The organism is Aurantiacibacter spongiae, from assembly GCF_003815535.1.
Lineage (GTDB): Bacteria > Pseudomonadota > Alphaproteobacteria > Sphingomonadales > Sphingomonadaceae > Alteraurantiacibacter > Alteraurantiacibacter spongiae.
Genome location: NZ_RPFZ01000001.1, coordinates 1,698,219 through 1,751,217, shown reverse-complemented (window position 1 = coordinate 1,751,217; position 52,999 = coordinate 1,698,219). Strand labels below are relative to the sequence as shown.

Below are 52,999 nucleotides of genomic sequence, written 5' to 3'. Positions count from 1 at the left end.
CGGGTTTTATAGATTATTTGGGAGAACGTGAGAAGAACAAATGGTGCCCAGAAGAGGACTCGAACCTCCACGGGGTTTCCCCCGCCGCCACCTGAAGACGGTGCGTCTACCAATTCCGCCATCTGGGCACCGGATCGCGCGGTGGGGCAGTGTCCCTGCCGCGTGGTAGGGGCGGGCCGATAGGACAGCTTTGTCAGGGTGTCAACGCGGGACGCTTCTCGTTGGCGAAGAATCTCTTGCCGCGTTGGCCAAACGTGGGCATTGCCCGGACGCGTCCCGATGTGCCAAGGGCGGTCGAACCCGAACGGCTCGCCGAGGACCGCATCATGGCCAAGATTTCCCCGCTCGCAGACAAGCTCGTCGTCCTTATCGGCGGCAGCGGTTTCATCGGAACCCATGTCGCACAGGATCTGCTCGAGCGTGGTGCCCGCGTGCGTATCGCCGCGCGCGAGCCGGAAAAGGCCTTCAAGCTCAAGCCGCTCGCCAATCTCGGTCAGTTGCAGTTCGCCCGCTGCGACGTGACGAACGCTAGCAGCATCGAAGCCTGCATGCGCGGGGCGGATGCTGCGGTCTATCTGGTGGGCACGTTCGGGGCCAACCAGCGCATTATCCAGGCTCGCGGCGCGCGCGACGCGGCGCGCGCGGCAGCCGAGATGGGTGCCAGCCGGTTCGTGTACGTATCGGCCATCGGCGCCGATGCCCAAAGCGACACCGGTTATTACGCTACGAAGGGCAGGGGCGAGGACCTTGTTCTCGAGGCCTTCCCCGATGCGACGATCATCCGCCCCTCCGTCGTGTTCGGAGAGGAAGGCGGAATGATCCCGATGTTCGCGGACATGATCCAGGTGGCGCCGGTACTGCCGGTTTTCGGTGCCGATTCGCCCATGCAGCCTGTCTGGGTGGACGATCTGGCGCAGGCCATCGGGAACGCACTGGCCGATCCGCGGACGCATGGCGGAAAGGTTTACGAAGCGGCGGGGCCGCAAAGGCTCACCATGTTGCAGATCAACCGGATGATAGCCGAAGGGCAGGATCGCAACCGCACCTTCCTGCCGGTGCCCGGGCCGCTGGCGAAAATGATCGCCGCGCTGCCGCTGGCTCCGATAAACGGCGACCAGCTTGCGATGCTCAAGCGAGGGAACGTCGCAAGCTCGGACATCAGGCAGATCGGTGAACTAGGCGTCGACCCGAAACCGCTTTCCCTGTTTCTCGACCGGTGGATGGTGCGCTATCGCAAGCATGGGCGTTTTTCGGACAAGCGCGCAACCATGTGAGGAAGGAGCCGCCTGCGATAGCGGTGTCGAAAGGGACGATGCACGATTACCTGACTCGCTCGCTTCAATCGCGCGAAGGCCTGCCCTTCGCATCGGGAACTACCGTGCTGCCCTCGTCAACTAGCAGATTAAGCGGTTCGACCAGAAGGATCGCGCCTTCCGTTCCCTTGACCCGCACGCGTTCTCCCGCCGCCATGTCCACTCCGCGCGCAAGCCATTCGCTGTCGCCAAGTTTCACCCGGCCACTGCCGTGTTCGATCGGTTGCGTGACCGTGCCGATTTCCCCGGCGAGGCGCTCCCCCTTGCGATTGAGCATGGGGTCAGAACTGATGATCGGGGAGCGACCGAGGAAGCGCTTCGCCGAGAAAGCGAAGATCAGCGACAGGAACACGAAGCTGATGATCTGCAGCGTGAGGGGCGGAGCCGATACGAATACCAGAAGCGCGGTGACAAGGGCCGCCATCGCCATCCAGATCAGGTAGACCCCCGGTACGATCATCTCGAGACCTGCCAGGAGCAGGCCCAGCGTCACCCAGATCCAGGTGGCGTCGATGCCATCGAAATCCACCTATCGTTCCTGCCGCTCGGTCGCGGTGTCGCGCGTCCGGGTACGCGGGACCGTGGCGCGCTCGCGTTGTGGTGGGATCGGCGTTCCGACATCGCCGGTCTTGTCGCCGATGACTTCCCGCGCAAGTTCTCCGATGCCGCCCAGCGTCCCGATAAGCTGTGTGGCCTCGACCGGAAACAGGATTGTCTTGGCGTTCGGACTGTCGGCGAACTTTCCGACCGCCTTGGTATATTCCTGTGCCACGAAGTAGTTGAGAGCTTGCGTCCCGCTTTCTGCAATGGCCTCGGACACGGCGCGGGTGGCGGCCGCTTCCGCCTCCGCTTCGCGTTCGCGTGCTTCAGCGTTGCGGAATGCGGATTCGCGCTTGCCTTCCGCCTCGAGGATGGCCGACTGCTTGGAGCCTTCGGCGCGCAGGATCGCACTGGACTTGTCGCCTTCCGCTTCGAGGATTTCGGCGCGCTTCAGGCGTTCGGCCTTCATCTGCCGGGCCATCGCCTCGGATATATCTATGGGTGGGCGGATATCCTTGATCTCGACGCGGGTGATCTTGATGCCCCAGGGCGAGGTCGCATGGTCGACCACGGACAGCAAACGGGCATTGATATCGTCGCGCTTGGACAATGTCTCGTCCAGGTCCATGCTTCCCATCACCGTACGCAGGTTCGTAGTCGTGAGCGCCAGAATGGCATTGTGCAGCCCCGAAACCTCGTACGCGGCCTTGCCGGCATCGAGCACCTGGAAGAATACGACCGCGTCCACGCCGACCATCGCGTTGTCCTTGGTGATGATTTCCTGCCCGGGTATGTCGAGCACCTGTTCCATCATGTTGATCTTGTGACCGACGCGGTCGATGAACGGAATGATGAGGTGCAGGCCCGGCTCCGCCGAAAGCGTGAACTTGCCCAGCCGTTCAATGGTATAGACGTAACCCTGCTTGACGACGCGCACGCCCATCATCAGGAACAAGAGAAGTACGAAAACCAGCGCCGCCAGTGCCGCGAAACCCATGGGATCCTCCGTTGATCTGAAACTATCCTAGAGCAAGGGCGGCCCGGGGCAAGCGAAAGCGGAAAACCTCGCCTGCCGCGATTGACGCAAGCTTCGCGGCAGGCGAGGGGTCGCGTCGAGAGAGCCGCCCTTCCCGGCGAATGTTGAGAGAGAAACCATGACCACGCACGTTCTGCAACGCCTCGCCAGAACCAATCCCGACTGCGAAATCTGGTGGGACAGCTCGCCGCTCGTATTTCCGAGCTGGCGGGCCGAAACGCTGGCGGCCGCGCCGGAGGGCAAGCGCGGCGACTGGGAAGAGCAGCTCGACTGGTTCTATGACCAAAAGGCCATCGACGAGAAGGGAACGATGGGCTTTCGCGGCGTTACCACAAATCCGCCGCTGGTCCTGCAGACCGTACAGGTCGATCCGCCGCGCTGGCAGGCGCGCATCCACGACATCATGAAATCCGACCGTGCGCTCGACGTCGAAGCCGTCTACTGGCAGCTCTACCTCGATATCGTGAAGGCGGGTGCGGAAGCGATCCGGCCGGTCTACGACGCATCGGGAGGACAGTACGGCTTCCTGTCCGGGCAGGTCGATCCGCGGTTTGCCGAGGACGGCGAGCGAATGCTGCGCGAGGGGCTCCAGATCGCCGCGCAGGGACCGAACGTGATGGTCAAGATTCCCGGCTCGAAAGCGGGATACGAAGTCATCGAGGAACTGACCGCGCGCGGTATAGCCACCAACAACACCTCGAGCTTCGCGGTACCGCAGTACATGCGCTGCATGGCTGCCGTGACGGCCGGCCTGCAGCGCGCCCGCGCCGCTTCGGTCGATCTTTCCAACTGGCGATCCATCGTCACGCACATGGCCAGCCGCCTGTCTCAGAAGGGCGACTGGGCAACCGAGGCCAAGGCGCGGGGAATAGACCTGTCGACTAAGGAAATGCGCGACGGGGAAGAGGCCGTGCTGAAGCGCGCCTACTGGTGGGCGAAGGATAACGATCACCCGTCGAAAATGCTGCAATGCTCGCTGCGGATCGAGCAGCACGAAAGCGGGCAGTGGGTAAGCCGCCAGATCGAGGATTTCGCCGGCAGCGGCATGGTCTACACCTGCCCGCCCTCCTACATCGCCCGCCTGATGGAACTGGAGAACGACTTTCGTCCGCTCGATCCGGATGCGATCCGGCGGGAGCCGGATGCGGAAAGCCTCGAAAAGCTGTTGAGGCTTCCGAGCTTTCGCGCGGCGTACGAATTCGACGGCATGACGCCCGACCAGTTCAGCCAGTTCGGCAGTTTTCAGGCGACCGGCACCGAATTTGCCACGGCTACCCGCGCCACGGTCGATTTCGTGCGCGCCGCAATGGAGGGGTGAGGAGAAACCCTTTCGCCGCAACCGCTTGCGTGGCAGGAGGTTGAGCGATGCGCTCGATCGTCGAATTTCTCGTTCACTTCCTGCTCGCCATTACCGGCGCGCTCGGCACGGCAACGGTCATCGTCGGATCGGTCGCCCTCCTGTGCGGAGGCGGTGTACTGGGCGGGGGGTGGTGCCTGCGCGCCTGGCGACGCAAGGTTCTGGGCAAACCGCCGAGAAACTGACGTTGCCCGTCCCGCGTTCAGGCGTCCTCCTCCTGCGGCGGTGCGACACGATGCTCCGCCTCCCACTGCTCGCGCAGCTTGAACTTCCTGATCTTGCCCGAACCGGTCAGCGGGAATTCCCGCACCCGCTCCCAGTGAGCAGGGCATTTCTGCGCGGAAATCTGGGCCCGGCAATGCGCGCGAAGGGCTTCCACGTCCAGCGGTCGGTCGTCTACGGTGCGAACGAAGGCCGCGACCCCCTCACCAAACCGCTCGTCCGGCACGCCGACTACCGCGCATTCGGCCACATCGGGATGTTCGAGCAGGACATTCTCGATTTCCGCCGGAAACAGGTTCTCACCGCCGCGGATGATCATTTCGCGCACGCGGCCGGTAATGGTGACGAATCCCCGATCGTCCATACGCCCAAGATCACCGGTATGCAGCCAGCCTTCGCCATCGATGGCGGCAGCCGTCGCTTCGGGATCGTCATTGTAGCCTATCATGGTGGCATAGCTGCGCGCACGGATCTCCCCGACCGTGTCACAGGGGAGGACATCACCCGATTCCGGATCGAAAATCCCTACCTCGCAACCTGATGCCGGTCGCCCGATGGTGCCGGCGATGTCCTCGTCCGAGTCGCCGGGCCGGCAGGTTGTTATGAGCGGACTGCTTTCGGTCTGGCCGTAGGCGACGCGTATTTCCGCACCGAGCACCTCGCGCGCGGCGCGGACCAGTTCGGGAGCGACCATCGCCCCGCCGACGCCGATCACCCGAAGCGCTGAAAGATCGCGCGGACGTTTTCGCTGCGCCTCGATCATCGCCATCGCCATGGTGGGAACGGATATCGTCCACACGACCTTCTCGCTTTCCATGAGGTCAAGCGCGGCGTCCGGATCGAAGCCTACCAGCGGCACATAGGTCGCGCCGACCTGCATGGACCCCAGTACGGACATGGAACAGCCCATCGTGTGGAACAGCGGCGTCAGCCCGATGGTCGCCCCGCCCTCCAACTCGCCGCTCTCGACGAACAGGCGCGCGTTGTTGGCAAGGTTGCGGTGCGACAGGACCACGCCCTTGGGAAAGCCGGTCGTGCCCGATGTGTACTGTATCTGCGCCGGGTCGCTCGTCGCGATTTCGGGAAGGGTGCTGGCCGCCTCGTCCCCGCCCCCGAAGAAGGCCGCCTCGTCGCGCATGTCGATCACTTCGCGCAGGTGAGGAATACCGCCTGCGACGCCCCGGGCGATTTCTCCCATCCGATTGCCGCGAAACTCCTCGATCAGGAAAAGTCCCGCGGAGCCGGACTGGCGCAGGATGTAGTCGAGCTCGCGCTTCTGATAGGCGGGATTGACCGTTACCAGGGTCAGTCCGGCAAGCGCCGCGGCATATTCGATGATTACCCATTCCGGGATATTCGGGGCCCAGACCGCCACGCGCTCTCCCTTCCGGTATCGAGACACCATCGAACGCGCCAGACGGTCGGCGTCGTGCAGCAGTTCGGCATAGGTCCAGCGTCGCCCGGCCGTTCCGTCGGAAAGTCCCTCGACGAGCGCGTGGTCGTCGGGGGTCCGGCCAGCCTGTTTCCTCAGCAGGCCGCCGATGGTGCAATCGAGTATCGCCTCATCGGCGAACCAGTCGCAATAGCTGCGCGTCAGCCGTCGTTCGGCCACAGTCCTCTCCCCTCTTGCCGGCTGATGACCGGATGTTCCCCGAGGAGACTACCATTCGCCGGGCGGCTGGCAACAGCGAAGGATCAGTCGGTCGAGGCGAGCCGCGCGCGTCCGCCATCCCGGCCATAGACGTCGTCGTAATAGGCAATCGTTCCGTCTTCGCGCGGCACAGCGGTCAGGTAGGTGAGGAAAACCGGAACGCCCCGGGGCAGGGCGACGTGCTGTTCCGGCGCGCTTCCATCCGCCGCCGGCATCGAACCGAACAGCCAGCGCCCGAGTTCGCTCGCATCCTCGAGCCGGACGCAACCGTTGCTTCGCTGGCGCCGATCCTCGGCAAACAGCGCGCGATTGTCCGTATCGTGGAGATAGATGCCCTGATCGTTGGGAAACTGATACTTGACGCTGCCCATCGCGTTCCCGCTACCCGGTAGTTCGCGAACGCGAACCTGCGCCCGGCCCGCGGCCGCTGCGCGCCAGTCTACGGTCGAGGGATCGATCACGCGGGCATCCGCGCTCCAGTCGGACAGAGCCTCGTACCCCATCGCGTCAAGCGATGCCCCGCGCAGGACGGCGGGCGCGATCGTCTTTTGCACGAGATTGACAGGGACGTTCCAGTAAGGATTGAGCGTCGCGTACCGAAGCATTCCGGCCATCATCGGCGTGGGGGTCTGGGGCGTGCCCACGACGACCTTCATTGCACCCTGCTCTTCGCCTTCGTCGAAATAGGCGAGACGCGCGGCAGCGGCGTTTACGACGATATGCTTGGTCCACGGCCCGGGCAATTCGCGCGCCCGCTCGAGATTTTCCCGCAGCGTCGTGATGTTGCCGGGTCGCGAAACCGCGGCGGTGTTGAGAGCGGCGACCGTCTGCGGGCCCAGCACGCCATCGGCAGTAAGTCCGTGCGAGCGCTGGAAGTCCGCCAGCGCATCGCGCAAGTCGGTATCGAAGGTATCGCCCGCCGGCAGCCCGAGCCTCCGGCGCAATTGCAGCACACGAAGGTTCTGATCTCCAACGCGCAGGAGCGGCCCGTTATAGACGATCGCCGGAGCGCGGTCCGCGCCCGTTCGGGGGCTGGCGTCGATCAGCGCCTTGCGCAAACCCACGTAATAGGGGCTCATCCATTCGATGCCGGCGATATAGGCCGTAAAGTCTTCCGCGAGCGCAGCACGGCGAAGGATTTCTTCGGGCCTCTCGTTCCCGGGACGCACGGCATCGTCGTAATAGGTCGTTTCCCGGTTGGGGCGGGCCATATCCAGGGCGAACTGCGAGAAGCCACGTGACAGCCGGAGTTCGGCACGCGCGAGGTCACGCGGCTCGCCGGAGCGAGCCGCCTCGATCAGCCGCACCAGTCCTTCGGGATCGTAATCGCGTGGTCGCAAACCGTCGGCCTCGGCGCTCTCGACCAGCGATACGAATGCCTCTGCCGCAGAAGACAGGCGACCATTTTCCACCCAAAGCGGCCAGAAGCCGCGGGCCGCGTAGAAACCGCCGATGCGACCGCGCGCCTCGGCACGTATCGCCCGCGCGACGGCATCGTTCGAAGGGGCCACACTGGTTCTCGCCGTGTCCGGCGTCGCTTCGGCCTGCGCAGAGGCGGCGCATGGAACGGCGAGAAAGGTGAGGCTCGCCGCTGCAGCGGCGAGCCTCACCGGGCTAACGGAAGAATGGCGCGACCCACCTTGCATTCGTGGTCAGCCCCGTTCCCCGTAAGGCTGTACCGTGGGCTGCGGCGGTGGGGGACACGGCGGGGCCTGGAAGGCGAAGTAATTGCCGTTCGCATCGTAATAACCGTCCACGACGCCGTTTCCGTCACGATCGGCTGCGACTGTTCCGACGAGCGCGCCCGGTCCGACGGGAGGCGCTTCGGCCACATAGGTTTCCTCGTAGTCGTCGTCATAGGTCGAGCAGGCGCCCAGCGTGACGGCGGCCAGGCCGATGGTGGCGATATGATGGAGTCTCATGGTCAGTCCCCGCTTTGGTTGGTTCCGAATAACGCCGCGATCAGGTGCCGGAGGCAGACAGACGTAACGTTGCCCGATTCAACAATCCTTCGGTCCCGCGGGTTCCCGAGCCCGGAGTCGAACAGGAAAACGGAGCAAGGTGAGCCCTGAGTTCGGCTCAACCTGCCCGGGTAAGCAAGGCGTTCTTACGGGTTTTAGAGTTCGTCCCGGTAAAGTCGCAGCAACGCGGTCCATGCGCGCTCCGCCTCGCCCTGGGCATAGGCGGGACTGTCGAGCACGGTCCAGCCGTGGTCGCCATCGTAGACCTCCACCTCGACACTGGCTGCGGACTTCTCGCCCGCATCGCGCAGCAGCGTTTTCGCCTCCGGATTGTCGGCATCGTCGTTTCGTGCGATCGCTATCAATGCCCCTGCACCGTTGGCCATGTCATCCAGCAGGTTGACGGGCGCCGACGCCGCATCGCCCACGAGGCCACCGCCGTGGAAGCTGGCGGCCGCCTTTACCCGCCCCGGCACCGCTGCCGCCCCGATGATGGACCACCCCCCGGTCATACAGTACCCCTGGATGCCGATGCCGGAATTGGCGTCGACGGCCGCCTGCCCGTCGAGCCACGACACTAGCGCCCGGGTCGTCGCCATGACGTTCTCGTTGGAATTGTCGGCCCGCCACGGCCCGACCTTCTCGAAACCGTTCTCCGTGCGAAACTCCTCGAAGTCGGCGAACTGCTGTCCGGCGACGTTCCGGTAATAGGGGTTGCCGACCAGAACGGCATAACCCGACTGTGCCAGCCTGCGACCCATTTCGATCGGGGCCGGTCGCAATCCGGCAATATCGGGCCACAGGACCACAGCGGGCCAGCTACCCTCTGCCGGATGGATGAACACGCCGTCGAACGTCCCGCCGGGGGCCGAGAAACTCACGTTCTGCTGAACAAGCTCGCCTCTACCGGGGCCGGCGATCGGCGCGCAGGCCGCCAAGGTGCTGCCAGCACCCGCGAGCGCGCCGATCACCGCAAACTGTCGGCGATTGAAACCGCCATCCTTTGTCACGCCCATCGCTCGAAGCTGATCCTGGCTGCACATCGCGTTCAATCTCCAATCTACCCGGTGGGGTGCAAGGTAGCAGAGACCTATCTCGAATAAAGGGTCGCGCCACATCTTGAACCGTAGAAGGACTGCCCGCGGCGCCTCGTCAGCGGAACACTCCGCCCGACCCGGCGGAACTTCGCTGCCCGCCGCCCGCTCCCCTTTTCATGAGGCCCTCGATATCATGACCGAAACGCTGCATGACCTCGTCGCGGATGCGGGCAACGTCGCCCACTGGTTGCGAAACAGGTGGCAAGAACCTTCACCACCATCGGGAGTGCCAGCCGAATTCTCGAACTGGCGCGACGAACAGTGGGCGTGGGATCACAGTGCAGCTCTGTTCGACCTGACGGACGAGCTTGTCGAAACGCGACTGTCCGGCGCGGATGCGGCCTCCCTGATCGGGGGAAGTATCGTCAACTCGTCGCAGAACTGGAAAGAGGGAGAAGGTCGCCATTGTGTCGCGACGAACTTCTACGGCCGCGTCATCGGCGACGGAGTGATCTGCCGCCTCGCGGAGGATCGCTTCATCTATACCGGCCGGTCCGCCATGGCGAGCTGGCTCGAATACCGTGCGACCGTGCAGTCCAGCGGTATCGAGGTCGCGAGGACGCCTGCGCTGTCCGGCCAGGCCAGGTTTCAGATACACGGGCCGCGCGCAGCCGATGTCGTGGCAGCGCTGGGTATCGGTGACCTGGGCAGCATGCCGTCCCGGCAAAGCCTCGCCGCGAAGGTGGGTGGCTCGCGCGTCACCGCCGCGCGGATTGACCGGGGCGGTCGCCGGGGTCTGGAAATCGCCGGGCCGCGTTCCGAACGCGTCGTGCTGCGCGAAGCGATCATGCAGGCTGGAAAATCGTTCGGCCTCGTGCCCGTCGGGCGCAGGGCGCAGGCATCCGAGGCCATATCGGGTCGAAGGGTTCCAAACTACCTGCCCGCGATCCATACCGGCGAGCTGATGGTCGATTTTCGCAAATGGCTGCGCGCCGACTCTCGCGAAGCCGGGCTTACGCTGGGCGGTTCCTTTGTCAGCGACGTCGTCGACGATTACTACTGCAACCCGTGGGAACTGGGGTTCGGGAAGCACGTCTGTTTCGATCACGACTTTCCTGGTTGCGAAACCTTGAAGGATCGCAATCCCGACGAAGAGCGCAGGCCCGTGCTCATGCGGTGGCGGGCGAAGGACGTGAAACGGCTTTGGACCTCGATGCTTGCGCCCGGCGGGGAGCAATACAAGTTCTTCGCCCTTCCGGTCGGCGGTTACGCCGATTGCCAGTACGATGCGCTGGACGATGCTGATGGCAACACCGTCGGACTGTCCTTTCTCGCCAGTTACGACTGGAACCGGAAAGCGGTGTTTTCTCTCGCCACCGTCGATCATGAAGTGCCACAGGGCGTGGAACTCGACCTGATCTGGGGCGAGCGAGCGGGTGGAACCGAGAAAGCGTGTGTAGAGCCGCATAGGCAGATGCGGGTCAAGGCGACGGTCGAAGCGCGCCTTTAACGTATGGCGGCGTCCGTGTCAGAACGAGCAGACTACGGTTGCCCGAGGAACAATCGCAAGGCGATACCGTAGTTTAGCAAGCTCGGCACGGCAGGGACGTGGCGAAGATCGACAATGAGGAGCCACTGATGAAGAAGATACTCGTCCCCGCCATGCTCGCCGGTTCGATGCTGCTGAGCGGATGCGCCGCCGGCTATGGCGGCAACCCGCTCGGTGGTTTGCTCGGCGGCGTCTTCGGCGGAAACACCCGGAACAGCGGTTCGCAGTTCGAACGCGCCGCCGTCGAGGCGTGCGGCCGGGAAGCGTCGCGCTACGGCCGGGTGCAGATCGCCGATGTCCGGCAAAGCCGTGACATCGTCGAAGTTTACGGCTCGGTCGAGGAACGCAATCGCTATTCCCGGCAGTTTCGCTGCGCCTTCCGCAGCGATGGACGGATAGTGGATTTCCAGGTTTCCTAGTCGGGAAAGTCAGGGCCTACCGCCGCGTCAGCGCCGTCTCGCTTTCTTCCATGAGGCGAGCGATTATCTGTGCGGCGGGCTCTTCCTCCTTCACCATTCCGACCGACTGACCGGCCATCAGCGAACCGTTCTCGGTATCACCGTCGATGACCGCCCGGCGTAACGCCCCGGCCCAGTAATGCTCGATCTGCAACTGCGCCTCGGCCATGGCGATTTCCTCACGGTCGAGAACGCCGGCGACTTCGCGCTGTTTTGCAGTAAACTCCTCGGTGCCCTTGTTCTTCAGCGCGCGTACCGGAATGACCGGCAGCCGGGCATCGACCTGGACCGAAGCGACCGCATCGCGCGCGTTGGCACGGAAGAATGCCTGCTTGAACCTGTCATGCGCAATGCTCTCGCTGGCGCAGGCGAAGCGGGTTCCCAGCTGTACACCGGCCGCGCCCATTTCCAGGTAGCCGGCTATCGCTTCCCCGCGACCGATCCCGCCAGCGACGAAGACGAGATGTTCCTTCGCCAGCGCGGGCAGGAATTCCTGTGCCAGAACGCTGGTCGATACCGGACCGATATGACCGCCGGCCTCCATCCCCTCGATGACGAGCGCATCCGCACCCGAGCGCAGCAGCTTTTTCGCCAGGGCCAGCGTCGGCGCGAAGACGACGACCTTGGCCCCGCTCTGCTTGATCGCTTCGACGCTGCAACGCGGGGGCACTCCGCCGGCCAGAACGACATGCCCGACTTCATGCTTCACGCAGATGGCGATCAGGTCGCCGAGATCGGGATGCATGGTGATGAGGTTCACGCCGAAGGGTCGGTCGGTCAGCGCCTTCGTGCCGGTAATTTCGGCGTCCAGCAATTCGGGGGTCATCGCACCGCAGGCGATCACCCCGAAGCCGCCGCCATTGCTGATAGCTGCAACGAGGTTGCGTTCCGATACCCAGCTCATCGCTCCACACATGATCGCATGGTCGGAGCCGAGGAAATCGCGACCACGCGCCATCAGGGCCTGCGTCTTTGGATAGGTGCTCATGCGCCGAACGCATAGATGCGCCGCCGGGGACGGACAAGACGTGCCGCGGCCGGAAGGCACGAATACGGCAGCCGGTCCGCTTGAGCGAACACCTCGGCCTGCCTCGCGGTCCGTTTCGGAACCGCAGGAAGGATCGGTTTTTCATGTCTATGACGCAACAGGAGAAACTTGATGACCCAGGACAGGGACACAGGACCCATCGCGCTCGTGGCGGGTCTCGGTCTTGCAGCAGGAGCGGCCGCCTTCGGAGCCTTTCTGAGCAGCCGGCACAGGAAGGGGGAGGATGACGCCCCCGGATATACCGCCCGCAAGGGGTCGGGCGATCAGTTCGATGTGATCGGGCGAACGGTAACCATTCGCAAGCCGCGTGCCGAATTGTTCGCATTCTGGCGTGACTTCTCGAACCTCGCCGCCTTCATGGAAAATCTCGAACAGGTCGAAGCCAAGGGCAAGGATCGTGCGGTCTGGACGATTCGCGCCCCCGCAGGGCGAACCGTCGACGTCGAGACCGAGATCACCGAAGAACGCGAGAACGAGGTCATAGCATGGCGGTCCGTTGAAGGGTCGGACATATCAACCGAAGGCAAGGTCGCTTTCAGCGACGCACCCGGTGATCGCGGAACGCGTGTCAGTTTGATCGTCGCCTACGATCCGCCGGCCGGCGAACTTGGCCGCGCCGTCGCCAAGGCCTTCTTGCGCGAACCCGAGGTGCAGGCGCGTCACGACCTGAAACGGTTCAAGATGCTGATGGAAACTGGTGAAATCGCCACCTCGGCCCGGCGCAAGGATCAGACCCGGGCAGCGCGACAGGAGAATGCATGATGAGAGCCCTTACCTTCCACGGCACCAAGGACGTTCGTGTCGAAACCGTCGACGATCCCGAAATCGTCAATTCGCGCGATGCCATCATCAAGGTCACTTCGACCGCCATTTGCGGATCCGATCTGCATCTTTACGACGGTGTCATTCCCGCCGTGCAGACCGGTGACATTCTCGGGCACGAATTTATGGGCGAAGTCGTCGAGGTCGGCGCGGACAGCACGCTCGAGAAAGGCCAGCGGGTGGTGGTGCCATTCACCATCAGTTGCGGTGGTTGCTTCCACTGCAAGATCGAGCAGTTCAGTTGCTGCGAGAACTCCAACCCCGCCGAGAAACAGGACCTGTCGGCCACGCTTTACGGCCACCCGATGGCCGGCCTGTTCGGGTATTCGCATCTGACCGGTGGATATTCGGGCGGTCAGGCGGAATATGTGCGTGTGCCGTTTTCCGATGTCGGGCCGATCGCAGTTCCGGATCATCTGGAGGACGACAAGGTTCTGTTCCTTTCCGATATCCTTCCGACAGGCTGGATGGGAGCGGAAAATGCCGAAATCCAGCCGGACGACACGGTCGCTGTCTGGGGCTGCGGCCCCGTCGGCCTGTTCGCCATCCAGTCCGCGATCGTCATGGGCGCATCGAAGGTCATCGCCATCGATCACTACCCGCACCGTCTCGAACTGGCGAAGCAGATGGGCGCCGAGACCATCGACTTCCGCCATACCGACGTGCGCGAAGCGTTGATGGAAATGTCGGGCGGCATCGGGGTCGATGCGGTCATCGACGCCGTCGGCATGGAAGCGCACGGTTTCGCTGTCGACAACCTGCTCGATATCGCCAAGCAGACGGTCGGTATCGGTGCGGACCGGGCAAAGGCGCTCAAACAGGCGATCCTTGCGGTTCGGCCTGGCGGGCGCGTTTCCATTCCTGGCGTCTATGGCGGGATGACCGACAAGTTTCCGCTCGGCGCCCTGATGGAGAAAGGCCTGCAGGTCCGCACCGGGCAGACCCACGTCCAGCGCTATCTCGGCGACCTGCTCTCGAAGATCGAGGACGGCACGCTCGATACCACCTTCCTCATCAGTCACCGGCTTCCTCTGGAAGAGGCGGCGACGGGGTACAAGAATTTCAGGGAAAAGCAGGACAGCTGGACGAAGGTCGTGCTGAAGCCCGGAATGGAGACGACACAATGAGCAAGAACCCCGTCGACAAGCTGACCGGCTTCGTCATCGTCACCGGTGCGAGCAGCGGCATCGGTCTGGAACTGACAAAACTGATAGCGAAGGATGGCTGCGCGCTGTTGCTGGTCGCCAACGAAGACTTGTCACAGGCCGAAACCGCCGCCCGGGAGCTCGGTGCGGCCGAGGTCGAGACGTTGCAGACCAACCTCGCCACCCGTGACGGCATCGCCGCGGTGATGGATGCGGTCGGCGACCGGAACGTGGACGTGCTCGTCGCCAATGCCGGTAATGGCGATGGCGGTGCCTTCCTCGATCAGGACTGGGACGCGATCAAGCACGCGCTCGACACGAACGTGACGGGCACGATCTCCCTCATCCACAAGATCGGGGGACGGATGAAGGCGCGGGGCAGCGGGCGCATGCTGGTGACCGGATCGATCGTCGGCGACATGCCGGGACCGTTCAATCTGGTTTACAATTCGACCAAGGCCTTCATCGACGACTTCTGCGTGGGCCTCGCCAACGAATTGAAGGAAACCGATCTCGTCGTCACCTGCCTGCTCCCCGGCGCGACCGATACCGCGTTCTTCGAACGGGCCGGCATGGAGGATACCTCGGTCGGCCAGTCGAAGAAGGCGGACCCGGCCAAGGTGGCCGAGGACGGCTACGACGCCCTGATCAAGGGCGAGATCAAGGAGGTCAGCGGCATCATGAACAAGCTGCAATACCTCGTTGCCGACATCCTCCCCGCCCCGCTCATCGCGAAGCTGCACCGCCGCATGGCGCAGCCGCAGGGCAAGGAGACCGAAGCTGCCGACTGAGCCTGCTCGCTAGGCGGCGATCTCCGCCGCGTCGAGGCCGTAGGCGGTGTGCAGCACGCGCACCGCCAGTTCGGTCTCGTCCTCGTCGATCAGCACGCTGACCTTGATTTCCGAGGTCGAGATCGCCTGTACGTTGATCCCGCGATCGGCCAGCGCCTTGAACATGGTGGCGGCGACGCCCGCATGACTTTTCATGCCCATGCCCACGACGCTGATCTTGGCGACCTTCGCATCGGTGATGAGGCGGTTGAACCCGATCGCCCCCTGCCTGTCTTCCAGCAGGGCCTGCGCCCGGGCGAGTTCAGCCTGCGGAACGGTAAAGGTCACGTCGGTCTCGCCCTTGTCGCGGCCGACGTTCTGGATGATCATGTCCACGTTGATGCCGGCCTCGCCCAGCGGGGTGAAGATGTCGGCCACGGCACCGGGCTCGTCGGGCACGCGGGTGAGCACGACGCGCGCCTCGTTCTTGTCGTGGGCTATGCCGGTGACGGTCTGGCGTTCCATGTCGGTATTCTCCAGGATTTCCTGCATCTCCCTTTCGGAGACGATCATCGTGCCGGGAATGGTGTCGGCGGGCGGCGCGCCGTCGTCGACGAAGGATGACAGCACCTGCACCCGGACATTGCGCTTCATCGCCAGGCTGACGGAGCGGGTCTGCAAGACCTTCGCGCCGACCGAGGCGAGTTCGAGCATCTCCTCGTAGGAGACGTACTTGATCTTGCGCGCCCGGGCCACGATCCGCGGATCGGTGGTGTAGACGCCGTCGACATCGGTATAGATGTCGCAGCGGTCAGCATTCACCGCCGCCGCCACGGCAACCGCGCTGGTATCCGATCCGCCGCGCCCCATCGTGGTGATGCGGTTGTCGTCGGACAGGCCCTGGAAGCCCGGGATCACGGCGATCTCCCCCGCCGCCATCGAACTGGCCAGCACTTCCGCCTGGATCTCTGCGACCCGCGCATTGGCGTGGTTGGCGAAGGTGCGGACGGGCAATTGCCAGCCGAGCCAGCTGCGCGCCTTGCAGCCCATGGCCTGCAGGGTGAGCGCGAGCAGCCCGCTCGTCACCTGTTCGCCGCTCGCCACCACGACATCGTATTCGGCCGGGTCGTAGAGCGGGTTGGCCTCGCGGCAGAAATTCACGAGCCTGTCGGTCTCGCCCGCCATCGCGCTCACCACCACGGCGACCTCGTTGCCGCCTGCCGCCTGCGCGCGCACGATATTGGCCACGCGGCGGATGCGTTCGGTGCCCGCGACGCTGGTGCCGCCGAATTTCATCACTATGCGGGCCAAGTCGCGCCCCTCATGCGTTGCTGGTAAGGTTTCGAGCGCGCTGTTAGGGAGCAAGCATGCCAGACGCAACTGTCACAACTGCAACCAGTTCGGCAACGATCCGACCCGGGGAGGCCGCGCATTTCGGCGCGCTGGCGGACCGGTGGTGGGATCCGAGCGGTTCGTCCGCCATGCTCCACCGGCTCAATCCGGTGCGGCTCGCCTTCCTGCGCGAGGCGATCGACATGCACTGGGGCGGCGATGTGGAAGGCGTGAAGCCGCTCGCCGGCAGGAGCGCGCTCGACGTCGGCTGCGGTGCCGGCTTGCTGTGCGAGCCGCTCGCCCGGCTGGGCGGAGAGGTGACGGGCGTGGATGCCGCGCCCGAGAACACCGCCGTCGCCGCCGCCCATGCCGACGGGGCCGGGCTCGACATCCGCTACATGCCCGGCGAACTGGGTCAGCTCGGCCTCGGACGGTTCGATCTCGTCACGGCGATGGAGGTGATCGAGCACGTCGCCGACAAGCAGGCCTTCGCCGTCCAGCTGGCCACGCACCTGACCGATGGCGGACTGATGGTCCTGTCCACCCCCAATCGCACGCTGGCAAGCCGCGCACTGCTGGTCGGCGCGGCGGAGGCGATCGGCGCGGTGCCGCGCGGCACGCACCATTGGGACGACTTCGTCACGCCCGGCGAACTCGCCGATCTGCTGGCCCATGCCGGGCTCGCGATGGGCGAGCCGAAGGGCATCGCCTGGCGCCCCGACAGGGGCCTGCATCTGTCGGACGACCTTTCGCTCAACTATATCGTCACCGCGCGCGCCGCGTGACCCGATGCTGCGCGGTATAGCATTGTAATCGCTGGCAGTCTTTCAGCATAGGGCATTCTTCCATTCGCTCTGCGCGAAACCCACCAGGATATGCCGATCCCCCTCGCGCTCCATCACCGGGCGCTTGATGAGAGTGGGGTGGTCCAGCATCAGGTCGATCGCCTTCGCCCTGTCGATGTCGGCCTTCGCATCATCGTCCAGCCGGCGGAACGTCGTGCCGCGCCGGTTGAGCAGCACTTCCCAGCCGCACTCGTCCGCCCACCGCTCCAGCGCTTCGCGCTCCACTCCCTCGCGCTTCAGATCGTGGAAGGCGTAATCCAGCCCCTCCCCCTCGAGCCAGCGGCGCGCCTTTCGCACGGTGTCGCAATTGGGGATGCCATAAAGGTGGATCATGCGCGGGTTTCCTGTTCTGAAGTGGGGGCGGGCCGTTCGGAATCGCAGTGTCGAGCCTGCTGGTCCGCCTGACGAAGTTGACACCCCGACAAGCGCGCCGCACCCCTCCCGACCCGCGCGTTTCCGCGATTTTCGGGCCGGATCGCGAAGTTGACACTTGTGGCGGACGAAAACGGACGGGCGCGAGTGCAAGGCATCGGGGCGCTCTGGACGGCGGGTGTGCGTGTAGGAAAGATGCGATCGTTTTCGTCACGCGGGACGGTTGGGGGGCGAATAGCCGCGTGGGCGCAGGGGAGCATGGGCGCATGCTCGCTACCCCAGATGCGCGTCGGCAATGGCGACGGCGAGCGCATCGGCCGCATCGGCCCCCGCAACCGCCACACCGGGCAGCAGCACGGCCAGCATCGCCTGCACCTGGGTCTTGTCCGCGCCCCCGGTGCCGACCACCGCCTTCTTCACCGCCCGCGCCGCGTGTTCGCGCACCGACAGCCCGCGCGCGCCGCACGCCGCGAGTACGCAGCCGCGCGCCTGGGCGAGCTTGAGCGTCGATTGCGGGTTCTTGTTGACGAACACCTCCTCTGCCGCCGCCCTGTCCGGCGCGTAGGCCGCGATCACGGCGGCGATCCCGTCGTGCAGATAATGCAGGCGCAGGGCGATGGGCGCCCTGGGTTGCGTCCTGATCTCGCCATTGGCGAGGTGGGCGATGCGGCTACCCTCCACCCGCAGCACGCCCCAGCCGGTGCAGCTGAGCGAGGGATCGAGGCCGAGGATCAGCACGAGCCGGCCGTCACAGCCGCAGCCCGAGCCGGGGGCCGAACTGCACCATCGCCAGATAGAGCGCCACGGTCAGCGCGCAACCGATCGCGAGCGACGGCCAGAACGGCCAGCCCGCGCGCAGCATGACCGGTATCACCAGGAACATCGGCAGGCTGGGCAGGACGTACCAGAAGGTCGCCTGCGAGTGCGCCGCCATGTTCTCGGCATCGGGTCGCGCCTGCCACAGGAAGATCATGCCGAGGATGGATACCAGCGGCAGGCTGGCGATCAGCGCCGCCGCCGCGGGCAGACGGCGACCGACCTCCGCGATCGCCGCGATCATGACGCCGGCCAGCAGCGCCTTCGCGGCGAAGGCGATCACCCCTCCACCTTCTCCATTACCTCGTCGGAGATGTCGTAATTGCCCCACACGGTCTGCACGTCGTCGTCGTCGTCGAGCACGTCGATCAGTTTGAGCAGCGTGGAGGCGCCCTGTTCGTCCATGTCGACGGTCAGGTTGGGCTTCCACGCGAGCTTCACCTCCTGCGCCTCACCCAGCGCCTTTTCGAGATCGCCGGCGACCTGGTGCAGGTCTTCGGGCGCGGTCCATATCTCGTGCCCGTGATCGGTGCTGGTGATATCCTGCGCGCCCGCTTCCAGCGCGGCTTCGAGCACCTTGTCCTCGCCGCCGGCCTCGGCGGGATACTGGATGTAGCCCAGCCGCTCGAACCCGTGAACCACGGTGCCTTCGGTGCCCAGGTTCCCGCCGTGCTTGCTGAACGCGGTGCGCATCGCGGTGGCGGTGCGGTTGCGGTTGTCGGTCAGCGTCTCGACGATGATCGCGCTGCCGCCGGGGCCGTAGCCTTCGTAGCGGACCTCCTCGTAGTTCTCGCCGTCCGCCGCGCTCGCCTTGTCGATGGCGCGCTGGATGTTGTCCTTGGGCATGGACTGCGCCTTGGCCGTGTTGACCGCGAGGCGCAGGCGCGGGTTCATCTCGGGATCGGGCATACCCGATTTCGCGGCCACGGTGATCTCGCGGCTGAGCTTGGAGAACAGGTTGGAGCGCTTCTTGTCCTGCGCCCCCTTGCGATGCATGATGTTCTTGAACTTGGAATGGCCTGCCATGATTACCCCAAAAAGTGGTACTTTTTGGGGACCCCGTAGGTGGGGTCCCGCTATGCGGAGCGCCTTACACCCGGTGTGCGGCTGGGGGCAACCAATCCGCTCATCAAGAGCTCGTTAATCCGTTTCCGTGAGCTTAGATCGGCATGAAAGGAGCAGGGCTGAAAGCGGTCCAATGCTTGCAACACCCGCGATTGCAACGACCGCTAGATCGCGCTGACCGACAATAAGTAGAAGGAGCAAGGCTCCCGCTGCGATGGCGTTGGCAAGAGCGCGCAGATTGAACGACGCGGGCGTTGCCGAGCGACAAATATTCCACAAATAAACGGCGGTCAGCGGCGCAAGTATTGCGATCTGGAGCCCTGCGAGCCAAATGTCCTCGTAATCTCGCACCTCGGTCCAGCGAGCGGTCGTAAGCCACCCCAAAGAGAGGGTCAGGCTTGCCCCCGCCAAGATCGCGCACAAGACATTCGGCCAGAATACAGGATGCCAGATGCCTCGTTTCGTGTGGATTGAACCCACCGGACCTTTATCCGCTCAAACCCGCACCGCCGTGCCGCTGGCGCTGACCATCAGCATGGACCCGGTATCGCCGATCACCTCGTAATCGAGATCGACGCCGACCACCGCGTTGCCGCCGCGGCTGGCGCATTCGGCCTGCAATTCCTCTATCGCCTGTTCGCGCGCGTCGCGCAGGATGCGCTCGTAGCTGCCCGAGCGGCCACCCACGATGTCGCGGATATTGGCGAACAGGTCGCGGAACAGGTTCGCGCCGACGATCACCTCGCCCGTCACGATGCCGAGATAATCCTCGATCGGGCGCCCTTCCACCGTGGGCGTTGTGGTGACGATGACGCCGCGCGCGTCCTTCCAGGGTCCGGCCATGTGTTGCTCCTGCGTTGTGGTGCCGGCGTATTGCTAGTGCGATACACCGGCGCACGCAAGTTCAGCCGTTGACGATGATCCCGCCATTGGGATGCAGCACCTGCCCGCTCATGTAGGAGCTGTCCTCGCAGGCGAGGAACAGGAAGGCGGGGGCCACCTCGTTCGGCTGGCCGGGGCGGCCCATCGGGGTGTCCTCGCCGAAATCGGGAATGTTCTCGGGCGGCTGCCCGCCGAACGGGTTGAGCGGCGACCAGATCGGGCCGGGCGCGACGGCGTTCACGCGGATGCCGTCCTCCACCAGGTTCTCGCTCAGCGAGCGGGTGAAGGCGGTGATCGCCCCCTTGGTGGCGCTGTAGTCGAGCAGGATCGGCGCACCCTTGTACATCGTCACGCTGGTGCAGTTGACGATGGTGGCGCCCTCTTTCAGATGCGGCCGCACGGCCTGCGCCATGTAGAACATGGAATAGATGTTGGTCTGGAAGGTGCGCTGGAGCTGTTCGGGCGTGATGTCGCCCACCTCCTTGTCGGGGTGCTGCTCGCCGGCGATCTGTATCAGGCTGTCGATCCGCCCGAAGCGGTCCATCACCGCCTCGACCAGGCCCTCGCAGTGCTTCTGGTCGCCAAGATCCCCGGCCGAGAGCATGACGTCGGCCCCTTCGGCCTCGCACAGTTCGCGGGTCTTGTTGGCATCGTCGTGTTCGCACAGATAGGCGATGGCGACCTTCGCCCCCTCCCGCGCGAAGAGCACGGCGGTGGCGCGGCCGATGCCGCTGTCGGCGCCGGTGACGATGGCGACCTTGCCCTCCATCCGCCCGCTGCCGGGATAGCGCGGCTGCCAGTCGGGCTTGTTTTCCATGTCGCTTTCATGCCCGGGCATGCGCGGCTCTTCATCCACCGCGTGAATGAACTGGGCGTCGTCGGTTTCGTCGAGTCTGTCGGTCATGGGGCGGCTTTCTTCCGGTTGCGGGTGGGTCGTGTCACCCTATCAACCGCGCCGCGCGCCGCCCCGTTCCGTGAAAACGGCGCAACAAGGGTGAGTGGTGCCTCAGCGCATGCCGAGCGCCGCCTTGTAGGTGTCGAGGATCATCTCCTGCTCGCTGCGATCGTTGGCGTCCATCTTCCGCAGGCGCACGATCTGGCGCATGATCTTGGTGTCGTAACCGACCGCCTTGGCTTCCGAATAGACGTCGCGAATGTCGTCGGCGATGCCCTTCTTCTCTTCCTCGAGGCGCTCGATCCGCTCGATCAGCAGGCGCAGGCGATCGTCGGTCGCCTGCACGTTGGTATCCTGCGCGTCGGTATCGGCTTCGCCGTCGGCCATCGTCATGCTCCGTGAATCAGGGGGGGTGAGAATCGGTTGGCCGGCTGGTTAGCGGCGCGGGCGATGCGGGTGAAGCGGGTGTGGAGAAATAGCGCGTCAGCGCGCGTTCTTCGCCACGCTTTCCTGCATCCGCCCGATCTGTTCGGGCGTCGCCTCGCGCTGATGGCGGGCCTTCCATTCGTCCATCGGCATCCCGTGGATCAGCGCGCGCGCTTCGCCCTTGTCGCCTTCGTAACCGGCATCGCGGATCCAGTCCGCGAGGCAGTTGCGGCAAAAGCCCGACAGCCCCATCAGGTCGATATTCTGCGCGTCGCTGCGGTGGCGCAGGTGCCGCACCAGACGGCGGAAGGCGGCGGCGGCGACGGCGTCGGGCAGGGCGTCGAGAGAATCGGGGGCGTCGGTCATGGCGGGTGCGGTCCTTGTTCTGCCTTGTGTTGTCGCATCGCCCTGCCATAGGCACCGCCGACATGGAAAGCACCGACACGCCCCCCAGGCTCGAACCGCGCGGCCGCAAGGTCAAGATCCTCGCCACCACCGGTCCGGCCTGCAACCAGCCCGACATGCTGCGCCGCCTGTTCCGCGCCGGCGCCGACGCCTTCCGCGTGAACATGAGCCACGGCGAGCACGCGGTTCACGCCCGAACCATCGCCGCCATCCGCGAGCTGGAGGCGGAATTCGCCCGTCCCATCGCGATCCTCGCCGACCTCCAGGGGCCGAAGCTGCGGGTGGGCACCTTCGCCAACGGCAGTGCGCGCATCCCGCATGGCGGCACCTTCACCTTCGACCGGTCGGAAGAGCCGGGCGACGAGAACCGCGTCCTCCTGCCGCATCCGGAGATCTTCCAGGTCATCGCCGAGGGGCAGCGGCTGCTGGTGAACGACGGCAAGATGCGCTTTCGCGTCAGATCGGTCGAGGCCGGGCGGATCGTGTGCAAGGCGGAAGTCGGCGGCGTCATCTCCGATCGCAAGGGCGTCAACGTTCCCGATGCAGAGATTCCCATACCCGCGCTGACCGAGAAGGACCGCCGCGACCTCGCCTTCGCGCTCGACCAGGGCGCGGACTGGATCGGCCTCAGCTTCGTGCAGCGCCCCGCCGACCTGGCCGAGGCGCGCAAGCTGATGGGCGGACGCGGTTCGCTGTGCGCCAAGATCGAGAAGCCGTCCGCCGTGCGCCGGCTGGACGAGATCATCGACATGGCGGACGCGATCATGGTCGCGCGCGGCGATCTGGGCGTCGAGCTGAACCCCGAGGAAGTGCCTCCGCTGCAGAAGAAGATCGTCAACGCCACCCGGCTGACGGGCAAGCCGGTGATCGTCGCGACGCAGATGCTCGAATCCATGATCGAGAGCCCCGCGCCCACCCGTGCCGAGGTCTCCGACGTCGCCAACGCCGTCTATGACGGGGCGGATTGCGTGATGCTGAGCGCCGAGACGGCGGCGGGCGACTGGCCCGAGGAGGCGGTGCTGATGATGGATTCCATCGCTCGGCAGGTGGAAAAGGACGACGCCTACACGATGCGCGTGCGGCTGCTCGATACGCCGCCCGATCCGACCACCGCCGACGCGCTGGCCCACGCCTGCATGACCATCGCCGACACGGTGACGATCAGCGCCATTGCGGTGTTCACCTTTTCCGGCAGCAGCGCCCGGCGCACCGCGCGCGAACGTCCCGCCGTGCCGGTCATGGTGCTGACGCCATCGCCGCAGGTCGCGCGGCGCACGGCGCTGCTGTGGGGAGCCCATCCGGTGGCGACCAAGGATATCGGCAGTTTCGAGGAAATGGTCGCCAAGGCCCGGCGCATGGCCTTGCGGCATGGATTCGGCGGATCGGGCAGCCGGCTGGCGGTGATGGCGGGCGTTCCCTTCGGCCAGGCGGGCGCGACCAACCTCGTCCACGTCGTCACGCTGACGGGCGACGAACTGGACGATTACGACGAGGGTTGACCGCCCCGCAAGCATCCCTTGCCGCCGCGGCCCTAGTCGGAACCCTCGCGCAGGCGGGCGAGCGCGCCGTCCACCTTGCCGATAAGGTGCCCCAGCATCGCCCGTTCGTCGTCGTCCAGCACACCGAAGGTCTGACCGATGATCCGTTCGCGCAGCGGCTCGGTCGTGCGCACCGCGCCCACGCCCTCGCGGGTGATCCCGATCAGCTTCGCCCGGCGATCGGTCGGATCGGGCGTGCGTTCGACGAACCCGTCTCGCTCGAGACCGTCGATCGCCTCGGTCACGGTGCGCGGTGACTGGTTGAAGAAGTCGGCGATGGCGGTGCCGCGCATCGAACCGTTCTTTTGCAGACAGATCAGCAGCTTCGTTCGCGCGAGCGACATGCCCTCGTCCGCCATGCGACGGTCGAGCGTCCGCGTGAGGTCCAGATAGAGGCGGGCATAGGCCGAAACGATGGCTTCGAGATCGGACATTCTTTGTTGAGGTTCCTCAATATGTGGGCTTGCAATATGCTGCATGTGCGAGCATCTGGCAAGTGCATTTCGATTCGAAACGAATCCCGCGAAGGATGGCCCCTTGTCACAAACCGATACCGAATCCCCGACCGAGACTGCGCCCGACGGCGCTGCGGACGATACCGCGAAGGCGCCCCGCCCGTCCCCGCTCAAGCGGCGCGGCGTACGGATCACGCTGCTGGTGATCGCGCTCGGCGTGCTGGCGCTGGGCGGCTACTGGCTGACCGCGTATCTGACGAACGGCCGCTACATGGTGAGCACGGACGATGCCTACATGCAGGCCGATACGGTGGTCGTGTCGCCGCGCGTGGGCGGGTATGTCCGGGACGTTTTCGTCGAGGAGAACGAGCAGGTCGCCGCGGGCGATCCGCTGTTCCGCATCGACCAGGCCGATTACGAGGCGCAGGTCGCGCAGGCGCAGGCGCAGATCGACGCCGCCCGCGCCGACGCCGCCGGGCTCGGGGCACAGATCTCGGAACAGCAGGCGGCGGTGGAGCGGGCCCGCGCGAACCTCGCTTCGGCGCGCGCGGACCTGCGGTTCGCCCGCGAGGAAGAGCAGCGATACGCCCCGCTGGCCGAAACCGGCGCGGTGGCGCGCGAAACCTACGCGCAGAAACGCAGCCAGCGCGACAGCGCGCAGGCTGCCGTCGCCGCCGCGCAGGCGGAATTGACGGCCGCGATCCGGCGTATCGGCACGCTGCGCGCGCAGGTGGGTCAGGCGCAGGCCCGGGCCGAGGGCGGTGAAGCCCAGCGCAGCGCCGCCAACACCGATCTCGGCTCCACGATCGTGCGCGCGAGCATCGCCGGGCGGGTTGGCAACAAGACGGTCCAGCTCGGCCAGCTGGTCCAGCCAGGCACCCGCACCATGTCGATCGTGCCCGTCGGGCAGATTTACGTCACCGCCAATTTCAAGGAAACGCAGCTCGGCGAGATACGCCCCGGTCAGCGCGCGACGGTGGAGATCGATGCCCTGGGCGGACGCGAGATAGCGGGGCGGGTCGACAGTTTCGCCCCCGGCACGGGCGCGCAGTTCTCGTTGCTGCCCCCCGAAAACGCGACGGGCAACTTCACCAAGATCGTCCAGCGCGTTCCGGTTCGCATCGCCATCGATCCTCCCGCCGATCTGCGATCCGTCCTGGTGCCCGGCCTTTCGGTGGTGGTCACGGTCGATACGCGCACCGGCGGCGGGGCCGCGGCGGAGCGGGCTGCGCGCTGATGGCCTCCGTGGCAGCCGACGACGCGCAGGTGCCCGGAAACGATGCGCGGCGCCACGACGCCGATGTCGGCGCCTGGCTGGCGGTCGCGGCCGGAACCCTCGGCGCGATGATGGCGACGCTCGACATCTCCATCGTCAATTCCGCGCTGCCGACCATCCAGGGCGGCATCGGCGCGACCGGAACCGAGGCCACGTGGGTCGCCACATCCTATCTCGTCGCCGAAATCGTCATCATTCCGCTGGCGGCGTGGTTCGAGAAGGTTCTGGGCCTGCGCCGGTTCCTGCTGATTGCCGCGATCCTGTTCACCCTGTTCTCGGTGGTCTGCGGGACCGCCAACGATCTCACCACCATGATCGTCGGGCGGGCCGGGCAGGGCTTTACCGGCGGCGCCATGATCCCCACCGCGATGACGATCATTGCCACGCGCCTGCCGCCCCACCAGCAGCCCATCGGTACATCCGCCTTCGGCGTGACCGCCATTCTCGGCCCCGTCATCGGCCCGATCCTGGGCGGCTGGCTGACCGAGGCGTATAGCTGGCACTACGCCTTTCTCATCAACGTGCCGGTCTGCGTCCTGCTGGTCGTCCTCCTGCTGGTCGGCCTGCCGAAGGGGCGCACCCGCCTGCAACTCATCGGCGAGGCCGACTGGCTCGGCCTCGTCGGGCTGGCGCTGTTTCTGGGCTGCCTTACCGTCGTGCTGGAAGAGGGCAATCGCGAGCAGTGGTTCGATTCCACGCTCATTATCTGGCTGTCCCTCGTCTCCGCGCTCGGTCTGGCGATGCTGCTCGCGGGCCAGTTCCTCGCGCGTGAACCGATCATCCGGCTCAAACTGATCCTTGACCGCCAGTTCGGGTCCGTCATGATCATGGGCGTCATGGTCGGCATGGTGATCTACGGCACCGCCTTCATCATTCCCCAGTTCCTGGCCGCCATCGCCGATTACAACGCGCTGCAGGCGGGCAAGATCGTCGCCATCTCGGGCATTCCCTCGCTGATCCTGATGTTCCTGACACCGCTGCTGATGCGACTGTTCGACATCCGCGTGGCCGTCGCCGCCGGTCTGCTGATCCTGTCCCTCAGCTGCTTCGTGGATACCTCGCTCACCGCGCAGGCCGCGGGCGAATCCTTCGTCGAATCGCAGATCATGCGCGGCACCGGCACGGTGCTCGCCTTCATGTTCCTGAACCAGGCGGCGATCTCTTCTGTCCCCGTGCGCTTCGCCGGGGACGCGTCGGGGCTGTTCAACACTGCCCGCAACCTGGGGGGCTCCCTCGCCCTCGCCGGCATCGCCACCGTGCAGGAGCAGCGCATGTGGCTGCACACCCGGCGGATCGAGGAGACGCTGCAGGCGAACGCCATCGGCGTGCAGGATTACCTGGCCGACACCGCGCGCACCCTCGGCGGCGAGGGGGCCGCGCTGCGGTCGCTGGCGGGCCAGATCCAGCGCGAGGCCCTCGTTATGACCTACAACGACATGTTCTGGCTGCTGTTCGTCGGAATCATCGTGGTCGTGCCGCTGGCGCTGCTGCTGCGCCCGCTTCCCCCCGGTATATCGTCAGGAGTAGCCCATTGACCCGCTCCCTTCGTCATCTGCTGGCTGGCGCCGGCAGCCTCGCCCTTGCCGCCTGCACCGTCGGTCCGGATTACGCCGGTCCGCCCTCCGTCGCTTCCGCGACCGGCGAGAACACGGCTTTCGTGCGTGCCGGGCCGGGCTTGGAGGACGCCGCCCCGCAACTGGCCGCATGGTGGGAAAGCCTGGACGATCCTGCCCTGAACGAGCTGGAGGAGCAGGCGCTCGCCGCCAACCCCGATCTCGCCGTGGCGCGCGCGCGCGTGGCCGAGGCGCGCGGCGCGCTGGCCGGCATCGACGCGGAGGCCTACCCCAGCGCCAGTGCCATCGCGACGGCGGCGCACATCCGCGTGCCCGGACTGGGCCTCGGCTCGAACGGGAGCTCCGCCGGAGAAGGCGGCTCCGGCGACGGGGCCACTGCGAACGGCACGACATCGACGAACTTCTTCAATCTCGGTCTCAATGCCAGCTGGCAAATCGACCTGTTCGGCGGATACCAGCGACAGGCGGAGGCGGCGCGGGCCGACCTCGCGGCGGGCGACGCCAGCCTCGCCGACGCGCAGGTGGCGCTGACGGCGTCGGTCGCCGACGCCTATGTCGATCTGCGGGCGGCGGGGGAACGGCTGGGCCTGGCGGAAGACGCCGTCCGCGGGCGGGAGCAGATCGTGGCGCTGACCGAACAACTGTTCCGCCAGGGGGTGGCCCCCCGTTCGCAGGTCGACGAGGCGCGCAGCGCGCTCGTCTCGGCGCGCCGGCAGGCGGCGGCGATCCGCGCCGACATCGCGAGGTTTCTCGATGCTCTCGCCGTGCTTACCGGCCAGGCCCCCGGCGCCCTCGACGAGCTGGCCGACAACGCCATGCCCCCGCCCCTTCCGCCCGCCGCCGTGGCGATCGGCGATCCGGCAGGACTGCTCGCGCGCAGGCCCGATATCCGCGCGGCCGAACGTCGCCTCGCCGCCACCAGCGCACGGATCGGGGTCGCCCGGGCCGCCGGTCTGCCGAGCATCAATTTCATGGGAATCCTCGGTATCGGCGGGACGCGGCTCAGCGACCTTTCGAGCCTTGGCGATTTCACCGCGATCGCGGCCCCGGTGTTGCAGTGGAACTTCCTCGACTTCGGCCGCAACGAGGCACGGCTGACGCAGGCAGAAGCGCGGATGGCAGGCGCGCGAGCCGAATACCGGCAGAGCGTGCTGGTCGCTCTCAGGGAGGTGGAGGACGGGCTCGTATCGTTCCGCTACGGCCGCGCAGACCTCGCCGAGGCCGCGCAGTTGGAGGCGCTGGCGGCAAGCCGGGAAGATCAGGCGCGTCAGCGCTTCGAACAGGGCGTCCAGTCGCGCATAGAACTTCTCGCCGCCTCGCTCGACCGGGTGGAGGCCCGGGCGAACGTGGTCCGAGCGCGCGCGGCGCTGACAAGGGCGTTCATCGAGGTCGAAACGGCCCTGGGTCTGGGCTGGCGCGATCCCGGGGAATACCTGCCGGGCGACGAACCCGGCACGAGGTCCGCACGCGACTGATGACCGGACATTTCGAAAATGGAGCGGGCGAGGCGATTCGAACGCCCGACCCCAACCTTGGCAAGGTTGTGCTCTACCCCTGAGCTACGCCCGCTCACTTGGCGCTCCCCCGGACGACGCGCCACGGCGGTCCGGGTGGGGAGCGGGGCGGTTAGCACCGGGCAGGAAGGCGGGCAAGGGGAAATTTCGCTGGTCGGGCAGCCGGTCGCCGCCCCTTCACAATCCGCACATCGGTGCCACATTGTGCCCCTAGACCCGAACCGGAACCACAGGAGCACGACATTGGCGAGCATGGGCCTCAACCTCGACGAACAAAAGGCGGTCGAACGCTTTCGCAAGCAGGTCGTCGATCCGAGCCAGACGAAGCTGGTGATCGTCGATTTCTGGGCCGAATGGTGCGGGCCGTGCAAGGCGCTGACGCCGGTTCTGGAAAAGGTCGCGGGCGAATATGCCGACAAGGGCGTGGTGCTGGCCAAGGTCAACGTGGACGAGGAAAAGTTCATCGCCAGCCAGTTCCAGGTCCAGTCAATTCCCACCGTCTATGCGATTTTCCAGGGCCAGCCGGTCGCCGATCTGACCCCGGCCCGGTCCGAATCGCAACTGAAACAGGCGCTCGACCAGATACTCGAGCAATTGCCCGTCGAGCCGGGGCAAGACGATAGTTCGACCGACGGCATGATCGGCGGTCAGCAGGGCGGCCAGCAAGGCGGGCAGGCGCCCGATATTGATCAACTCGTCGCTATGGGCGAGCAGGTGCTCGCGGGCGGCGATGCCGAGCGCGCGGCGCAGGTATTCATGCAACTGGCGCAGATGGCGCCCGACAAGGCCGAGGTGCAATCGGGCCTTATCCGTGCGCTCGTCGCCGCCGGGCAGACGGAGAACGCCCGGTCGGTGCACGACGCGCTGACGCCTGAAATGCGCGACGATCCGCTGGTCAGGCAGGCGCAGTCCGCGCTCGAACTGGCGGGCACGCAGGTGGACCGCGCCGAACTCGACGCGCTGCGCGCCGCCGCGGCCGAACGCCCCGCCGACATGGAGGCGCAGATGGCCTTCGCCGAGGCCGCGTTCGCCGCCGGAGAGCGTGACGATGCCGCCGCGACCTTGCTGCGCGCGATCGAAACCGACGCCGAATGGAACGAGGGCGCGGCCAAGGCGAAGCTGCTGCAGATGTTCGAGGCGGTCGGGCTGGAAGACCCGTGGGTTGCCGGTCAGCGCCGCAAGCTGAGCCTGCTGCTGTTCGGATGAGCACCCGCCTCTCGATCTTTCCGCTGACCGGCGCGATCCTGTTTCCCGATCTGCAGCTGCCGCTGCACATCTTCGAACCGCGCTACCGCGCGATGGTGGGCGACGCGCTCGCCCGCGACCGGCGCATCGCCATGATCCAGCCGACCGAACGGAGCGAGGATGCGCCGCTCTACGAGGTCGGCTGCGTCGGCAAGATCGAGAACGTCGAAACAAGCGAGGATGGCCTCTACAACATCGTGCTGGTAGGCGAATCGCGCTTCCGCACCCTTCGCGAGCTCGACGTCACCACCCCCTTTCGCCAGGTCGAGGCCGAGTTGATCGAGGATCCGGAGGAAGAGTTCCTCACCCTGGGGGAGCGCGCCGGATTCGAGCACGAGGCGCGCAAGTTCGCCGACATGCAGGGCTATGCGATCGACTGGGATTCGGTGGCGCGGCTCGACGATGTCTCCCTTATCAACGGCGTCTCGCAGATCGCTCCCTTCGACGCCGCCGCCAAGCAGGCGCTGCTGGAAGCCCCGAACCTGCGCGAGCGGTGCGACCTGCTGGTGCAGCTGATGGAATTCTTCGGTCGCGGCGACCCGGACGAAGGCCGCGTCACCCTGCAATAGGTCTAGCCGACCCGCTGCCCGCACCAGCCCGAGCGGCGACCCCGCCATTGCTCGGCCAGACCTTCCGCCACGAGGATGTCGCCCAGGCTTTGCCCGCCGCGCGACACCACGCGCAGCAACCTGCCGTAGCGGTCGGTGTCGCGGCCTTCGCGCTCGAGCGAGAACGGCCCCTCGTTGAGCAGCTGCGTCAGGCGCGTTGTCGCCCGTTCGCCGAGCGCCGCTTCCGCCGCGCAGTCGGGGCGGGAGATTTCGGACGTGTTGATGTCGGCGATGCGGATCTTGTCGCCGCGATACCAGATGGTGTCGCCGTCCACCACGCAGGTGACGCGGCCGCTTCCCTCGCACCGCGCGAAGGTGGCGCGCTCTTCGTCGCGCGGACCTTGCGCTCCTGCCGGGGAAAGGGCGAGAGCGAGGGGCAATACCGGGCGAAACGAGAGGGCGAGCGCACGCATGCCGACCGGCTAGGACACCGCCCGCTGCCGCGTTATCCGGTCGATTACCTAGCGCCGCGAGGCACCGCGCGGCTATGCAGGCCCCTTCCCACCGGCTATGCGCCAGCGCCATGAGGATGTCCGAAGACAGGCAGATGCTGGCCAAGGCGGAAACGCTGATCGAGGCGCTGCCCTATTTCCAGCGCTATGCCGGCCGCAGCTTCGTGGTGAAGTATGGCGGACACGCGATGGGCAACCCCGAGGCGGCGCAGGACTTCGCCGAAGACATCGTGCTGCTGAAGGCGGTCGGCATCAATCCCGTGGTCGTTCACGGCGGCGGCCCGCAGATCGGTGCCATGCTGGAACGGCTGGGGGTCGAGACGAGCTTCGTCGACGGGCTGCGCGTTACCGACAAGCGCACCGCAGAGGTCGCCGAGATGGTCCTTTCAGGTTCGATCAACAAGGAACTGGTCGGCTGGATCGCGCAGGCTGGCGGCAAGGCCATCGGCATCTCGGGCAAGGACGGCGGCCTCGTCACGGCGCGCAAGGTGGCGCGGCGGTCGCGCGGCGTGGGCGGGGGGAACGCGGAGCCGGTGGATCTCGGTTTCGTGGGGGAACCGGCCACGGTCGATACCGCGATCCTCGAAACCGCCAGCCGCGCCGGCATGATCCCGGTCGTCGCGCCGATCGGCGCCGGCGAGGACGGGGCGACGTACAACATCAATGCCGACACCATGGCCGGCGCCCTCGCCGCCGCGCTCGGGGCCGCGCGCCTGTTCCTGCTGACCGACGTCGCGGGCGTCCTGAATGGCGAAGGCGAATTGCTGACCGATCTCACCCCGGTGGACATCGCCCGGCTGGAAACCGAGGGCGCGATCACCGGCGGAATGATCCCCAAACTGCAGACCTGCGTCGACGCCGTCGAGGCGGGGTGCGAGGCGGCGGTGATCCTCGACGGGCGGGTGCCGCACGCCATGCTGCTCGAATTCTTCACCAGCCGGGGCGCCGGCACCCTAGTGAGCGCATCATGAGACAATCCCTTTCCCTCTTTTTCACGAGCCTCGCCCTCGCATCGTGCGATGGCGGTGCGGACCAGACCACTGATGCGGCCCGGCAACCCGCGCCGGCCGCCCCCGCTGCCCCGGGCGCGCCAGCCGCCCCGGCGGCACCCGCGGCGCCGACTCCCGCCCCCGCGCCCGCTGCGCCGGTAAGCGAGACACAGCTGTCCAGTCGCGACTGCCGCACGGTCGTCTCCGCCTACGCGGCCCTGATCGAGGCCGGGGCGTTCGACCGCGCGGCGGGCGTCTGGCGCGATCCGGCGGAGGGCCGTTCCTACATCGCCGCCATGCTCGCGGGGTATGACGGTCAGCGTATCGCCATCGACACCCTGGGCACGGAAGGCGCGGCGGGATCGCTGTATTGCACCGTCGAGGCGCGGCTGTTCGATACCGGACCGAACCCGCGCGCGCCGCGCTCGGGCACGATCACGCTGCGGCGCGCGAACGACGTACCGGGTGCGAGCGAACGGGAGCTTCGCTGGACGGTGCGCAGCAGCGAGTTCGAGGAACCCATGGAACGTGCGGGCCGCGGCGAGCCGGCCTGAGGGTGCGACCCCCTGATCACCCACGCGGCGGTTGACCCGTATTAGCCGCGTGATACACTGCGCCATCGAACCGTCCGCGCCATTCGCGGACCCACACAGCGAACGGAAAGACCCCTCGTGCTTCTCATGACCCTTGCCGAGATCGTGGGCTACCTCATCTCGGTCATCATCATACTCGTCATCGTGCAGTTCGTGCTGAGCCTGCTGCTCGCCTTCAACGTCGTCAACCGCGACAACGACTTCGTGATAGCCATCTACCGGGCGGTGAACGCGCTGCTCGATCCGGTGCTCTCGCCGATCCGCAGGATCATGCCCAACACCGGTGCGATCGACTTCTCCCCGCTGGTGCTGATCGTGGTGCTTAACATCGTCAATATCGTTCTCGTCAACGCCGCGCGCGCCGGGTACTGAGCTTTGACAAAGCGCCCCGCCGGGCGCAGGGGCGCATCGGATATGAGGGCTGACCGTCGCATTCTGGCAAGCTGCATGGCCACGCTGGCGCTGGCGTCCGGCTGCGCGCAACAGCGCGGCGGGGAACCGCGGGTGCCGCTTTCCGAATGGGCGCGCGACCTGCCCGCCGTCGGCGATCCGGGCAAGGTCGCCGCGACCGACATAGCCTTCGCCAAATCGGCGCGGGAGGACGGGCAGTGGACGGCCTTTCGCCGCTACGCCGCCGACGACGCCAAGCGTATCGAGGATGGCCATATCGTTGCCGCGCAGGAGTGGCTCTCCGGCCGCTCCGACCCGCCGCAGGCGATCACCTGGACGCCGAGCGAGGTGTGGTCGAGTTGCGACGGCACGCTGGCGGTCAGCTTCGGGCGCTGGCAGCAGCCCTCCGGTCTCGTCGGCGATTATGCGACCGTGTGGCGATTGCAGCGCGATCGCACCTATCGCTGGATCTTCGATACCGGCACGCCCGACGATCCGCAGCCGCCGCCCCGTGCACCGCAGGAGGAGCCGGACGAGGACGCCATCATCGTCCCGGGCCTGGCCGCGATCGAAGGGCGGGTGGCCGATTGCCCCGGCGACGGCGAGACGTTCGCTCCGCCCGTTGCCGCCGTTCCGGCGGGGGTCGCGGTCGACACCGCGAGCGCAGCGGACAATTCCCTCCGGTACCGGCTCGAACACGCCCCCGACGGATCGCACCGCGTCGTCGTGACCTGGCGGCGCGAGGGGGCGTGGCAGGACGCGCTCTCCTTCGCCGTGCCCGCACCGCGCGCCGGCGGCTGAAGCGATGGTCGAGCTGTTCCTGTCCGCCTTCGTCACCCTGTTCGTGGTGATCGATCCGCCCGGCTGCGCGCCCATCTATGCCGGCCTCACGGCGCAGCACTCGCCGGCGATGCGCCGGTCGATGGCGCTGCGCGCGGTGTTGATCGCGGGCGCCATCCTGCTGGGTTTCGCGCTGTTCGGCGCCGATCTGCTGGCGGCCATGCATATCGAGCTCGACGCCTTCCGCACGGCGGGCGGCATCATGCTGTTCCTCATCGCGCTCGACATGGTGTTCGAGAAACGGACGGAGCGGCGGGAAAACCGCGCGGACAAGGTACGCGAGGATCCCTCGATCGAGGATGTCGCGGTGTTCCCCATGGCCATGCCGATGCTCGCCGGGCCGGGGGCCATCGCCTCCGTCATGCTGCTCGAAGGCTCGGCGGACGGGCTGGTCGGCACGCTGACCGTGCTGGCCGCGCTGGCGCTGGTGCTGGTTCTCACGCTGTTCGCCTTCCTTGCCGCCAGCCCCCTGATGCGCATGTTCGGGGCCAAGGTGGAGGCGGTGATCACCCGGCTGCTCGGCGTGTTGCTGGCCGCCCTCGCCGCGCAGTACGTCATCGACGGGCTGCGCGGCAGTTTCGCGGCCTGACCGCCGCCGCCCGCCGCTTAACCCTATCCCAACCATTTTCTCCTATCCCGAAGGCGACTGGACTGCCGGGCGATGGGTCGCGCCGCGGGCGGTCGCCATCTAGGGGGACGGCCATGCCCGCCGACCGTGACGCAAGGGACGAGACCGTGGACCGCGGCGGACGCCGTTCGGGCAAGGACCGGCGAGTGGCCGACCTGCCGTTCGAGGGTGAATGCCGGCGCACCGCCGATCGCCGGTCGGGCGAGGACCGGCGCGCCAGCCCGCGCAGCTGAGCCGCGCCTCCGACTACCGCGAACCTGGCGAAGTTGACACGCCGTCAAGGCCGCTCGGCGCTGACAAGCGCTTGACTGCGCTGACTTTTCTGGCCCGAAACGAAGTTGACAGGCGCGAGCGGCGTTTTCGTCACTGGCGAAGGGAATATCGGGCGAACGTCATCGCCCGCAATTGCCCTGTCCTGCGCATGTAGGAAAGCCCGCGCGCCGCCGCGCGGCATTCCCGGCCTACTCGGCGGGCGGCGGAGGGGTCTGCGTGGTGGTTGCGTCGGCGGGCGGGGTGATTTCGTCCATCGGCACCTCGGTCATTTCGGCATCGGGCACATCGACCGGGATCTCGTTCGGATCGACCTCGCGCGTCTCGATCGTCGAGCCGGAGCCGACGTCGACCGCGCCGGCGCCAACCGTCTCGGCACCGTCGTCCGCCGGTTCGGGGGAGCCGCATGCGGCAAGCGCCAGCAGCGCGGCGAGGGGAAGGGCGTGGCGGGCTGCGGGGACAATCATGGTCGGTTAACTCCGGTTGGGGGTGCTGGGCGCAGATGTGCCGCCCCGCGCCCCGGTTGGCAAGGCCCGCCGGGGAAGGGGCGCCACGCGAAAGGGGCGCCGGATCGCTCCGCCGCCCCTTCGCTCGCTTTGCGCGATGCGTGGCCTCAGCGAGCGCGCACGCGGGTGTAGTTCACGTCCGAGGCGGCGCGATCCTCTGTATAGATCACGTGATCGTCGCGAATGTCGAGATGCTCGGCCGGAACCGTGCGCCCGTCGTTCAGCCGCACGGCTAGGACATGCCTGGCTTCCTTGTCGACCAGCATGTCGTCGACCTTGCCATATTCCTCTCCGGTGGCGGAGCGCACGGGATAGCCGCGAATGTCCTGGTCCTCGTTTTCGAGCTGCCATTTGTCGAGCGAATCGAGTTCGCCGAACCTGTCGTCATGTTTCATGTCTGTCTTCCTTACTGGACCGTGCGGACTTCACGCGCGAAGATCATCGCGGCGGCGTCGGTATCGACTTCGCGCGTCACGCTTTCGGGCAGATCGCCGGGGAAATCGCGCACGGTGCCGGTGATGGTGACGTTGGAGCCGGGATTGACGTCCACGCCGCCTTCCATTGGGGTGTTCGGCGTATACGCTTCGTCGAACATGACGAGCGTCTCGTTCGCGCCTTCGCCCACGGTGAAGCCCTCGTCGCTCACGACCTCGTTGACGGGAACGCCGGTCAGTTCGACGTCCTGCCCGATCATCGTGCCGAGATTGGCGAGGCCGGCAAGGCCGGTCAGCGTGGTCTGGCCCGCGGCATTGGCCTGCATGTCGCCATCGGCCATCGCGCCGTCGGCGGGCGCGGTCTGCGTCGCGACATCGTCGTTAACCGCCGTCTCGACATCGTCATCGTCGTTCGCAGCGATCAGCCACCAGACGAGCGCGATCACGCCGAGCAGCAGCAACAGCCACCACAACCATGACGAGGACGATTTCTTTTCTACTGGGATTTCGGCCATCAGCCATCCTTTCGCATTGGAGCCACCGCGCATCGACGCCCTGTACGCCGGCTGCGTGGCTCTATGCAGAATCAAGGAATGGCATCGCCGCCCGTTCCGAGACTTAACAAGGATTTAGTTTGGCGATGGAAAAAGGCCGGGCGGACGGCTCAGCGGCCGGATGGAAGCGTCCAGACGAGAACGCATACTGGAGCGCCGAGCGCAAGCCGCGGCTTCTTAAGCGCCTCGGTCCGCTCGTAACTGGCGGCCTCGACCTCGGCCTCGATCCGGTGCACCTCGCGATTGACCGCGTGATATTCGTCCGCCAGCCGCGCGTAATGCGCGTCCTCCTGCTTGAGCCGTGTGATCAGATCGTGATCGCGACGGAATATCTGCGTGAGTTCGTTCGGGGTGTGCTGCGACATTGCGCTTGGTCCTTCCAGGGCTGGCGTTGGAAGGAGACTAGCGCGGGTTGCGGCGGGGGTATTTGAGGTGGGTCAAGTTTGGCAACCGACAAAACAGCCGGACTGCTTTCAAAAACCTATATGAAACGTCGTTGTCTGGCCTTCAATCCAGCCGAACGAAACTAGGCTTCGGGCTAATGATCTTTGGAGCCAGTGTTTTCATCCGAAGCCAATTCGGAGCGTTTACACCCACTAGTGCTTTTTCAACTCCAACGAGGTTCTGTTGTGCAGCTTCATCTAAGGCAGCTTCGACTTCTAAAACTTCAGCTCCGGCAAATTTTTCGAGTTGATCTTGCACTTTCTGCGCCTTGGCACTTGGTTTCACGAAGTATGGTGGCTTAGGCTGCTTACCGATCGAGCAAAGGGCGCGCATGACGGCGTGGTAACCATCGTTAAAGAGGCCCATAAAGCCATTAGGATCAGCTAGACTAGCGACCCAAAGCTTAGACTTCTGGTCAAAATATACGCCTGATTGGTTGCTAGGATGTGTAGACTCCGGGACAATTGCCACTCTCAAGCCGTTGCCGCCCTCTAAGAGACCGAAATTGCTTTTGACCGTCGCAGCCAAATGCCGGGAGTCATCTTCGGTAGATAAGAAGAGGTCGGTTTTCCAAACTTTCTTGATTCGATCTGGTAGATGGTCCTCTGCTCTAAAGCCTTGCGCCGCCGTCGGTATGTAATTTGCGAAGCGAAATGGGCGTCCACTGCCTGTCGGCAACAGCAGTGCTTCATCTCCTCCTGCTTGGTCAATTGTCGCATCCATGAAACCCAAATATTTTGCTCGCTCTTGACCAAACATCAATGAGGTTGGAGCTTCATCGCGTAATTTTGGGGCCGCTCGCTTCATTGCGCGATAGACCATCTCACAAACCGTCGGCTCACTACCTAACAACGCTTCATGAACCGCCCATTCAAATCCATCGCCGCGCATACCCTTATCGAGATCGACGCGGGCGATCTTAGCTAATTGCCGAAGAGTTACATCTTCTATTGGCGTATTAAAATCTGTCAGGTCTTCATTTGAGAGCGAATCTATTAGCGCGCGAAGAACTGATCGTGAAATCGCATAGAGTGCCCGGCCGTACTCATCGACCGGACCCTTCTGCTGAATGAAAGTGACCGTGGGTTTAGTAGTCCGGCTCATTCCGCCGCCTGCACCCCGCCATCCTTGCTTTCGCCGAACAGGCCGGGGGCGTCGTCCTCGGACTCTTCCTCGTTCGCGGCCTTGGCTTTCTGGCGCTTGTCGAAGCTGGACCACACGTCCTGCCAGTTGCCGCGCGTGGCGCCCTTGGAATATTCGGTGGCGCGGGTTTCGAAGAAGTTGGCGTGCTCCACGCCGTTCAGCAGCGGCGCGAGCCAGGGCAGCGGGTGGTCCTCGACCATGTAGATGCTGGGCAGGCCCAGCTGCGACAGCCGCCAGTCGGCGATGTAGCGGATGTACTTCTTGATCTCCTTCGCCGTCATGCCGGGCACGGGCCCCTGCTCGAAGGCCAGGTCGATGAAGGCGTCCTCCAGCCGGACGGTCTTCTGGCACATGTCCATGATGTCTTCCTTCACCGCCTTGGTCAGGCAGTCGCGTTCCCTGGTGAAGGCGTGGAACAGGCGGGTGATGCCTTCGCAGTGCAGCGATTCGTCGCGCACCGACCAGCTGACGATCTGGCCCATCCCCTTCATCTTGTTGAAGCGCGGGAAGTTCATCAGCATGGCGAAGCTGGCGAACAGCTGCAGCCCTTCGGTGAAGCCGCCGAACATGGCGAGCGTGCGGGCGATGTCCTCGTCCGTCTCGACACCGAAATCCTGAAGATAGTCGTGCTTGTCCTTCATCTCCGCATATTCGAGGAACATGCCGTATTCGCTCTCGGGCATGCCGATCGTGTCGAGCAGATGCGAATAGGCGGCGATGTGCACCGTCTCCATGTTGCTGAACGCGGCCAGCATCATCTTGACCTCGGTGGGCTTGAACACGCGGCCGTATTTCTCGTGGTAGCAATCCTGCACCTCGACATCGGCCTGGGTGAAGAAGCGGAAGATCTGGGTGAGCAGGTTGCGCTCATGATCGGTCAGGTTCTGCGCCCAGTCGCGGCAATCCTCCCCCAGCGGCACCTCTTCCGGCATCCAGTGGATCTGCTGCTGGCGCTTCCAGAATTCGTAGGCCCACGGATATTCGAACGGCTTGTAGGTCTTGCGGGCTTCGAGGAGGGACATGCGGAATCTCCGGCGGATTGAAATCAATATGTTGTGGAAGACCGGGCAGGATACGCCACTACCGATAGTGGCGCGATGCCTTCCTCCCATCGGAACGCGAGCGACTCATATAGTGAATCATGCGCGCCTTTTGGAGACAAGAGGGGATGATTCGGCGTGGATAAGACGCCATGCGGCCTGTGTCGGATGAGCGACACCGCCTCGCCCGCCTGCGAGGGGCGACCCGTCGCCCCAGGTCAACGGCCCGGCCCGAAACGGCCACCGGCGCGCCCGGGGCGGAGCCTGCCGGCGGAACGCGCGGGGGGCACGGGCCGTTGACGCTGCAAGAGGATACACAAGGAGGCCCATCATGGGCGAATACGAACCCGAAGACAGCCGCGACGTCACCCTGAAGCCGGGGCACGAGCCCGGCGGCATCAAGCGCACCGGCCCGCAGGAGGACGAGGCGCGCCGCACGGCCAGCGGCGAACCCGATCACGCTCCGCGAGACCAGCAGAAGCATCCGCCCGTGCGCAAGGGCGACATGATGGATCAGGCCAAGCAGCAGTCCGCGCAGTCGCAGTCGCAGGGCTCGCAGTCGCAGTCACAGTCGCAGGGCCAGTCGCAGGGGCCATCATCCGCAGCGCAAGATGGCGAGCCGCGTCCTCAGGCCAGTGCCGGTCTCAACAACGATATCGAGACAGGTCCGCTCGCCGGCAACCAGCCTCAGGCGAAGGACAACCATGTCGGCGCGGCGAAACCCACCTACGACCAGTACGAGGTCAACAGCCCGACCAACATGCACCAGGACGCCGCCGACGAGGACAGACGCCGGGCGCAGGCCGCGGCGCAAAACGATTCCTCGCTCGACAAGGGGCTGGGCCGCGATCGGAGCGCGGACGCCAGCGACAGGATCGAGGAAGACGAGGAAGAGCGCGGCTACGGCGGCGCGACCGAGGAACGCGTGGAGAAGCTGAAGGAATAGCCCCCAAAGGGGCGGCGGCAAGGACTGCCCTTCAGTCCTTGCTCTTGCCCACGCGGCGCGAAATCTCCAGCGCGATAAGGATCGGTGTCGCCCACATCCAGGTGAGCAGCGCCGCCTCGCTCCACCCGCCATTTTCCGGCAGCCGCATCGAGCAGCCATAGGCTTCGATGATGTTGTCGGGCGTGCAGGTGGAGGGCCAGTAGGCGATCGCATTGAGGTACAGGCCCAGCGCCAGCCAGGCGATCTGCGCGAGGTACAGCGTGAAGTAGCGCGACACGCGCACCTCGCCATAGCCGTGGTGCGTGGGAACGGTGGGGCGCGCCTTGCTCATGGGCTTATCCGTTACGCGCGCACGGTTAAGGTTCGATTACCGCAGCACCCCCGCCGCTAGGTCCAGAACAGGCCGCGGCGCTTTCCCTTCGCGCGGCGTGCGCGCCACATGCGCAGATACATCCACAAGCCCGAAACGCTGAAGAACAGCAGCGCGAGGCCGGAAAGCATCACCACGATCTCGCCCCATACGCCCCCCTCGCTGCCGGAATGGAGATGGTGGACAAACCCAAGGTCGATGCCGAGTGCCGGCCTGCCCCGCGGCGGCGAGCAGCGCCAGCCTTCGGGGCAGACGAATCCGGCGGGCGGCTCGCGCGCGGCCAGCGCGGCGGCGGTGGGCGGCTCGGCGGGCCACCAGGCGACCACGTAGTGCAGCAACCCGGTCACGGTTACGAAAACCAGCACGATCCCGAACACGAGCGAGAGCCAGCGATGCCATTTGCGCATGAAAGCCTTTCAGATGCTCTTGCAAATCAATTGCAACAGTTCTTAGCCCCACCGCTGTCAATGGCAAGACACAGTTTGCCGCGAACACGCAACTCCCCCTCCCGATCCGCGGAACACGCAGGGGTCCGGCATCGTTGGAAGGCCATACCCCAACACCAGATGGAGAACGCAAATGTTCGAGAAGATGCGCATCAAGGAGCACATGGAAGTCGCCGACAGCAACGGTCAGCACGTCGGTACCGTCGACGAGGTCGAGGACGACCGGATCAAGCTGACCAAGTCCGATGCGAAGGACGACCTGCATCACTACCTGAAGCTCGACGACGTCGAGAAGATCGACGATAACCGTGTCTATCTGAAGGCCGGCGCGGCGGTGCCTCCGGGCGTGGGCGGCGCGAACGCCTGATCGTCCCGCATGACGTTTGGCAGACCCCGGCCCGCCACAGGCGCGGCCGGGGTTTTTCGCGCCTATTGCCCCGGCACCAGCGGATCGAGCAGTTCGTCGACGAACATCGCCACCAGCGTAGACTGGTTCCGGACCCCGGCCTTGGCGTAGACCTGGCTGAGCTGCGAACGCACCGTGCCCTGCGCTGCACCGCGCATCGCGGCGATTTGTGCGATGGTGCTCCCCTTCAGCGCGAACAGGGCGACCTCCGCCTCCGCCGGCGAGAGGTTCCACTGGCGGAAATGCCGTTCGATCACCGCGCTCATCGCACCGCGTGCGGCATCGAGCGCGCTGTCGCGGTGACGCGCCTCGTGCAGAACGCGCGTGGTGTGCCGCGCGCCCAGCACCACCCCCAAAAGCAGGGCAAGCGCGACCAGCCCTTCCATCACCACTTCGGCGCTCGGCCCGGTGCGCAGTTGCGGCAGCACGTCCTCTATTCCGTCCACGACGAAGTAGATCGCCGCGACGGCCTGCACCGCGACGATGAGGACAGCGCCGCCCAGCTGCGTCTCCAGCCGGCCTCGATCCGCACCTGACAGGTTCATACGCAATTGCTGATGCGGCTTTCCATCGGCCGCTGCTTATAGATTTTGCGCAGCCCCCGGCCAATCCTTTTGCGACGGCGTCGCCGTACCGACGGAAGGACCTTCGCATGACGCGGGACGAAAGGGAAATGCTGGCCAAGGTGCCGGCGGTGACACTCGGCTTCTGGATCGTGAAGATCCTTGCCACCACCTTCGGCGAGACGATGGGTGATACCGTCAGCATGAGCTGGCTGGGCGAGACGAGCGCGACCGCCGGCCAGTCCGGCGTCAACGGCTATGTCGTGGGCACCGCCATCTTCGGCGCGATCTTCGCGCTCTTCACTTTTCAGCAGGTGCGCGCCTCGCGCTTTCACCCCGCGCTCTACTGGGCGACCATCATCGCGTCCACCACGGTCGGCACGACGCTGGCGGATTTCGCGACACGCTCGCTCGGCATCGGCTATCCTGGCGGATCGGCGCTGCTGTTCGCGCTGGTGCTGATGTCGCTGTTCGTCTGGCACCGGTCCATCGGCACGATCTCCGCCGCATCGGTCCACCGGCGCGACGCTGAACTGTTCTACTGGCTGACGATCACCTTCTCGCAGACGCTGGGCACGGCGCTGGGCGATTGGGTGGCAGACGGTCCGCTCGGCTATCTCGGCGCGGCGGAAATCTTCGGCGGCGCGCTCATCGCGCTGGCCGTCGCCTATCGCTTTACGAAGGCGAACCGGGTCGCGCTGTTCTGGTCGGCCTTCATCCTGACCCGGCCGCTCGGCGCGGTGGTCGGCGATTTCCTCGACAAGCCCGTTGCCAGCGGCGGGCTCGAACTCAGCCGCCTCGCCGCCTCCATCGTGCTGGCCCTCGCCATCGTCGTCCTCGTCATCGTCCTGCCCCAGCGCCCCGAAACGGTGCGCGCGCAGGAGCACCTGGAATAGGCAACGTCAGATCGCCGGCGCGAGATCGAGCAGGGTGACTATTCCCAGCAGCAGCGCAGCCCCGGCAAGGCCGAGAGCGAACCATCGCATCGTACCCGAATTGACGGTATCCGCCCGCTTTCGGTCGGCCCGAAACAGGACGACGGCCATCAGCACGAGGATGACGACGATATAGGTCAGGGTTTCAGCCGCGCAGCGCCGTGATGAGCGCGGCGATCAGGAACAGCGCGCCCGCCAGCTCGAACAGGGCGAATGTCAGCGTTCCCGCGCGCGCCGCCGCCCTGTCCGCCCCGCGCTTGCGGAAGACGAAGCCGAGCGCGACGAAGACGACGCCCAGCGCCACCAGTCCCGGTATGCCCATGATGCGTCGTCTCCCTCCCGCGTGCGCCTACTGGCAGGCCAGACACTCGTCGTAATCGGTGGTCGGCAGTTCGTATTTCGCCGGGTCGGCCGTGTTGTCGGCCTCCACCCCGCCGGCGAAACCGGCACGCTGCACGCTCTTGGAGCGCAGGTAATAGAGCGATTTGACGCCTTTCTCCCATGCCTGGAAATGCAGCATCGCCAGATCCCACTTGTCGACATCTGCGGGGATGAAGAGGTTGAGGCTCTGCGCCTGGTCGATGAACGGCGTGCGGTCGGCAGCGAATTCGAGCAGCCAGCGCTGGTCGATCTCGAAGCTCGTCTTGTACGCGGCCTTTTCCTCCGCGGTCAGGAAATCGAGATGCTGGACCGAGCCGCCCTTCTCGAGGATCGAATTCCACACATTGGTGGAGTTCTTGCTCTTCTTGTCGAGCAGCTTTTCCAGATATGGATTCTTGACCACGAAGCTGCCCGAGAGGGTCTTGTGGGTGTAGATGTTGGCCGGGATCGGCTCGATGCACGCGCTGGTGCCGCCGCAGATGATGGAGATCGAGGCCGTCGGCGCGATCGCCATCTTGCAGGAGAAGCGCTCCATCGCGCCCATTTCCTCGGCATCGGGGCAGGGGCCGCGTTCATGCGCCAGCATCATGCTCGCTTCCTCCGCGCGGGCGGAGATGTGCTTGAACATCTTGAGGTTCCAGACCTTCGCCATCGGGCTTTCGAAGCCGATGCCCTTGGACTGGAGGAAAGAGTGGAAGCCCATCACGCCCATGCCCACGCTGCGTTCGCGCGCGGCGGAGTACTTGGCGCGCGCCATCTCGTCGGGCGCACGGTCGATATAGTCCTGCAGCACGTTGTCGAGGAAGCGCATGACATCCTCCACGAAGCGCTTGTCGCCGTTCCACTCGTCCCACTTTTCGAGGTTGAGCGAAGACAGGCAGCATACCGCCGTGCGGTCGTTGCCGAGATGGTCGATGCCGGTCGGCAGGGTGATTTCCGAGCACAGGTTGGAGGTCGACACCTTCAGCCCCAGCTCGCGGTGATGCTTGGGCATCATGCGGTTCACCGTGTCCGAGAACACGATGTAGGGCTCGCCCGTCGCCAGCCGCGTCTCGACCAGCTTCTGGAACAGGCTGCGCGCATCGACCTCGCCGCGCTGCGTGCCGTCCTTCGGGCTTTTCAGCGCGAACTTCTCGCCCGCGCGCACGGCCTCCATGAACTCATCGGTCAGAAGCACGCCGTGATGCAGGTTCAGCGCCTTGCGGTTGAAGTCGCCCGATGGCTTGCGGATCTCGAGGAATTCCTCGATTTCCGGGTGGCTCACGTCGAGATAGCAGGCCGCCGAACCGCGCCTCAGGCTTCCTTGGGATATGGCCAGCGTCAGCGAATCCATTACCCGCACGAAGGGGATGATGCCGCTGGTCTTGCCATTCAGGCCCACCGGTTCGCCGATGCCGCGGACATTGCCCCAGTAGGTGCCGATGCCGCCGCCCTTGCTGGCAAGCCAGACATTCTCGTTCCAGGTGCCGACGATGCCTTCGAGGCTGTCCTCGACGCTGTTGAGATAGCAGCTGATCGGCAGACCGCGCCCGGTGCCGCCGTTCGACAGGACGGGCGTTGCCGGCATGAACCAGAGGTTCGAAATGTAGTCGTAGATGCGCTGTGCGTGCGCCTCGTCATCGGCGTAGGCGTCGGCCACCCGGGCGAAGAGATCCTGATAGGTCTCGTTCGGCAGCAGATAGCGATCGTTGAGCGTCGCCTTGCCGAACTCGGTCAGGTTGGCGTCGCGCGCCGGATCGGTGCGAATCGTGAAGCGGCGCGGATTGACCGACCTGGAATCGCTCTTCGCCGCCTTTGCCGCCTCCGCCAATGCTCCGGCCGCGGCCAGCGCCGCTCCGCCATCGTCCGCCGAAGGGGCATCCACCAGCGCCTCGGTCCCTGCGTCTTTCCTGTCCATAGCCATTGCCTTGTCATCGGTGTTGCGGGGCGCCGCGGTATCCTCGACCGTCTCGCCGGCGTCGGTATCCGTCCCGCCGGCCATCGCCCCTTCATTGCCGCCTCGAAAATCCATCGTGCCCGTCCCCGTTTCCCTCGGCCCGGCGCGCTTGCCGCCGGCCCGTGATCCATCCCTTGCGCCCGTGGCGGTCTTGCGATTCGGCCGGACGGTGCCAGCCTAGCGATCCCCACGCGCCGGCAGGAGAAAACTTATCCCCCGCCTGCCCACAGCCGCCTTTTCCCGCACCTTCCCCGACGTCGATTCGGCAACCTCGCCAAGATGGTGGCGACGCCCCGCAAATCTAGGTCTTGTGGGTGAACCCCGAGTGACGACCACAACCCAAAGTGAATCAGGTGCGACTCGCGCGCAAGAGGGTTAAGCCAGGTTTACCGCGATCGGGAACGCCGGAGCAGGGTGTCTGGTGGCACAAACACGGTGCGACGCGTGGGTTCTCCACGGCTTGCGCGAGGTGCAAGGGGCATAATCGAATTGCGGAAAAAAAGTCCGCCGTCGCAACCCGCGCGATCGAACCCATCCTCACGCGCAAGGGTTGGAGCGGTCATGCGCCCGGCGGCACTGGACGCGCCGCGCCGGGCGGGGCATTGGGCGAGGCGGGTTCGCTGGCGGCGAGAAAGGACGACGGGACCGTGTTCGCATTCCTGAAAGCCATACCGCTCGGCATCGCGCTGACGGTCATCGTGTGTCTGTTCATGGGGTCGGGCGGCACGACCGGCGGACCGCTCAATATCCGCACCTTCCATTTCGAGGTGATGGAAACCGCCATCACCTTCTACTGGAGCTGGATGCTGTTCCTGGGGGCGACCGCGCTGGCCTTCTTCCTGTTCCTGATGATGGGCGACTGACGCGAAAAAGGGGCCCGCGTCGCCGCAGGCCCCTTCCCGTGTCCGTCTCGCGCCGACCGGCGGCCGGCGGGCGAGTGTCATTCCATTTCGTCGGCACGCTCGTTCAGCGCCTCGGCGCGGTTGTCGCCGATATCGTCGATTTCCTCGGCCCGGGCGTTGAGCGCGTCTTCCTGCGCGTCGGTCGGCGCCTCGTCGGCCATCTCTTCAAGCTGGCCGGCGCGATCATCGCCGACATTCTCGACCGCATCGGCGCGCTCCTCGAGCATGTCGCCACGCTCCTCGACGGCCGAATCCTGACCGCATGCGGCGACCAGGGTGGCGAGGGGAAGGGCGGCGAGCATGAGTGTCTTTTTCAAGATATCCTCCTGTTATCGTCTGTCGGTCCGGCGGCTTGGCCGAAGGTCTCGTGTATTCAACAGGACGAACAGGACAAATGTTCCAAGATTGTGACGAAAAGCGGGCAGACAGCCTCGCCGTTCGTCGGCGTGGCAACCCCGGTACCGCCCGTGCACCGCGTCCGCAGTACCCGGCGTACCGACGATACCGGAGAGCCACCGTCCGGCCGGAAGGTCAGACGGCGGGAGCGCGGGCGGTCGTGGAACCGAAGGCAAGAACCTCGCGCTCGGCCTGGGAGGAGGCGAGACGCAGCGCCTCCATGTCTCCAAGATCGGCGGTCAGGCGCCGGAAATCGCGATCGCTGGAGGCAAAGATGATGTTCGCCTGGAGATCGCCGCTCCGATAGGCGACCGGAATGTCGCTGCAGGCCTGCAGGCGCTCCACGGCTCGCAGCGCGGCGCGGCGCGCGGGAAGGTTGGCGCGGTGGTCGTACAGGCGGACGTTCACCGGCTTGCCGTCGACATCGAGCGAGAAACGCACCCGCACGATCCCCTGGGACGGCTGCACCCTGGCGAAAGGCCGGTCGACGATCACAAGCTGCCGGTCGAGGTCGCGATCGAGCGCCTCGCTCACGGCGGATGGCATGACGGTGATCTGGGGGAGCGCCTCGTCGTGCGCGAGGGTGGCGGCGGGGGCGGTGCTCACGCCGAGCAGAACGACGAATACCGCAGACAGGTCGAATTTACGCATCGGATCATCCCTTCGAGTGTGGATGATCGGCCCGGGGGCTATCGCTGGCACGGCGACCTGTTGGGGTAGTTTTTCTTCGAGGACACGCGAAACACTTCGGGTCGATCCCGGAAAATGTCCGCCTGCGGTTCGGACACGTCCGGTTCCCTTTCTACGCCAGATTGCCAAAAGTTAAACCAAATCGGGACAGGTTGACCGAAAATGACGCCGAACGGGTTTCTCAAGAAATCAAATATCTGCGTTTGCGGCTCGAAACAATAGTTTCGTGCGTTGCGACGATTTACGGCACGAGAACTGTATCCCGCGCGACCGGTGCGGTTTCGGGATAGTCCAGCGTGAAGTGCAGCCCCCGGCTTTCGTGGCGCATCAACGCACTCTCGACGATCAGGTCGGCGCATTGCAGGAGGTTGCGCAGTTCGATGAGGTCGGTCGTCACCTTGAACGCGCCGTAATATTCGTCGATCTCCTTGCGCAGCAGGGCGATACGGTTGGCGGCGCGTTCCAGCCGCTTGGTGGTTCGCACGATACCGACATAGTTCCACATCAGGCGCCGGATCTCGGTCCAGTTCTGCTTGATGACGACCTCCTCGTCCGAATCCGTGACGCGCGTATCGTCCCATTCGCGAATGGCGGGCGGGGGCGGGAACTCGCTCCAGCGGGAGAGAATGTCACGCGCCGCCGCCTCGCCGAAGACGAAGCATTCGAGCAGGCTGTTGGACGCGAGGCGGTTGGCCCCGTGCAACCCGCTCTCGGTACACTCGCCCGCGGCGTAGAGGCCCGGCAGGTCGGTGCGGCCGTCGAGGTCGATGACGATGCCGCCGCAGGTATAGTGCTGGGCGGGAACGACGGGGATGGGCTGCGCGGTCATGTCGATTCCCAGCGTCAGCAGCTTCTCGTGGATGGTGGGAAAGTGCTCCGTGACGAAGTCGGCCCTCTGGTGGCTGATGTCGAGATGCACGTAATCCAGGCCGAAGCGCTTGATCTGGTCGTCGATCGCCCGCGCCACCACGTCGCGCGGGGCCAGCTCCATGCGCTCCGGATCGTAATCGGCCATGAACCGGCGGCCGGTTTCGGGATGGATCAGCCGCCCGCCCTCGCCCCGCACCGCTTCGGTGATGAGGAAGTTCTTGACCTCGAGGTTGTACAGGCAGGTCGGATGGAACTGCATCATCTCCATGTTGGAAACGCGCGCGCCCGAGCGCCACGCCATCGCGATCCCGTCTCCGGTCGCGCCGCGCGGGGCGGTGGAGAACAGGTAGCAGCGCCCCGCCCCGCCCGCCGCCATCACGGTCGCCCGCGCGGTATGCGCCACCACGCGCCCGCTCGCCGTGTCGAGAGCGTAGACGCCCCAGACACGGCCCGCACCGGAATAGCGTTCCTCGTGCCGCCCGGTGATGAGCTCGATGCAGCTCTGGTCGGGCAGCAGCGTGATGTTGGGATTGTCCTGCGCCGCCTTCAGGAGCGCGGCCTGCACCGCCCAGCCGGTGGCGTCGTTCACATGCACGATGCGCCGGTGCGAATGACCGCCCTCGCGCGTCAGGTGCAGATCTTCGCCCTGGGCGTTGAACGGCACGCCGAGTTCCACCAGCCGGTCGATCGCCGCGGGCGCGCGCTCGATCACGAATTCGACCGTTCGCCTGTCATTGAGACCGGCCCCGGCGATCATGGTGTCGCGGATATGGTCCTCGAACGTGTCGCCCGCATCCAGCACCGCGGCGATTCCGCCCTGCGCCCAGGCGGTCGACCCGCTTGTCAGCGCGCCCTTGGCAAGCACCAGCACGCGCCGCTGCGTCGCGAGCGTGAGCGCGGCCGTCAGTCCCGCCGCGCCGGATCCGATCACGAGAACGTCATGGGTATGGGATGGGTTGATCATGCCCGGTCTTTGCCCACCCCGGCCCCCGCCCGCAACACAAGCTTTCGCCCGCCGCGCGGCCTTCGCGGGCGATTGTTGCGCCGACCCACGGCAAGGTGTTACGATGCGCTGCACAAACCGGGTCGGATTCGTGCCGTCATCGGGGGGGCCAGTGATGACCGAACACCAGTCCGCCACATCATCCGGTAGTCCCATTCTTCCGCGCCTTCTCTGCCGGCTCGGCCAGCATCGCCCGCGCGGGCGGCGCGCGGACTGGGACGGCGAGCAGTTCGTCAGCCGTTGCGAGTTCTGCGACCGGGCGATCCGCCGCGTGCGCAAGAAGCGCTGGGCAAGGATGCGCAAATGAGCGCCGCGCCTATGGACCCGGAACGCCGCAGGAGAATCGCCGCGCGTCGCGATGCGGGTCGCACCGATCCCCGGTCCGAGCCCGACCCCAGGGTCAGGGGCGACGTGGTTCCACGGTTGCGCGAGCTTGGCGTCGCCTTTCGGCCTGCACCCTTCGGCATCTGGACGCCGCCCTGGCTGACCGTGTCGGGGTCCGGCGTCCTGTGGCATGCCTCGCCCCCTGCCGACGTCATGGAAACCTACCGCCATCCGGATTACTGGCGCTACCCGCCGCTGCCGGGGGAGGACGAGGCGGACAGGGCGCGACGCGCCGATCAGGTCGCCGACATGCTCTGGCTGGTGGCCGAAGGGCAGGACCACGTCACGTTCGGCTACGATTCGCAGGCTACCGGCGTCGTCATCGCCGTTGCCGATGCCCTGCCGGTGCTCGAAACGCTGCTGCCCGAACGCGTCAAGGTATGGATCTGGGGACTTCCCAACTACTGGCTGATCGAGAGCGACGAGAGCACCTTCACGCTGCTTTCCCTGCCGCCCGAGCCGGACCGCGAGGACATTCACCGGCGTCATCTGCGCGAGGAAGCCTACGCGGCGCCGCTCGCCAGCGTCGTGGCCGCCGACGGGGGCGCCCTGCGGCTCGTCTCGCGCAGGGATGCGGCCCCGCCCCACCTGCGCCGTCCGCTCGCGCTGCCCGACTGGAAGACGCGCGAGAAGTCGCTCAAGGCCCTGGTCGAACGCGGCGACGTAGAAGGCCTGGCGGACGAGGTGCGCGCCTGGCTCGAAGCGCGCGCGCCGGGCGATGCCCCGCTCCTGATCGACCTGCGCCACGAGGACGCGCCGCTGATCGAGATCGCCGCCGCCACGCTGCTGTCGAGCTTTGCCGGCGTCGCGGCGCAGCTTCACCATGTCGACGAGACACCCGAGGGCGGTCTTGTTCGCACCGACGAACTGGTGATCTTCGCGCAGGACGCCGACTGGCGCCTCAAGCTCTACGCCACTGGCCCCTACTGGCGCGCCGAGGGCGCGGACTGACCCCGACCGGCCCGGACCGGCGGGGCGTGACGGGGTTCAGGTGACGGTCTGCCCGCTGCGCGCATCGGCGGCCTCGGTCAGCTGGACGAACACGTCCTCCAGATCGGCCTCGCGGGTGGTCACATCCTCTATCGTGAAGCCCTGCTGCTGGACCTTGGCCAGCACCTGCCCGGCGGTCATCTCCCCCTTGTCGAAGGTGATCTCGATCTGTCTTTCGCCGACCGCCTCGCACTTGTGGAAGCGCGGATCGGCGGGCAGGTCGGTCACGTCCTGATCGACCGTCACCGCGACGATCTTCTCGCCCATCATGCCGACCAGTTCGCGGGTCGGCTCGTTGGCGATGAGTTCGCCGTGATTGATGATCGCGATTCGCTCGCACAGCGCCTCGGCCTCCTCCAGGTAATGCGTGGTGAGGACGACGGTCACGCCTTCGGCATTGAGTTCGTTGACCAGATCCCACAACTGGCGGCGCAGTTCGACATCGACGCCGGCGGTCGGTTCGTCCAGCACCAGGATGGGCGGCGAATGGACCATGGCCTTGGCGATCAGCAGGCGGCGTTTCATCCCGCCCGACAGCGTGCGGGCATAGGCATCGCGCTTGTCCCACAGGCGCACCGCGCGCAGCAGTTCCTCGCTCCGGCGAAGCGCCTTGGCGACGCCGTAGAAGCCGCCCTGGTTTTCCAGCACCTCGAAGGGAGTGAAGAACGGATCGAACACGATTTCCTGCGGGACGATGCCGATATTGAGTTTGGCGTTGCGATGATCGCGGTCGATGTCGTGCCCCCAGACGCGCACCGTGCCGCCGGTCTTGTTGACCAGCCCAGCCATGATGTTGATGAGCGTCGACTTGCCCGCCCCGTTGGGGCCGAGCAGGCCGAACACCGCGCCTTCGGGCACGTCGAAGCTGACGCCCTTCAGCGCGAGCTTGGGGGCGGCATCGCCCTCGCCCGCATACTCCTTCACGAGATCGCGGATCTCGATGGCGGCGTCGGGATTGGGCGGCAGCGTCTGGGGCACGGTCATGGCTGGCCCCATGCGCCCTGCAATCGCGTGAGTAAACCCGTCCGCCGTGCGATGACCGCGCGATATTGCGGGAATCACGGGCAGGCGATAGGGCTTCGCGGCCATGGACCACGTACCCGAAACAACCATCGTCGATACCGCGCGCGTCTGGTGCGACGGGGCCGGCGACATTCGCGGCGGAGAGAACTACCTGCCCGCCAGCCTCGGCCATCCGCGCGTCTGGATGCAGATCGACGAGAAGGGCTATGTCGATTGCGGCTATTGCGACCGGCGCTTCATTCTCGAAGGCGGGCCGGCGGATCATGGCGCAGTGCCCGATTCGGCCGCGATGACGGGCGTGGACAAGGATGCCGGCGCCCCGCTGCCCAAGCAGGGCGACGGCCCGCAGGAACAGCCCGTCGAAGGATCCTGAGTGCCGGAACAAAGCGCGGTCAGGCGCGGTTAACAGGAAACCCGCTATTGTCTCGGGCAGGAGACAGGACATGAAGAAGACCCTTACCACCGTTGCCGCCGCAGCCGCCGCCCTTACCGCGGCCGCTGCCGTTCCCGCAGCCGCGCAAAGCCCCAGCGAGCGAGCGCAGGCACGCCTCGCACAAGACCTCGAGGGCCGCGTCGCCGGAGAGCCGACCTCGTGCATCAACGTCTACAGCACGTCGGGCCGCAGCCTGCGCGTGGTCGAGAATGTCGGCCTCGTCTACGAACGCGGCGATACCATCTGGGTGGCCCGTGCGCTCAATCCCGACCAGCTCGATTACTGGGATATTCCGGTCATCGAACGCTTCGGCGCCGGTTCGCGCCTGTGCAAATACGACGTGACGCGGACCATCGACCAGAGCGGTTTCTTCAGCGGCGTCGTCTTCCTTGATGATTTCGTGCCCTACACGAAGGTTGACGAAGACGACGGCTGACGCCGCCTGCCTGCTTGTCGTCGATCGGCGGCGGGCTTTGCAGAATTTCGCCCCCTTTCATGACCCGCTTCGCCCGACCGGCGAAGCGGGTCTTTCATCGGGGTATAACGACCCCAAGCGCTCGCGGGCGACCGGTGGCGATCATTCCAACCCGGCAGCAAGGTATTCGCACCATTCGCTCACCGGGCATTCCTTGCAACGGGGTTTGCGGGCGCGGCAGATGCGTTTGCCGAGCTGAATCAGCCAGAAATGTCCGTCCCGCTTCGCCCAGTCCGGCGTGCGCTCGTCGAGTTGCCGCGCAGTGCGTTCGGCGGTGCCGGCATCGGTCAGGCCGATGCGGTTGCATACGCGGTGAACGTGCGTGTCGACCGCGATCACGTCCTTCCCGAAGGTGAAGCTGAGAACGATATCGGCGCATTTGCGCCCGATTCCGGGTAAAGCCATCAACCCTTCCCGCGTGTCGGGTACGACCCCGCCACGTTCGCGCAGCAACGCCTTGCAAAAGCGGCGGATATTGCGCGCCTTCATGTTGTAGAGGCCGCATGGCCTGATCGCGCGGGCGATCGTCTGCTCGTCCAGCATCAGCATCCGCTCGGGCGTGTCAGCGATGGCGAACAGGGCCTTCGTAGCGGCAGCGGTGTTGCGGTCGAGCGACTGCGCCGAGAGCATGCAGGCCACGCAGGCGCGAAAGGCGTCGGGTTGCCCCTTCGGCCCCTTCGCGTTCGGCGTGCGCCCCGGCATCGTGCGGGCCAGTCGGCGATAGACCGCTTCCAAGTCGACCAGGGAAATCACGCGCGCTGCTTCCCCGTCTCGCACTCGGCCCGGATCGGGCAGCTGTCGCAATGGAGCCCCGATGGCCGGCAGTGCGTCTGCCCCAGTCGCTTCACCAGCAGGTGATGTTCGTCCACGTCGCGCGCGGACCATTCCCCCGGCAGGAGCGGCATGAGCGCGGCATAGGCGCGGGCGGTATCGGCGCGCGGGGGGACAAGACCGGTGCGCTGCATCACCCGGCGGTGGTGGCCGTCTATGACGAGCGCGCGGCGGTCGAAGCGGCTGGTGTTCATCACCCCTGCGGCGATCTTGCGCCCGACGCCGGGAAGCGTCTCGAGCCAGTCCATCGCCGTGTCGGTCGGCAGGTTGGACACGTGGCGCAGATCGACCGCGCCGCGCTCCGCGGCGATCGCGCTCAGGCACGCCTTCAATCGGGCGGAAACCATCGCCGGGAAGGTCGCGCTCGAAAGCACTTCGGCAATTCCGGCTTCCGGCGCCCGGGCTACGGCTTCCCAGCTTCCCCAGCGGGCCAGCAAGGCATCGGTGTTGGCATTGGAAAGATGGGTCTTCGTCCGCGCGCCGATCACGCCCTGCACCAGGGTCCACACCGGGTCGCGTCGCCTGTCATCATGCCGCGGGATGCGCCCGAACCGCGCGATCAGCGCCGCGTGAATGCGC

At 65.8% G+C, this 52,999-nt stretch carries 65 protein-coding genes and 2 tRNA genes (1 of these 67 running past the window's edge); 29 read left to right on the top strand and 38 right to left on the bottom strand.

The features are described 5' to 3' along the window. Positions 1-41: 41 nt before the first annotated feature. Positions 42-128 (bottom strand) — tRNA-Leu (locus EG799_RS08565). A gap of 153 nt (positions 129-281) precedes the next feature. On the opposite strand from EG799_RS08565, the gene EG799_RS08560 reads away from it, so the two are divergent. Then, positions 282-1,274, top strand: coding sequence for a complex I NDUFA9 subunit family protein (locus EG799_RS08560; RefSeq protein WP_234029085.1), 993 nt, complete (start codon positions 282-284; stop codon positions 1,272-1,274). Positions 1,275-1,338: 64 nt separating this feature from the next. Here EG799_RS08560 and EG799_RS08555 read toward each other — a convergent pair whose 3' ends face one another. Beyond that, the gene (locus EG799_RS08555) at positions 1,339-1,842 is read right to left on the bottom strand and encodes an NfeD family protein (RefSeq protein ID WP_234029084.1); all 504 of its coding nucleotides are present in this window, start codon (positions 1,840-1,842) and stop codon (positions 1,339-1,341) included. Beyond that, complete coding sequence (locus tag EG799_RS08550) at positions 1,843-2,850, bottom strand: SPFH domain-containing protein (protein WP_123880335.1); 1,008 nt, start codon at positions 2,848-2,850, stop codon at positions 1,843-1,845. A gap of 157 nt (positions 2,851-3,007) precedes the next feature. Here EG799_RS08550 and EG799_RS08545 point away from each other — a divergent pair, with 157 nt between their 5' ends. Both EG799_RS08545 and EG799_RS14000 read left to right on the top strand, forming a co-directional pair. Continuing rightward, positions 3,008-4,207: a transaldolase family protein gene (locus tag EG799_RS08545; RefSeq protein WP_123880333.1), complete on the top strand. Its 1,200-nt coding sequence runs from the start codon at positions 3,008-3,010 to the stop codon at positions 4,205-4,207. A gap of 47 nt (positions 4,208-4,254) precedes the next feature. Beyond that, a complete protein-coding gene (locus EG799_RS14000; RefSeq protein WP_158611047.1) occupies positions 4,255-4,431 on the top strand; it encodes a hypothetical protein in 177 nt (58 codons plus the stop codon). A 17-nt stretch (positions 4,432-4,448) separates the two neighbouring features. Here the strand turns inward: EG799_RS14000 and EG799_RS08540 are convergent, their stop codons facing one another. The 4 genes from EG799_RS08540 to EG799_RS08525 form a co-directional block, all read right to left on the bottom strand. Next, complete coding sequence (locus EG799_RS08540; protein WP_123880331.1) at positions 4,449-6,080, bottom strand: AMP-binding protein; 1,632 nt, start codon at positions 6,078-6,080, stop codon at positions 4,449-4,451. Positions 6,081-6,163: 83 nt separating this feature from the next. Beyond that, complete coding sequence (locus EG799_RS08535) at positions 6,164-7,729, bottom strand: L,D-transpeptidase family protein (protein WP_234029083.1); 1,566 nt, start codon at positions 7,727-7,729, stop codon at positions 6,164-6,166. Positions 7,730-7,771: 42 nt separating this feature from the next. Beyond that, positions 7,772-8,041 carry a hypothetical protein gene (locus EG799_RS08530; protein ID WP_123880327.1) on the bottom strand — a complete coding sequence of 90 codons (270 nt, stop codon included), beginning with the start codon at positions 8,039-8,041 and terminating at the stop codon, positions 7,772-7,774. 194 nt (positions 8,042-8,235) lie between these two features. Next, positions 8,236-9,096, bottom strand: a complete 861-nt coding sequence (locus EG799_RS08525; RefSeq protein ID WP_123880325.1) for a dienelactone hydrolase family protein — start codon at positions 9,094-9,096, stop codon at positions 8,236-8,238. 214 nt (positions 9,097-9,310) lie between these two features. Between EG799_RS08525 and EG799_RS08520 the strand changes: the two genes are divergently transcribed. Continuing rightward, complete coding sequence (locus EG799_RS08520; RefSeq protein ID WP_123880323.1) at positions 9,311-10,627, top strand: aminomethyltransferase family protein; 1,317 nt, start codon at positions 9,311-9,313, stop codon at positions 10,625-10,627. A gap of 128 nt (positions 10,628-10,755) precedes the next feature. Continuing rightward, positions 10,756-11,085, top strand: a complete 330-nt coding sequence (locus EG799_RS08515; protein WP_123880321.1) for a hypothetical protein — start codon at positions 10,756-10,758, stop codon at positions 11,083-11,085. Positions 11,086-11,101: 16 nt separating this feature from the next. Here EG799_RS08515 and EG799_RS08510 read toward each other — a convergent pair whose 3' ends face one another. Continuing rightward, on the bottom strand, positions 11,102-12,112 hold the full coding sequence (locus EG799_RS08510) for an NAD(P)H-dependent flavin oxidoreductase (protein ID WP_123880319.1): 1,011 nt from the start codon (positions 12,110-12,112) through the stop codon (positions 11,102-11,104). Positions 12,113-12,283: 171 nt separating this feature from the next. On the opposite strand from EG799_RS08510, the gene EG799_RS08505 reads away from it, so the two are divergent. From EG799_RS08505 to EG799_RS08495, 3 genes are read left to right on the top strand one after another with little or no spacing between them, the layout of a single operon-like run. Further along, entirely contained in the window at positions 12,284-12,934 is a 651-nt protein-coding gene (locus EG799_RS08505; protein ID WP_123880317.1) for an SRPBCC family protein, read from the top strand. Next, positions 12,934-14,121, top strand: a complete 1,188-nt coding sequence (locus tag EG799_RS08500) for a zinc-dependent alcohol dehydrogenase (RefSeq protein WP_123882981.1) — start codon at positions 12,934-12,936, stop codon at positions 14,119-14,121. Before EG799_RS08505 ends, EG799_RS08500 begins: the two co-directional genes overlap by 1 nt. Then, positions 14,118-14,930, top strand: a complete 813-nt coding sequence (locus tag EG799_RS08495; protein ID WP_123880315.1) for an SDR family NAD(P)-dependent oxidoreductase — start codon at positions 14,118-14,120, stop codon at positions 14,928-14,930. Before EG799_RS08500 ends, EG799_RS08495 begins: the two co-directional genes overlap by 4 nt. A 9-nt stretch (positions 14,931-14,939) precedes the next feature. Here the strand turns inward: EG799_RS08495 and EG799_RS08490 are convergent, their stop codons facing one another. Next, a complete protein-coding gene (locus EG799_RS08490; protein WP_123880313.1) occupies positions 14,940-16,220 on the bottom strand; it encodes an aspartate kinase in 1,281 nt (426 codons plus the stop codon). 56 nt (positions 16,221-16,276) lie between these two features. Between EG799_RS08490 and ubiG the strand changes: the two genes are divergently transcribed. Further along, on the top strand, positions 16,277-17,026 hold the full coding sequence (gene ubiG, locus EG799_RS08485) for a bifunctional 2-polyprenyl-6-hydroxyphenol methylase/3-demethylubiquinol 3-O-methyltransferase UbiG (RefSeq protein ID WP_123880311.1): 750 nt from the start codon (positions 16,277-16,279) through the stop codon (positions 17,024-17,026). 42 nt (positions 17,027-17,068) lie between these two features. Here the strand turns inward: ubiG and EG799_RS08480 are convergent, their stop codons facing one another. The 8 genes from EG799_RS08480 to EG799_RS08445 form a co-directional block, all read right to left on the bottom strand. Then, entirely contained in the window at positions 17,069-17,419 is a 351-nt protein-coding gene (locus tag EG799_RS08480) for an ArsC family reductase (protein WP_123880309.1), read from the bottom strand. Between the two features lie 312 nt (positions 17,420-17,731). After that, the gene (ruvC, locus tag EG799_RS08475; RefSeq protein WP_123880307.1) at positions 17,732-18,196 is read right to left on the bottom strand and encodes a crossover junction endodeoxyribonuclease RuvC; all 465 of its coding nucleotides are present in this window, start codon (positions 18,194-18,196) and stop codon (positions 17,732-17,734) included. Positions 18,197-18,206: 10 nt separating this feature from the next. After that, positions 18,207-18,557 (bottom strand): DUF3147 family protein, encoded by a 351-nt coding sequence (locus tag EG799_RS08470; RefSeq protein ID WP_123880305.1) that lies wholly within the window; start codon positions 18,555-18,557, stop codon positions 18,207-18,209. Beyond that, a complete protein-coding gene (locus EG799_RS08465; RefSeq protein WP_123880303.1) occupies positions 18,554-19,300 on the bottom strand; it encodes a YebC/PmpR family DNA-binding transcriptional regulator in 747 nt (248 codons plus the stop codon). The genes EG799_RS08470 and EG799_RS08465 overlap by 4 nt, the downstream gene beginning before the upstream one ends. 534 nt (positions 19,301-19,834) lie before the next feature. Beyond that, positions 19,835-20,182, bottom strand: a complete 348-nt coding sequence (locus EG799_RS08460; protein WP_123880301.1) for a heavy metal-binding domain-containing protein — start codon at positions 20,180-20,182, stop codon at positions 19,835-19,837. A gap of 61 nt (positions 20,183-20,243) precedes the next feature. Beyond that, the gene (locus EG799_RS08455; RefSeq protein ID WP_181950886.1) at positions 20,244-21,125 is read right to left on the bottom strand and encodes an SDR family oxidoreductase; all 882 of its coding nucleotides are present in this window, start codon (positions 21,123-21,125) and stop codon (positions 20,244-20,246) included. 102 nt (positions 21,126-21,227) lie between these two features. Next, the gene (locus EG799_RS08450; RefSeq protein WP_123880299.1) at positions 21,228-21,503 is read right to left on the bottom strand and encodes a DUF2312 domain-containing protein; all 276 of its coding nucleotides are present in this window, start codon (positions 21,501-21,503) and stop codon (positions 21,228-21,230) included. 96 nt (positions 21,504-21,599) lie between these two features. After that, a complete protein-coding gene (locus EG799_RS08445; RefSeq protein WP_123880297.1) occupies positions 21,600-21,908 on the bottom strand; it encodes a DUF1244 domain-containing protein in 309 nt (102 codons plus the stop codon). 62 nt (positions 21,909-21,970) lie between these two features. Here EG799_RS08445 and pyk point away from each other — a divergent pair, with 62 nt between their 5' ends. Then, the gene (pyk, locus tag EG799_RS08440; protein WP_123880295.1) at positions 21,971-23,446 is read left to right on the top strand and encodes a pyruvate kinase; all 1,476 of its coding nucleotides are present in this window, start codon (positions 21,971-21,973) and stop codon (positions 23,444-23,446) included. A gap of 32 nt (positions 23,447-23,478) precedes the next feature. On the opposite strand, the gene EG799_RS08435 is transcribed toward pyk, so the two are convergent. Beyond that, positions 23,479-23,919 carry a MarR family winged helix-turn-helix transcriptional regulator gene (locus EG799_RS08435; RefSeq protein WP_123880293.1) on the bottom strand — a complete coding sequence of 147 codons (441 nt, stop codon included), beginning with the start codon at positions 23,917-23,919 and terminating at the stop codon, positions 23,479-23,481. A gap of 103 nt (positions 23,920-24,022) precedes the next feature. Between EG799_RS08435 and EG799_RS08430 the strand changes: the two genes are divergently transcribed. Genes EG799_RS08430 through EG799_RS08420 form a run of 3 tightly spaced genes read left to right on the top strand, consistent with a single transcriptional unit; the run spans position 24,023 to position 28,265 of the window. After that, positions 24,023-25,177: an HlyD family secretion protein gene (locus EG799_RS08430; protein ID WP_234029082.1), complete on the top strand. Its 1,155-nt coding sequence runs from the start codon at positions 24,023-24,025 to the stop codon at positions 25,175-25,177. Beyond that, positions 25,177-26,751 carry a DHA2 family efflux MFS transporter permease subunit gene (locus EG799_RS08425; RefSeq protein ID WP_123880290.1) on the top strand — a complete coding sequence of 525 codons (1,575 nt, stop codon included), beginning with the start codon at positions 25,177-25,179 and terminating at the stop codon, positions 26,749-26,751. The genes EG799_RS08430 and EG799_RS08425 overlap by 1 nt, the downstream gene beginning before the upstream one ends. After that, complete coding sequence (locus EG799_RS08420) at positions 26,748-28,265, top strand: efflux transporter outer membrane subunit (protein ID WP_234029081.1); 1,518 nt, start codon at positions 26,748-26,750, stop codon at positions 28,263-28,265. Before EG799_RS08425 ends, EG799_RS08420 begins: the two co-directional genes overlap by 4 nt. 19 nt (positions 28,266-28,284) lie before the next feature. On the opposite strand, the gene EG799_RS08415 is transcribed toward EG799_RS08420, so the two are convergent. Then, a tRNA-Gly gene (locus EG799_RS08415) sits at positions 28,285-28,359 on the bottom strand. Between the two features lie 197 nt (positions 28,360-28,556). On the opposite strand from EG799_RS08415, the gene trxA reads away from it, so the two are divergent. After that, complete coding sequence (gene trxA, locus EG799_RS08410; protein WP_123882975.1) at positions 28,557-29,510, top strand: thioredoxin; 954 nt, start codon at positions 28,557-28,559, stop codon at positions 29,508-29,510. Then, entirely contained in the window at positions 29,507-30,118 is a 612-nt protein-coding gene (locus tag EG799_RS08405) for an LON peptidase substrate-binding domain-containing protein (protein WP_123880288.1), read from the top strand. Before trxA ends, EG799_RS08405 begins: the two co-directional genes overlap by 4 nt. Before the next feature lie 2 nt (positions 30,119-30,120). On the opposite strand, the gene EG799_RS08400 is transcribed toward EG799_RS08405, so the two are convergent. Beyond that, entirely contained in the window at positions 30,121-30,570 is a 450-nt protein-coding gene (locus EG799_RS08400) for a thermonuclease family protein (protein WP_123880286.1), read from the bottom strand. A gap of 110 nt (positions 30,571-30,680) precedes the next feature. Between EG799_RS08400 and argB the strand changes: the two genes are divergently transcribed. The 6 genes from argB to EG799_RS13990 all read left to right on the top strand — a co-directional run bounded on the left by argB (position 30,681) and on the right by EG799_RS13990 (position 34,282). Further along, positions 30,681-31,580 (top strand): acetylglutamate kinase, encoded by a 900-nt coding sequence (gene argB / locus EG799_RS08395; RefSeq protein WP_407641222.1) that lies wholly within the window; start codon positions 30,681-30,683, stop codon positions 31,578-31,580. Further along, positions 31,577-32,152: a hypothetical protein gene (locus EG799_RS13995; RefSeq protein WP_158611045.1), complete on the top strand. Its 576-nt coding sequence runs from the start codon at positions 31,577-31,579 to the stop codon at positions 32,150-32,152. The genes argB and EG799_RS13995 overlap by 4 nt, the downstream gene beginning before the upstream one ends. A gap of 117 nt (positions 32,153-32,269) precedes the next feature. Further along, positions 32,270-32,563, top strand: a complete 294-nt coding sequence (locus EG799_RS08380; RefSeq protein WP_123880280.1) for a YggT family protein — start codon at positions 32,270-32,272, stop codon at positions 32,561-32,563. A 42-nt stretch (positions 32,564-32,605) separates the two neighbouring features. After that, positions 32,606-33,382 (top strand): hypothetical protein, encoded by a 777-nt coding sequence (locus EG799_RS08375; protein WP_123880278.1) that lies wholly within the window; start codon positions 32,606-32,608, stop codon positions 33,380-33,382. 4 nt (positions 33,383-33,386) lie between these two features. Next, a complete protein-coding gene (locus tag EG799_RS08370) occupies positions 33,387-34,010 on the top strand; it encodes a MarC family protein (protein ID WP_123880276.1) in 624 nt (207 codons plus the stop codon). A 113-nt stretch (positions 34,011-34,123) separates the two neighbouring features. Then, a complete protein-coding gene (locus EG799_RS13990; protein ID WP_158611044.1) occupies positions 34,124-34,282 on the top strand; it encodes a hypothetical protein in 159 nt (52 codons plus the stop codon). Between the two features lie 228 nt (positions 34,283-34,510). Here EG799_RS13990 and EG799_RS08365 read toward each other — a convergent pair whose 3' ends face one another. The 6 genes from EG799_RS08365 to EG799_RS08340 form a co-directional block, all read right to left on the bottom strand. Beyond that, positions 34,511-34,786, bottom strand: a complete 276-nt coding sequence (locus EG799_RS08365) for a hypothetical protein (protein ID WP_123880274.1) — start codon at positions 34,784-34,786, stop codon at positions 34,511-34,513. A 146-nt stretch (positions 34,787-34,932) separates the two neighbouring features. After that, the gene (locus tag EG799_RS08360; RefSeq protein ID WP_123880272.1) at positions 34,933-35,220 is read right to left on the bottom strand and encodes a PRC-barrel domain-containing protein; all 288 of its coding nucleotides are present in this window, start codon (positions 35,218-35,220) and stop codon (positions 34,933-34,935) included. A gap of 11 nt (positions 35,221-35,231) precedes the next feature. Further along, a complete protein-coding gene (locus EG799_RS08355; protein ID WP_123880270.1) occupies positions 35,232-35,774 on the bottom strand; it encodes a hypothetical protein in 543 nt (180 codons plus the stop codon). A 149-nt stretch (positions 35,775-35,923) separates the two neighbouring features. Continuing rightward, positions 35,924-36,178, bottom strand: coding sequence for a YdcH family protein (locus EG799_RS08350; RefSeq protein ID WP_123880268.1), 255 nt, complete (start codon positions 36,176-36,178; stop codon positions 35,924-35,926). Positions 36,179-36,320: 142 nt separating this feature from the next. Next, entirely contained in the window at positions 36,321-37,361 is a 1,041-nt protein-coding gene (locus tag EG799_RS08345; RefSeq protein WP_123880266.1) for a hypothetical protein, read from the bottom strand. Next, complete coding sequence (locus EG799_RS08340; RefSeq protein WP_123880264.1) at positions 37,358-38,422, bottom strand: ribonucleotide-diphosphate reductase subunit beta; 1,065 nt, start codon at positions 38,420-38,422, stop codon at positions 37,358-37,360. The genes EG799_RS08345 and EG799_RS08340 overlap by 4 nt, the downstream gene beginning before the upstream one ends. A gap of 349 nt (positions 38,423-38,771) precedes the next feature. Here EG799_RS08340 and EG799_RS08335 point away from each other — a divergent pair, with 349 nt between their 5' ends. Then, on the top strand, positions 38,772-39,386 hold the full coding sequence (locus tag EG799_RS08335) for a hypothetical protein (RefSeq protein WP_123880262.1): 615 nt from the start codon (positions 38,772-38,774) through the stop codon (positions 39,384-39,386). Positions 39,387-39,417: 31 nt separating this feature from the next. On the opposite strand, the gene EG799_RS08330 is transcribed toward EG799_RS08335, so the two are convergent. After that, positions 39,418-39,717 (bottom strand): hypothetical protein, encoded by a 300-nt coding sequence (locus EG799_RS08330; RefSeq protein ID WP_123880260.1) that lies wholly within the window; start codon positions 39,715-39,717, stop codon positions 39,418-39,420. Between the two features lie 56 nt (positions 39,718-39,773). Beyond that, the gene (locus EG799_RS08325; RefSeq protein WP_123880258.1) at positions 39,774-40,163 is read right to left on the bottom strand and encodes a PepSY domain-containing protein; all 390 of its coding nucleotides are present in this window, start codon (positions 40,161-40,163) and stop codon (positions 39,774-39,776) included. A 172-nt stretch (positions 40,164-40,335) separates the two neighbouring features. Here EG799_RS08325 and EG799_RS08320 point away from each other — a divergent pair, with 172 nt between their 5' ends. Further along, positions 40,336-40,569, top strand: a complete 234-nt coding sequence (locus EG799_RS08320; protein WP_123880256.1) for a DUF2171 domain-containing protein — start codon at positions 40,336-40,338, stop codon at positions 40,567-40,569. Positions 40,570-40,631: 62 nt separating this feature from the next. Here EG799_RS08320 and EG799_RS08315 read toward each other — a convergent pair whose 3' ends face one another. Continuing rightward, positions 40,632-41,153 carry a helix-turn-helix transcriptional regulator gene (locus tag EG799_RS08315; protein ID WP_234029080.1) on the bottom strand — a complete coding sequence of 174 codons (522 nt, stop codon included), beginning with the start codon at positions 41,151-41,153 and terminating at the stop codon, positions 40,632-40,634. A 107-nt stretch (positions 41,154-41,260) separates the two neighbouring features. Between EG799_RS08315 and EG799_RS08310 the strand changes: the two genes are divergently transcribed. Beyond that, entirely contained in the window at positions 41,261-42,067 is an 807-nt protein-coding gene (locus EG799_RS08310; protein WP_123880254.1) for a COG4705 family protein, read from the top strand. A 6-nt stretch (positions 42,068-42,073) separates the two neighbouring features. On the opposite strand, the gene EG799_RS13985 is transcribed toward EG799_RS08310, so the two are convergent. Genes EG799_RS13985 through EG799_RS08305 form a run of 3 tightly spaced genes read right to left on the bottom strand, consistent with a single transcriptional unit; the run spans position 42,074 to position 44,498 of the window. Then, positions 42,074-42,217 (bottom strand): hypothetical protein, encoded by a 144-nt coding sequence (locus tag EG799_RS13985; RefSeq protein WP_158611043.1) that lies wholly within the window; start codon positions 42,215-42,217, stop codon positions 42,074-42,076. Positions 42,218-42,251: 34 nt separating this feature from the next. After that, the gene (locus EG799_RS13980; protein ID WP_158611042.1) at positions 42,252-42,428 is read right to left on the bottom strand and encodes a hypothetical protein; all 177 of its coding nucleotides are present in this window, start codon (positions 42,426-42,428) and stop codon (positions 42,252-42,254) included. A gap of 27 nt (positions 42,429-42,455) precedes the next feature. Further along, positions 42,456-44,498 carry a ribonucleoside-diphosphate reductase subunit alpha gene (locus tag EG799_RS08305; RefSeq protein WP_123880252.1) on the bottom strand — a complete coding sequence of 681 codons (2,043 nt, stop codon included), beginning with the start codon at positions 44,496-44,498 and terminating at the stop codon, positions 42,456-42,458. 572 nt (positions 44,499-45,070) lie between these two features. Here EG799_RS08305 and EG799_RS08300 point away from each other — a divergent pair. Further along, positions 45,071-45,286 (top strand): hypothetical protein, encoded by a 216-nt coding sequence (locus EG799_RS08300; protein ID WP_123880250.1) that lies wholly within the window; start codon positions 45,071-45,073, stop codon positions 45,284-45,286. A gap of 77 nt (positions 45,287-45,363) precedes the next feature. On the opposite strand, the gene EG799_RS08295 is transcribed toward EG799_RS08300, so the two are convergent. The 3 genes from EG799_RS08295 to nadB all read right to left on the bottom strand — a co-directional run bounded on the left by EG799_RS08295 (position 45,364) and on the right by nadB (position 48,245). Beyond that, complete coding sequence (locus EG799_RS08295) at positions 45,364-45,642, bottom strand: hypothetical protein (RefSeq protein WP_234029079.1); 279 nt, start codon at positions 45,640-45,642, stop codon at positions 45,364-45,366. Positions 45,643-45,856: 214 nt separating this feature from the next. Continuing rightward, positions 45,857-46,372 (bottom strand): energy transducer TonB, encoded by a 516-nt coding sequence (locus tag EG799_RS08290; protein ID WP_123880248.1) that lies wholly within the window; start codon positions 46,370-46,372, stop codon positions 45,857-45,859. A 280-nt stretch (positions 46,373-46,652) separates the two neighbouring features. Next, entirely contained in the window at positions 46,653-48,245 is a 1,593-nt protein-coding gene (nadB, locus tag EG799_RS08285) for an L-aspartate oxidase (protein ID WP_123880246.1), read from the bottom strand. 154 nt (positions 48,246-48,399) lie between these two features. Between nadB and EG799_RS08280 the strand changes: the two genes are divergently transcribed. Both EG799_RS08280 and EG799_RS08275 read left to right on the top strand, forming a co-directional pair. Continuing rightward, positions 48,400-48,591, top strand: coding sequence for a hypothetical protein (locus tag EG799_RS08280; protein ID WP_123880244.1), 192 nt, complete (start codon positions 48,400-48,402; stop codon positions 48,589-48,591). Next, positions 48,588-49,619 carry a hypothetical protein gene (locus EG799_RS08275; protein WP_123880242.1) on the top strand — a complete coding sequence of 344 codons (1,032 nt, stop codon included), beginning with the start codon at positions 48,588-48,590 and terminating at the stop codon, positions 49,617-49,619. The genes EG799_RS08280 and EG799_RS08275 overlap by 4 nt, the downstream gene beginning before the upstream one ends. Positions 49,620-49,655: 36 nt before the next feature. On the opposite strand, the gene EG799_RS08270 is transcribed toward EG799_RS08275, so the two are convergent. After that, positions 49,656-50,642: an ABC transporter ATP-binding protein gene (locus EG799_RS08270; RefSeq protein WP_123880240.1), complete on the bottom strand. Its 987-nt coding sequence runs from the start codon at positions 50,640-50,642 to the stop codon at positions 49,656-49,658. 103 nt (positions 50,643-50,745) lie between these two features. On the opposite strand from EG799_RS08270, the gene EG799_RS08265 reads away from it, so the two are divergent. Both EG799_RS08265 and EG799_RS08260 read left to right on the top strand, forming a co-directional pair. Continuing rightward, the gene (locus tag EG799_RS08265) at positions 50,746-51,054 is read left to right on the top strand and encodes a zinc-finger domain-containing protein (protein WP_123880238.1); all 309 of its coding nucleotides are present in this window, start codon (positions 50,746-50,748) and stop codon (positions 51,052-51,054) included. Positions 51,055-51,124: 70 nt separating this feature from the next. After that, positions 51,125-51,550 carry a hypothetical protein gene (locus EG799_RS08260; protein ID WP_123880236.1) on the top strand — a complete coding sequence of 142 codons (426 nt, stop codon included), beginning with the start codon at positions 51,125-51,127 and terminating at the stop codon, positions 51,548-51,550. A gap of 141 nt (positions 51,551-51,691) precedes the next feature. On the opposite strand, the gene EG799_RS08255 is transcribed toward EG799_RS08260, so the two are convergent. Further along, complete coding sequence (locus tag EG799_RS08255) at positions 51,692-52,342, bottom strand: endonuclease III domain-containing protein (protein ID WP_199798278.1); 651 nt, start codon at positions 52,340-52,342, stop codon at positions 51,692-51,694. Further along, positions 52,339-52,999 carry the 3' portion of an endonuclease III domain-containing protein gene (locus EG799_RS14125; RefSeq protein ID WP_199798277.1) on the bottom strand. 41 nt of this gene lie beyond the right edge of the window, so only the last 661 of its 702 coding nucleotides appear in the window; the start codon falls outside the window, past its right edge; its stop codon occupies positions 52,339-52,341. The genes EG799_RS08255 and EG799_RS14125 overlap by 4 nt, the downstream gene beginning before the upstream one ends.

Coding starts and splice junctions, on each gene's coding strand:
- EG799_RS08360 (WP_123880272.1), bottom strand. CDS start 35,220: ATGAAACATGACGACAGGTTCGGCGAACTCGATTCGCTCGACAAATGG.
- EG799_RS08455 (WP_181950886.1), bottom strand. CDS start 21,125: ATGACCGACAGACTCGACGAAACCGACGACGCCCAGTTCATTCACGCG.
- EG799_RS08460 (WP_123880301.1), bottom strand. CDS start 20,182: ATGGCCGGACCCTGGAAGGACGCGCGCGGCGTCATCGTCACCACAACG.
- EG799_RS08525 (WP_123880325.1), bottom strand. CDS start 9,096: ATGGGCGTGACAAAGGATGGCGGTTTCAATCGCCGACAGTTTGCGGTG.
- EG799_RS08500 (WP_123882981.1), top strand. CDS start 12,934: ATGAGAGCCCTTACCTTCCACGGCACCAAGGACGTTCGTGTCGAAACC.
- EG799_RS08345 (WP_123880266.1), bottom strand. CDS start 37,361: ATGAGCCGGACTACTAAACCCACGGTCACTTTCATTCAGCAGAAGGGT.
- EG799_RS13990 (WP_158611044.1), top strand. CDS start 34,124: ATGCCCGCCGACCGTGACGCAAGGGACGAGACCGTGGACCGCGGCGGA.
- EG799_RS13985 (WP_158611043.1), bottom strand. CDS start 42,217: ATGGCCGTCGTCCTGTTTCGGGCCGACCGAAAGCGGGCGGATACCGTC.
- EG799_RS08450 (WP_123880299.1), bottom strand. CDS start 21,503: ATGGCCGACGGCGAAGCCGATACCGACGCGCAGGATACCAACGTGCAG.
- EG799_RS08505 (WP_123880317.1), top strand. CDS start 12,284: ATGACCCAGGACAGGGACACAGGACCCATCGCGCTCGTGGCGGGTCTC.
- EG799_RS08350 (WP_123880268.1), bottom strand. CDS start 36,178: ATGTCGCAGCACACCCCGAACGAACTCACGCAGATATTCCGTCGCGAT.
- EG799_RS08435 (WP_123880293.1), bottom strand. CDS start 23,919: ATGTCCGATCTCGAAGCCATCGTTTCGGCCTATGCCCGCCTCTATCTG.
- EG799_RS08445 (WP_123880297.1), bottom strand. CDS start 21,908: ATGACCGACGCCCCCGATTCTCTCGACGCCCTGCCCGACGCCGTCGCC.
- EG799_RS08270 (WP_123880240.1), bottom strand. CDS start 50,642: ATGACCGTGCCCCAGACGCTGCCGCCCAATCCCGACGCCGCCATCGAG.
- EG799_RS08510 (WP_123880319.1), bottom strand. CDS start 12,112: ATGAGCACCTATCCAAAGACGCAGGCCCTGATGGCGCGTGGTCGCGAT.
- EG799_RS08280 (WP_123880244.1), top strand. CDS start 48,400: ATGACCGAACACCAGTCCGCCACATCATCCGGTAGTCCCATTCTTCCG.
- EG799_RS08550 (WP_123880335.1), bottom strand. CDS start 2,850: ATGGGTTTCGCGGCACTGGCGGCGCTGGTTTTCGTACTTCTCTTGTTC.
- EG799_RS08325 (WP_123880258.1), bottom strand. CDS start 40,163: ATGCGCAAATGGCATCGCTGGCTCTCGCTCGTGTTCGGGATCGTGCTG.
- EG799_RS08335 (WP_123880262.1), top strand. CDS start 38,772: ATGGGCGAATACGAACCCGAAGACAGCCGCGACGTCACCCTGAAGCCG.
- EG799_RS08275 (WP_123880242.1), top strand. CDS start 48,588: ATGAGCGCCGCGCCTATGGACCCGGAACGCCGCAGGAGAATCGCCGCG.
- EG799_RS08330 (WP_123880260.1), bottom strand. CDS start 39,717: ATGAGCAAGGCGCGCCCCACCGTTCCCACGCACCACGGCTATGGCGAG.
- nadB (WP_123880246.1), bottom strand. CDS start 48,245: ATGATCAACCCATCCCATACCCATGACGTTCTCGTGATCGGATCCGGC.
- EG799_RS08480 (WP_123880309.1), bottom strand. CDS start 17,419: ATGATCCACCTTTATGGCATCCCCAATTGCGACACCGTGCGAAAGGCG.
- EG799_RS13995 (WP_158611045.1), top strand. CDS start 31,577: ATGAGACAATCCCTTTCCCTCTTTTTCACGAGCCTCGCCCTCGCATCG.
- EG799_RS08515 (WP_123880321.1), top strand. CDS start 10,756: ATGAAGAAGATACTCGTCCCCGCCATGCTCGCCGGTTCGATGCTGCTG.
- trxA (WP_123882975.1), top strand. CDS start 28,557: ATGGGCCTCAACCTCGACGAACAAAAGGCGGTCGAACGCTTTCGCAAG.
- EG799_RS08400 (WP_123880286.1), bottom strand. CDS start 30,570: ATGCGTGCGCTCGCCCTCTCGTTTCGCCCGGTATTGCCCCTCGCTCTC.
- EG799_RS14000 (WP_158611047.1), top strand. CDS start 4,255: ATGCGCTCGATCGTCGAATTTCTCGTTCACTTCCTGCTCGCCATTACC.
- EG799_RS08355 (WP_123880270.1), bottom strand. CDS start 35,774: ATGGCCGAAATCCCAGTAGAAAAGAAATCGTCCTCGTCATGGTTGTGG.
- EG799_RS08320 (WP_123880256.1), top strand. CDS start 40,336: ATGTTCGAGAAGATGCGCATCAAGGAGCACATGGAAGTCGCCGACAGC.
- EG799_RS08425 (WP_123880290.1), top strand. CDS start 25,177: ATGGCCTCCGTGGCAGCCGACGACGCGCAGGTGCCCGGAAACGATGCG.
- EG799_RS13980 (WP_158611042.1), bottom strand. CDS start 42,428: ATGGGCATACCGGGACTGGTGGCGCTGGGCGTCGTCTTCGTCGCGCTC.
- argB (WP_407641222.1), top strand. CDS start 30,681: ATGAGGATGTCCGAAGACAGGCAGATGCTGGCCAAGGCGGAAACGCTG.
- EG799_RS08365 (WP_123880274.1), bottom strand. CDS start 34,786: ATGATTGTCCCCGCAGCCCGCCACGCCCTTCCCCTCGCCGCGCTGCTG.
- EG799_RS08310 (WP_123880254.1), top strand. CDS start 41,261: ATGACGCGGGACGAAAGGGAAATGCTGGCCAAGGTGCCGGCGGTGACA.
- EG799_RS08465 (WP_123880303.1), bottom strand. CDS start 19,300: ATGGCAGGCCATTCCAAGTTCAAGAACATCATGCATCGCAAGGGGGCG.
- pyk (WP_123880295.1), top strand. CDS start 21,971: ATGGAAAGCACCGACACGCCCCCCAGGCTCGAACCGCGCGGCCGCAAG.
- EG799_RS08260 (WP_123880236.1), top strand. CDS start 51,125: ATGAAGAAGACCCTTACCACCGTTGCCGCCGCAGCCGCCGCCCTTACC.
- EG799_RS08305 (WP_123880252.1), bottom strand. CDS start 44,498: ATGGATTTTCGAGGCGGCAATGAAGGGGCGATGGCCGGCGGGACGGAT.
- ubiG (WP_123880311.1), top strand. CDS start 16,277: ATGCCAGACGCAACTGTCACAACTGCAACCAGTTCGGCAACGATCCGA.
- EG799_RS08405 (WP_123880288.1), top strand. CDS start 29,507: ATGAGCACCCGCCTCTCGATCTTTCCGCTGACCGGCGCGATCCTGTTT.
- EG799_RS08315 (WP_234029080.1), bottom strand. CDS start 41,153: ATGAACCTGTCAGGTGCGGATCGAGGCCGGCTGGAGACGCAGCTGGGC.
- EG799_RS08290 (WP_123880248.1), bottom strand. CDS start 46,372: ATGCGTAAATTCGACCTGTCTGCGGTATTCGTCGTTCTGCTCGGCGTG.
- EG799_RS08530 (WP_123880327.1), bottom strand. CDS start 8,041: ATGAGACTCCATCATATCGCCACCATCGGCCTGGCCGCCGTCACGCTG.
- EG799_RS08545 (WP_123880333.1), top strand. CDS start 3,008: ATGACCACGCACGTTCTGCAACGCCTCGCCAGAACCAATCCCGACTGC.
- EG799_RS08520 (WP_123880323.1), top strand. CDS start 9,311: ATGACCGAAACGCTGCATGACCTCGTCGCGGATGCGGGCAACGTCGCC.
- EG799_RS08265 (WP_123880238.1), top strand. CDS start 50,746: ATGGACCACGTACCCGAAACAACCATCGTCGATACCGCGCGCGTCTGG.
- EG799_RS08340 (WP_123880264.1), bottom strand. CDS start 38,422: ATGTCCCTCCTCGAAGCCCGCAAGACCTACAAGCCGTTCGAATATCCG.
- EG799_RS08370 (WP_123880276.1), top strand. CDS start 33,387: ATGGTCGAGCTGTTCCTGTCCGCCTTCGTCACCCTGTTCGTGGTGATC.
- EG799_RS08375 (WP_123880278.1), top strand. CDS start 32,606: ATGAGGGCTGACCGTCGCATTCTGGCAAGCTGCATGGCCACGCTGGCG.
- EG799_RS08495 (WP_123880315.1), top strand. CDS start 14,118: ATGAGCAAGAACCCCGTCGACAAGCTGACCGGCTTCGTCATCGTCACC.